The following is a 57,671-nucleotide window of genomic DNA, read 5'->3' as shown; positions in this document are numbered from 1 at the left end:
TCATCACTAAAGGATTTGTCTCATCTCCATCTAATATCGCAAGGATATCATGACCAATTCCTCCTGCAGTGTTTATACCATTTTCATCTTCTAATTTTGCCAATATTATAGGAGAATCATCTGTAATTCCTCCATTCACAAAACTTTCATCATTCATAAATAAACGAATACGCGGTCCTAAATTATCTGGTGGTGCATCTTCATTAAGCCCTCCAATAATAATATCACGATTAACACCAGCTTGATCTTCTAAAATCCCTAATCTCTCTGAATAAAAATTCATACGTCCATTTCCAAAAGGAATCGCTGTATCTCGAGGCATTACAAATTCAAACTCAAATTGTCCATTTACAACAGAGGCTTGTCCTCTATATAAGATAGCTCCTAATGTTTTGAAATCAAGTATTGCTAACTCACCTCCTATCTCTACTCCATCATTACCTAATGTTTGTCTGTTTACATCTTTATCATATAAAGTTACAGCAAGTGTTCCCGTATAATTAGAAAGTAATTGCCCTAACTCACTTGTCACAATTCCATTTACCTTCACACGATCCAATGCTCTTAATGTAGGGAGATCTGGTCCTACAGGTATATCATTTATAGCCGTAAGACGTATATCTGGTTTTGGAAATGCAAGTTTCATAGCTGGATCTCCTAGAAAAAATACCACCCTACGTAACGGATCGTTTAGTATATTCTTAGAAATACGTACATTTTCTCCTACACTTACAATCTCTCGCCCATCAAACCCAAAAATCTCTTCTGCAAGTATTTCATTAAAGGTAACACCTAAGCTTACAAAAATTTCTCGAGTTGTAGCTACCATTCCAACGACACCTCCATCTTCACTCCAGATAAATCCTTCTCCTCCTGTAGGTCGTAAAGGATTATCAAATTTTGTAAATTCACAAGTAACCGTAATAAGCAACGGTAATCGTTCGTCATTTGCTAAGTCATCTATCTCATTTTGTGTAATAATTGTTTCTGATGCCAGCAACTCTTCTCCTCCATGACCTAAATAGGTGACAACTAATGATCCTATCTCCAATGAATTTGAAATAGTCTCATTTACTTGAGGATATCGATCTCCTCCTGCAGATGATTCTTGTTGAAAAGCATCACTGTGTATTTTTGTCACATTTACAGATGGACGTTGATTTTCAATTTCATCTCCCAAAACGTCCAATGTACCTTGAAGGTCATTAAATTCAAATGCTTCATCTACATCATCAGAAATCAATACAAAGTTATTACGCCAGCGACCATACGATTCTCTCGCATCATAATTTATGATTTTATCAACTACGGTTTGTGCAAGAGATGGTGTATCTGCCAAAATTCTACCTACAGCAATATCTAGTTTATCAGAACCTATAACACGTCCTTCATCTGGATCCATAAATCCAAAGAAGTCATCAGACATAAATGAAAAAGCTAAACTAAAACTTTGAAATGTCTGAAAAGTAGGCATGATATTATTATTCCCTGGAAGTCTGTCTTTATAATCTACAGAAGCATCTCCAAACATGCATAAAAACTGAAGTCTATTGGCTTCTGACGAAGCGTTATCATATACATACTTCACAAAATTACGTATCGCTCCTATATCTTGACTTCCACCTCCAAATTCTTCATAAATCTCATCAAGTGTAACTACTTTTACATTAAGTCCTCTAAAAGATCTATTATGTTGCGCAAGTCGTTCTGCCTGGGTTCTCAACGCATCTCCTGTGATCATTAAGTAATCTATATCTTCAAAATCACCATTCGCATTTTGAAAAATAGTCCCTTTTAAATCTTGATTAGCTACTCTGGTATTATTACTCTCTCTAAAAGGAGCAAAATAATCTGATGGTGTTACAGCTACAAACTGACGTAATGTTCCTAAAGGAGTTTTAAAACTTACTGTTCCTTGATTTCCTTCATTAACAGTAGTCGTGATAGACGTTTGATCTGTCACATCCCAAATCTGTGTATACTCATTTGCATTTCCAAACACATACTCTCCTAATCCGCTAAGGGTTGCAGATTCATTATTCCTAAAATTAATTTGTTCTCCAGTCCCCGTAAGAGATCGAGGAACATCAAGGCTTATAAAATCTAGATACCCTATACTAGAAGGGTTCCCATTATTATTATATGTTATAGTTACTGTTACATCTGGGCTTGTAATAGGAACTTCTATGGCAAACTGTCTTCCGGTAGCTAGAGCAATATTATTTATAGGTAGTAATATAGCAGTTCCTAAAGATGCTCCATTTATAGAAATATCAAAGGTTGTCTGTGACTCTGAAATTGCTCCCAAAAGAACTCGCAAGTTAGCCGCTTGATTTGTAACAACATTTGGAAATGTAAATTCAAAACTTTGCTCATTCTCTACATTAAAAGCCTCTCCAAACCATCTACGTCCTACAAGAACAAGGCTTTCTAAATCTTCTTCATGAAATTGATAATCATCAAAGGTAGTAAATGTGGTCGTTGCTGCAGCACCAGGTTGAACCATAGGTTGTACCCTAAGACCTTCATTACCTCCAGCTGTGATATAATAATAAGAACGATCCGAATATGGATTTATATTGGTATCTAATTCTTCATGAAATTTCCTTGAGCTTTCTCCAAAAAAGAGGACATGATCATTTCCATTAAAAGTACCATCCTCACCTCCCACAACCTGAATAGGGATCTCTCGTAAATCAAATACTTCTGCACCATTATCACTATTACGTAATGGTAATGGCGAACCTCCCAGTCCATATACTTTAATAGTTTGTGGATCTACCCCATCTAGGGACAATCCCATGCTTTGGATAAAATTACGTGTGAGTTGATGTACTCCTGTTTCTTCTACGTAAAATTTATAGTAATCACCACTAGCCAATACAGAGTTTGTAATTGCCAATGAGGATCTATTGTTAGGCGCTTTCGCGAAAGCGTACTTAACAACAGCACTTTTTAAACGTTTATACTGTCCGTTTTCCAAAACGAAAGGCGCTACATTTAAAATCGCATAATAAGAACTTCTAGCTTGTCCCGTCTTTAATGAATAAAATAACTCTGACGTTATACTTTTCTTATCTAGTTTAGATAATTCTGAAGAAGGGATAGGTTCATAAACGATATTTTCTATACGAACAGATGATTCTGGGACGTACTGATTTATTGACCATTGAAGAGTATACTCCCATACACCATCATCGTTTTGTGTAAGAAGTGATGGATTGTATAGTTGACCACTACTTTTCTTTGTGATTTCTTTCCAATCTAAGGACAAACGTGTTTCTTGAGCCATCCCAAGAGAACAAATTAAGAATATAAGTACAGAGGAGAATATTTTCATCATATATCGTAACGATAAATGCCAATCAATAGTATCAAAAAAGGAAGATAATTGATTATTTTTTTTTAATTACAATAATAAAGAATAAATACCGACGTTACTAATGAGTTGACTAAAACCACTAAAATAAAAATTTGATGTGCGCTTTTAACAAATTAATGTTGTCATATTAACGTTAATTATTATATTGCGATCCCAAATCTACTTAAGCAAAAACCGATGAAATTAAATCTTGCTCTAAAAATTTTTGCTATAGCTACTGTTTCCCTGGCAGTTACGAGCTGTAGTAAATCAAATAACTACAAAGACAGTTCTCGAGGAACTGGATGGAAAGTTGACGGTAAAGACGGAGGCTACAAAGCTAACACGAACTATACCGAACAAGCTACAGGACCTGGACTAGTATTTGTAGAAGGTGGAACTTTTACTATGGGTAAAGTTCAAGATGACGTTATGCATGATTGGAATAACTCTCCAAATCAACAGCACGTTCAATCATTTTATATGGACGAAACTGAAGTTACCAATAATATGTATGCAGAATACTTAGATTGGTTAAAGAAAGTTTTCCCTCCTACAGACGAAAATTATCGCAATATCTATACAGGTGCATTACCTGATACATTAGTTTGGAGAAATCGCTTAGGTTTTAACGAAACAATGACAGAAAACTATTTACGTCATCCAGCATTTCAAAACTACCCTGTTGTTGGTGTAAGCTGGCTTCAAGCTGTAGAGTTTTCTGATTGGAGATCAAACAGAGCAAATGAGTTAATTCTAGAAAAACAAGGATTTACGGCTCGTGGAGCTCGCTTTGATGTAGACGCATCTTCTACTTTTGACACAGAGACATATTTAAATTCTCCTACATTAACTTATGGAGGAAGTGATAGTCTTACAAGAGGTGGTAAAGCTAGTCAGTCTAGAATGAAAAGAAATGACAGTCTTGATATATTTGTACAACGTAAAGATGGTATCCTTTTACCAAAATATAGACTCCCAACAGAAGCAGAGTGGGAATATGCTGCATTAGGACTTTCTGAATTAAGAAGTTACAATGTATATAGAGGACGTAAAAAATATCCTTGGAATGGATCTTATACAAGATCATCATCTCGTCGTACTCGTGGTGACCATTTAGCAAACTTTAAGCAAGCAGATGGAGATTACGGAGGAATTGCAGGATGGTCTGACGATAATGCAGATATTACTGCTGCTGTTCAATCTTATGAACCTAATGATTTTGGTTTATACGATATGGCTGGTAATGTTTCTGAGTGGGTTGCCGATGTATATCGCCCTATAGTAGATGACGAGTTTAATGACTTTAACTACTACAGAGGGAATGTATATACTAAAAATGCAATAGACGAAGAAGGTAAAGTAAGAGTTGTAACAGTAGATTCTATTGTGTTTGATACACTTGCAAACGGAAAAATTGTTGCTAGAGACTTACCAGGAGAAATATTACAAGTTCCTGTAGATGAAGATGAGACATACTTACGTACTCAATTCTCTACAAGTGACAACCGTAACTTTAGAGATGGAGATAGAAGATCTACTCGATACTTTGAATCATTTGATGATGATGAAGATCCAGAAGAGAATGCAGGAAAAGTAATGTATGATGCTCCAAAGCACAGTGTAACTAGTGATAGTGATGGTAAATTAAATCGTGAATTTGATGATTCAAATACTCGTACAACACTGATCAATGATGAAGTTAGAGTTTACAAAGGAGGATCTTGGAGAGACAGAGCATATTGGTTAGATCCAGCACAACGTCGTTTCTTACCTCAAGGAATGGCAACAGATGATATTGGATTTAGATGTGCTATGTCACGTGTAGGTTCAAAATCAAAAAGCGGAAAAAGAGCTAGATAATCCTAGCCTACTATTATATTTAAAAAAGCCCTCTTGTAGGGCTTTTTTAATACCATTATTTATGAAAATAGAACAATTACATCGCTATTTTTTAGAAAGTACAGGTGTTTGTACAGATACCCGAAAACTTAAAAAAGGACAACTATACTTCGCCTTAAAAGGAGAAAATTTTAATGGAAATCTATTTGCAAAGGCTGCCTTAGAACAAGGAGCTTCTTATGCAATTGTAGACGAGACTCAAAATGATATTGACAATACAATTCTTGTTAATGATGTATTACAAATATTACAAGAACTTGCTGCATACCACAGGATTTTTCTAAACATCCCTATTATTGGACTCACAGGAAGTAATGGAAAGACAACGACAAAAGAACTTATCTATGCTGTAGTATCTCAAAAATATAATACCACAGCAACTCTAGGAAACCTCAACAACCATATTGGAGTTCCGCTTACATTGCTCTCAATGACCAAAGAAACAGAAATAGGAATTGTTGAAATGGGTGCAAATCATCAAGGAGAAATTGCCGCTCTATGTAAAATAGCAAAACCTAACTATGGGTATATTACAAATTTTGGAAAAGCGCATTTAGAAGGTTTTGGAGGTATCGAAGGAGTTATACGGGGAAAAAGTGAATTATACCAATATCTTAAAAGTACAAATAGTCTTGCATTTATAAATAAGGAAGATACTATACAAGTAAAACAATCATCTGGATTACAAATCAAGAGCTTTGCTCCTACTGATGCAGATTACTGCATCACTTTTAAGGAAGCTTCTCCTTTTGTCAGTATGACCTATAATGACCTTATCATTCATAGTCAATTAACAGGAGCATACAATGCACTAAACATTGCTGCTGCAATTGCAATAGGAACATATTTTAATGTAAATGATCAGAAAATTAAAAACGGGATAGAAAATTATACTTCAGCAAATAATCGATCACAGATTATTCAGAAAGATACGGTCACCATCATTCTAGATGCTTATAATGCAAATCCAACTAGTATGGAAGCTGCATTAAATAACCTAAGCAAGCAAGCTTCAAAAAATAAAATAGCATTTCTAGGAGATATGTTTGAAGTAGGAGAAACCACAAAAACAGAACATCAAGCTATTCTCAAACTCGCAAATGCACTTAACGTAAATACAGTTTTTGCAGTAGGACCCACATTTGGGGTATCAAAACCCGAAAACACAACGCAAGAAGTTTTTGAAACGTATACCGCTTTCGCGAAAGCGTATATACAACAAATTCCACCCGATACAACTATTCTCATTAAAGGATCACGTGGTATGGCTATGGAACGAGTACTAGATCTTATTTAAAATGATCGTTTTAAAAAAAAATCTTCAAAATTAAAATTTTGAAGATTTTTTTGTGGGTCATACTGGATTCGAACCAGTGACTTCTACCTTGTCGAGGTAACACTCTAAACCAACTGAGTTAATGACCCATTCTCATCGGTAAATATAATCAAACTAAGAACGTTATTTTGTGATGACATCAAAATGAATAAAAAATAAGTTCATCTTAGTATATGAATACAACTCAAAAAACATTCTAAGAATACTTACCTTTAATGCAGAAGGATTTGCACCCAGCAACTATGAGTAAAGAATACATCATTGCATTTGACCAAGGAACAACAAGCACACGTGCCATTATATTTAATAGAAAAGGAGAGATCTGCGCAATAGCGCAGAAAGAACTCACACAACATTACCCTCAATCTGGATGGGTAGAGCATGATCCAATTGAGATCTTTGAACATCAACAAGAGACCTTTAAGGAAGTTATAAAAAAAACTAGCATCACTATAGATCAAATTGCAGGAATTGGCATCACAAATCAGCGAGAAACCACGGTAGTATGGGACAAAACAACAGGAAAACCTATCCACAATGCTATTGTATGGTTAGATAAACGTACTACTGGAATATGTGAAAACTTAAAAGCACAAGGACTTGAGGAATACGTTGCAAAGAATACTGGACTTGTTATAGACTCTTATTTTTCAGGAACCAAAATACGATGGATTCTTGATCATGTAAAAGGAGCCCAAAAACGTGCAGAAAAAGGAGAGCTCCTTTTTGGAACTATTGACAGTTGGCTCATTTGGAAATTCACCCAAGGCAAGAATCATCTTACAGATCACTCTAATGCATCACGTACTTTGCTTTATAATATTTTAAACGTAGCATGGGATCAGACAATGCTGACTGCTTTACAAATACCAGAAATTATGCTTCCTACAGTACAGCATTCTTCTTCTAACTTTGGAAGTCTTACCTATGAAGGACACCAAATCCCAATTTATGGAGTTGCAGGTGATCAGCAAGCATCTCTATTTGGTCAAGGAGGTTATAAATCTGGAATGGCAAAAAACACCTACGGGACAGGATGTTTCATGCTCATGAATACTGGTAAAAAACCATATCACTCTAAAAATGGATTATTAACCACACTATGCGCAAGCCTCCCTTCAGATCCAGTAAAATATGCATTAGAAGGAAGTGTTTTTGTCGCAGGAGCATCTATACAATGGTTACGAGATAAATTACAAGTAATACAACAAGCAAAAGACACAGAAGCTATATGTACAACTACCACATCTCCAGATGATTTATATGTAGTCCCTGCATTTGCAGGTTTAGGAGCTCCGTATTGGGATATGAAAGCAAAAGGAGCCATTTATGGTCTTACGCTAGATGCTGGTAAAAATGAAATCATCAAAGCCACTGTAGACGCTCTAGCATATCAAACTAGAGATGTACTAGAAGCTATGGTAGAAGATAGTGGCAAACAAATGAAAGCCCTTAAAGTAGACGGAGGAGCTACAGCAAACAACTATCTTATGCAATTCCAATCGGATATTCTTAATGTAGAAGTAGATCGACCTAAAATGCTTGAAGTAACAGCACTAGGAGCTGCTTTTCTAGCTGGAATACAAGCTGGAATATGGAATAAAAAAGATATTTCAAAACTACGAGAAGTAGATACATTATTTGTGCCTGAAATTACAGAATATGAACGCTCAAAAAAGTATACTGGATGGAAACATGCAGTAGCACGCACAAAGTCTTCAAACCAAAATATGCTTTCTGTCAGAGAAGAAGGTCCCATACGTTTTTCTATTTTAGACAGACAGGCACAATTACAAAGAGCAAAAAAAGAAAAATTTGACCTCATTGTTATCGGTGGCGGTGTTACAGGAGCTGGCATTGCACTAGATGCATCTTCTAGAGGTATGAAAGTATGCCTTATAGAAAAAAATGACTTTGCATCAGGAACCAGTAATAAATCTACAAAGCTTATTCATGGAGGGCTACGCTATCTAAAACAAATGGAAATTGCACTTGTAAAAGAATCAGGTAGTGAGCGTGCTACAGTACATAAACTCGCACCACATCTAGTCGTTCCTGAGAAAATGTTACTCCCACTTATCGAAGGCGGAACCTACGGAAAAATGATGACAGCTATAGGTTTAAAAGTGTATGACTTTCTTGCAAACGTCGAAGATGAAGACAAACGGAAAATGCTTACCGCAGAAGAAACAGCTAGCAAAGAACCTTTATTAGACAAAGAACATCTTGTGGGCGGTGGTTATTATGCAGAATATCGGACAGATGATGCAAGACTCACCATAGAACTTCTTAAAAAAGCAGCATCGTATGGTGCTTGTATTATTAATTACTGTGAGATGAAGTCTTTTAATTATGATGAAAACAAAAAAATCAAAAGTTTATACTGCTATGACTACAATGCAAAGAATAGTTTTAAACTAAAAGCGCATAATTATGTATCTGCTGCTGGGCCTTGGGTAGATCTATTAAGAGAAAAAGATCACTCCAAAGACAATAAATATTTGCATTTAACAAAAGGAGTACATATTGTATTTTCAAGAGAGCGTTTCCCTTTAACACAACCTATTTATTTTGATGTCCCAGATGGACGTATGATTTTTGCTATTCCTAGAGGAAGATCAACCTATGTAGGAACAACCGACACAAACTATAACGGAAATTTAAACCGTGTTGTAGCCACTACAGAAGATGCTCATTACTTACTAAACGCTGTAAATAATATGTTTCCAAGCGTACGTCTTTCCATAGAAGATATTGAATCTAATTGGGCTGGATTGCGTCCATTAATTCACGAAGATGGAAAAGACCCTTCTGAATTATCCAGAAAAGATGAGATTTTTATTTCAAAAACGGGGCTTGTATCTATTGCGGGAGGAAAACTTACTGGATATCGAAAAATGGCGCAACGCGTGATTGATACCGTATTAAAGAATATTTCTGAAAAGAAAAAAGCACATATATTAAAATCTCACACAGAACGCATTCCTCTTACTTCTTGTCCATTAAATGATATAAAAGCAGTAATCACATATCAAAAAGAAATTGATTACACGCTTAAAACGCTTGGCATTAAAGACCCTAACTACAGTGAGTACCTTGCCACAACATATGGCAAACAAGCCGATGATATTATTCATAAAGTAGATTACTTTTTAAATGAATCTATAGATGAACGTTTAATACGTGCTGAATTATGGTATAGTGTACACCATGAGATGACAAATTCTCTTGCAGACTTTTTTGTAAGAAGAACAGGAAGGCTATATTTTGATATACACAGTGTTCATAGATACAGGAAACTCGTTCAAGAAGATTTGGTAAAGTATTTAGGATGGGACGAAGCACGTGTAGAAGATGAGAATCAATGGCTAGATATTTTACTAAAAGATGCCTCCCATTATTATGAAAAAGAAATCGAAGCCTAACTTGAAAACAACTATAACGTTATAGTAAATTAAAATGTGTACGCTTTCGCGAAAGCGTACTTAAAAAGCAACCCGATATTCAACGAAATTTCATATTTTCACTGCAATACTTTAAACTAAACGACCCATGGGAATCATTTCATTTATTGGATTTACACTATTAGTAGCAGGTTATGCCTGGTGGAAAACAAGAGGAACAGACGAAAAATCTGCAGATGGATATTACCTCGGAGGTAGAAGTCTTGGTGCAATTACAATTGCAGGTTCTTTATTACTTACCAACTTATCTGCCGAGCAAATTGTAGGTCTCAATGGACAAGCATTTTCAGAAGGAATTCTAGTAATGGCTTGGGAGACACTTGCCGCTATTGCAATGGTAATAACTGCTATATTCCTACTCCCAAAGTATATGAAAAAGGGAATTACAACCATTCCCGAGTTTATAGAAGGTCGTTTTGATGAAAATACAAAAGCAATACTCTCTGTATTATTTTTAATTGCATTTAGTATTGTACTATTACCTACGATACTATATTCTGGATCATTAGCCTTTAGTACCATGTTTGATTTACCTACACTATTAGGAATGTCTGAAGGTGCTGTTATATGGTTATGTGTTTGGAGTATTGGTTTAATAGGAATTATATATGCCATTTATGGAGGTCTTAAAGCCGTCGCAGTATCAGATCTTATAAATGCCATCGGGTTATTAGTAGGTGGATTATTAATCCCCTATTTTGGATTAAAACTAATCGGTGATGGAAGTATGATGGATGGTATTAATACATTATGGACAGAAAATCAAGATAAATTTGATGTCACAGGAGATGCTACCTCATCAATCCCAGCTGGAACTATTTTTACAGGAATGATGATTGCCCAGATGTATTATTGGGGAACCAATCAATCGATATTACAACGCGTTTTTGGAGCCAAAAGCTTAAGAGAAGGTCAAAAAGGGATGATGCTTGCCGCCTTTGTAAAATTTCTCATTCCAGTTATTGTTGTACTTCCAGGTATCATTGCTTGGCATGTGTTTAGCGGAGACCTAAGTTCTGCAGATCAAGCATATCCACAATTGGTTAAGGAAGTGCTTCCTCCAGCCTTATTAGGTTTCTTTGCAGCTGTACTTTTTGGAGCAGTGTTAAGTTCCTTTAATAGTTTATTAAATAGTAGTGCAACTCTTTTTGGGTTTGATCTTTATAAAAAGTTTTTCAAAAAAGATGCTTCTGAACATCAAGCCGTAAAAGCAGGAAAATTATTTGGCCTTTTAATAGCGGTTATTTCTATGACAATCGCACCATTTATTGCAAATGCGCCAGATGGTTTATTTGATTATATCCAACAAGCATTAGGTAGTTTAAGTGTTCCTATTCTAGCCGTAGTTGTGATTGGAATCTTAACAAAGAAAGTACCCGCTATTGGTGCAAAAATAGTAATGATTGCTGGTGTTATTATGTATTTAATAAGCATGTATCTAAGAAAACAGTTTCAAGAAACTGCATTAGCTGATGCAGATGTAAATGGAATAACAGATGCTGCTCAACTAGCCATTATTAAAGCAGAAGCCTTCCCGCATTTCCTTCATGTCATGGGAATTCTATTTGTAATTAATATTATTATTATGCTTGTTATAGGAATGCTGAAACCCAAAACAAACGTTTATGTACCTACAACAACAGAAGTTATAGATACAACGCCTTGGAAGTATGCCTATATTGTAGGAGCACTTATCACATTATTAGTATTAAGTACATACCTTATATTTTAAGATATAAGTGGTACGCTTTCGCGAAAGCGTATAAAAAATTAATATCTTGTTGTTTTATTATATTCATTTAAAAATAAGATAGCCGTTTTATGCGGTCACATATATGAAAATAGTAGTTACAGGAGGACTAGGATTCATTGGATCACATACCGTTGTAGAATTGCAAAATAATGGTCACGAAGTCGTGATTATAGATAATTGTTCTAACTCATCAAAAGAAGTACTCCAAGGGATTACAAATATCACTGGCGTTACCCCTATTTTTGAAGAGTTTGATCTAAGAGAAAAATCTAGCGTTCAGGACTTTTTTATACGCCATCACGATGTTGCAGGAGTCATTCATTTTGCTGCTTCTAAAGCTGTAGGTGAGAGCGTTAAAGAGCCTCTACTCTATTATGAGAATAATATTGCAACATTAATTTACATCCTTCAGGAATTACAAAAGAAATCTGAAGCAAGTTTTATATTTAGTTCTTCTTGCACTGTATATGGACAGGCTGATGAATTACCAATTACAGAAAATGCTCCTGTAAAACCGGCCGAATCTCCATACGGGAATACCAAACAAATAGGGGAAGAGATTATACGAGACACTTGTAAAATAGCATCACATCTCAAAGCCATATCACTACGTTATTTTAATCCTATAGGAGCGCATCCTTCGGCAGAAATTGGAGAATTACCCATAGGTGTTCCTCAAAACCTTGTCCCTTTTATTACCCAAACTGCTATTGGATTAAGAGAGCAATTATCTGTTTTTGGAGACACCTATCCTACTCCTGATGGAACGGCTATACGTGATTATATACACGTTGTAGACCTTGCCAAAGCGCATGTAGTAGCTCTAGAACGTTTACTTACTGACAATAACAAAGGAAATTACGAGGTGTTTAATGTAGGAACTGGCGTTGGGAGTTCTGTACTAGAGGTTATTACTTCTTTTGAAAAAGCATCTAACAAATCTCTTAATTACAAAATTGTAGATAAACGAGAAGGTGATGTGATTGCAGCTTATGCAGATACTAGTAAAGCAAATGATGATTTAGGTTGGAAAGCTAGTAGTTCTCTAGATGATGCCATTGCATCTGCATGGACTTGGGAACAAAAAGTGCGAAGTTAATTTACTCCGTTTATCCCTCTTTAAAAACACAGTTTTTCATTTTTACATTTTACGTAATGTGATACTTACAAAAGCATTTCAAAGGCTTTGATATGTTAAATTTTATGCTTTTACCGTAATTTTAAGGTTAATTTGTGTCGGGGTTTACCTTCCTATAGGTGAAAATTATTTATTTTTGCGCTTCAAAAAACTAAGAATTATGTTAAAAACCCTAATCGTTGCGCTACTATTATGTACTCCTGTAGTGTTTGGTCAAAATGAAGGTGTAAATCCTAACAACAACGTCCTAATTGGCCTAACAAATCTCGGAGCAAATAGAGCTGCTTTTGGATCGTCATCTATTATTAGAAACCCTAGAAAACCTATTGATGGATCTGTATATATTTATGAAGATTGGTCTAACAACGCAACAGTTTCTTCTGAAGAAACAACAGTGAGATTGGACAATCTTAATTTTAATGCACAACGTAATGCTTTTCAATCTAAAATAGGAAGAGATACCGTTTTTACTTTCAACTTTAGAAACCTTAATAAGGTTGTTGTTAAAAACAAAACATTTAAAAACGTATACTCTCCTAAACATCAAAAAAGCAGAGTGTTTGAAGTAGTTACAGAAACAAAAGATTTTACTATTTATAAAGATTACCGTATAGAGATTAAAGAAGGGAATCCTAACCCTCAACGTGGAGCTGCTAATGATAAGTATTTATTACGTTTTGATTATTATGTAAGTCAAGGTGAGAATTTTGACAAGTTTCAACTTAAAAAATCTAAAGTCCTCAAACTTATGGGAGATAAAGCTGACCAAGTAGAAGCTTATATAAAAACGAATAAGTTAAAGATTAAAAGAGATAATGACTTTGCAAAAGTAATTACATATTACAATTCTCTATAACGATATCTCTTAAAAAATACGACTCCCTAGTATATCTTACTAGGGAGTTTTTTATGCTAAATCATAAGATTTAAAGTCCGGAAATGTTAAAGTTCTACAAAAAAATGATGTTCCCGACGATACGTTACTGTAGCCTATAGGAATACGGTTAAAAAATCGTATCTTATATGTGAATAAGCTAAGCTATAGCTTATCCTTCTAAAAACATATTCTTATGAAAATTTCTTATTTTTTACCACAAAAAATAGGAAAATTAATTTCAGCTACTCTTTTATTAATTTTCCTTAGTATGTCCACGCATACATTCGCACAAACAAATGATTCCTATATAGAGATTAATGGGAACGTTGTCAATATCATTACTGGAGAACCTATTATCGCAGCATCTATCCAAGAAGTAAACAGTAACGCAAGTACAATTACAAATACTGAAGGTGCTTTTTTATTAAAAATTAATAACTCTGGTACTATTACTTTAAAAGTTGATGCTCTTGGATTTAAACCAAAAACAGTTACTGTTTCAAAAAGCAATGTAAATGACCTACATATTGCCTTACAAACTTCATCTATTGAGCTTACCGAAGTAAATATAACTACTTACAAAAATGCTAGAGATCTTGTAGATAAAGTATTTGCAAAAAAACGTACTAATTACTTAGGTGACAAAACACTGATGACCGCTTTTTATAGAGAGACTATAAAAAAGAGAAATAAAAATGCATCCTTAGCCGAAGCTGTTTTGAATCTTTATAAGCAACCCTATGATGATGCAAAACAAGATGTTATAAAGCTTGTAAAATCTAGGAAGAATACAGATTATTCAAAATTAGATACAATAGCATTAAAACTACAAGGAGGCCCCTTTAGCACTCTATACATAGATTTAATGAAGTATCCAGAATATGTCTTTACATCTTATACAATGGAAGGCTATGATTTTGAATTTGGTCCATCTTCAGAAATAAATGGCGCTACCGTTTATACTGTAGAGTTTAAGCAAAAAGATAATGTTATTGATCCGCTTTACAACGGGAAACTCTACATTAACACAAATTCTTTAGCTCTTGTTAAAGCTACTTTTAGTCTTAACCTTTCTAATCAAAGTGAAGTGATTAATTTATTAGTCAAAAGAAAGCCTGATAACGTACGCATCAAAGCAAAAAACATAGAATATACTGTAGACTACCGTGAGAAAAACGGAAAATGGTATTACGGATATAGTAAAGCAAATCTCACATTTGAAGTAAAAAAACGACGTAGATTATTTAAATCTACCTATTCATTAACCTGTGAAATGGCAGTAACAGACTGGGAGTTATTTGACAACACACAAGATTGGAGTTCAAAAAATACACTCAGTTCTTCTATCATTATGTCTGATGAAGCATCTGGTTTTTCTGATCCAAAATTTTGGGGTGAATACAATGTAATAGAGCCTGAAAAATCAATCGAATCTGCTATTAGAAAAATACAAAGAAGATTACAAAAAGAAGATGGCAAGACAGAGGCCTCTGTAGGAAAGAAACCATAAATTTGAGTTTCCTTTATACAAGAACAAAAGAGACTGTCTAAAAAGTAATATATCGTGTCACAAAAACCTCGCGTTTAACCTGATCAAGTAATTTACTTTTTAGACAGTCTCTTTTTACATGAATTACCTATCTTAATTTGTGATTAAAATAAATAGCGTTATCAAAAGAAAAATTGACCACATTGTATATGCTGTTTCAAATCTTGATGAAGCCATTAAAGTATTTGAAAAAGCAACAGGTATTTCTCCCATTTTTGGAGGGTATCATACTACCGAAGGCACAAAAAACGCACTTGTAAACCTACAAGATGGTGTGTATTTAGAATTCATTGCTATTGATGAAACAAATCTAAAAGTTCCCAAAGACAGATGGATGGGTATCGATCTATTGACTAAAAATCAAGTTACTCGATTTGCATTAAAATCCAATGACCTCATCTCAGACAGCACTATTTTAAAAAGATACAACTCTGCTATGGGTACAAAGAAGGAAGGATCTCGTCATACAGTGACTGGAGCTTTACTACAATGGGAATTACTAATGCCTCTAGCAACTCCTGAAGTAGAGCTCATCCCTTTTATATTAGATTGGTCTACATCAGAAATGCATCCTCATGATATGTTGCCAGATATGAATTGTACACTTATAGAGCTTTATGCAACACACCCTAAGCCAGAAAGCATATCCCCTTTTTTAGACCAACTAGCGTATCATTTACGTATAGAAAAAAGCAACATCATTTCATTGCGACTTACACTCAATACCCCTAATGGTATTGTTCATTTATAAATTATATACTAATTAATCATGGCAGTATTAGACGTTGTAAAAATGGGAAATCCACTATTAAGAAAAGTTTCTGCTCCAGTTGGAGAAGAGTTAAAAACAACTCTTTTTCAACAAACTATTACTGATATGGTAGCGACTATGCGTTTTCAAAATGGAGCTGGTATCGCAGCTCCTCAAGTAGGTATTCTAAAACGTGCCTTTACTATGGAAATGGTAGAGAATCCTCGTTATCCAGATAAAAATCCCTTTCCGTTATACATTGTTATTAATCCAGAAATAGAAATTCTAGACAAAACTCTTGTAGACAGTTGGGAAGGATGTCTTTCTATTCCTAATATACGAGGGAAATTAAAACGTTATAAACGTATTTTATTAAAAGCGATCGATCATAATGGAACGTTTTTCCAAAAAGAATTAGACGGTTTTGCGGCTATTGTAGCACAACATGAACTTGATCATCTTAATGGGACATTATTAATAGATAGGATGGACTCTATGGAAACACTTAGTTTTCAAGAGGAATATGAGAAGTACTGGATGTAATATATTTTATTTTCAAGTAATTTTTACAAGTTCGTGCTTAAGAGCGTACACAACAAGTCCTGCTATATTACGAACACCTAATTTACTAACTAAATTTTTTCTATGTCCTTCTATAGTTCTTGCACTTAGAAAAAGAAGTTCAGCAATCTCATTATTGGTATGTTCTTTACATATAAGTTCTAATACTTGAAGTTCTCTAGGAGTAATAGCCACTGGAATGTCTAAATCTCTATGACTCTTTCCTTTATATCGAATTACCTTTTGTAATAATGAATTAATTTTATCATTAAAATAATAGTCATTTTCAAGCACTAATTTTATACTCTCAATCACCTCATCTGGATGTGCATTTTTAAACAGGTATCCATGAGCACCAAGTTCTATCATACGAATAATATGTCTAGCACTATCGTGCATACTTAACACAACAATTTTAATAGAAGGAAAGTTTTTAATCAATACAGAAGCTGTATCAAAACCATCCATTTCTGGCATTCTAATATCTAACAAAATAATATCTGGTAATTGTAATGAAGTATTTATTTTTTCTAATAATACCTTCCCATTATTTGCTTCAAGTATAACTTCAAATTGAGAATATCCTTGAAGAATTTTTATAATACCAGCTCTAAATAAGTCGTGGTCATCTGCTATGGCTATTTTTATATTATCTTCTTCTATAAGCATTTCTATAATTTTAATGTCAAACAAGCTTCCATTCCTTTAGGAACTCTACTTTTAATATCAAATGTTGCTCCAAGTATTTTTGAGCGATTCATCATATTTTTCATACCACTCCCTTTACCTTTAGCATTGATTACAAAACCTTCACCATTATCCTTGTATATAAGGACAAATACATTTTTATTATATATTACTGACAGATCAATTTGAGATGATTTTGAATGTTTAATTGTATTACTTAACAACTCTTTACAAATTCTGTATATAGCTAATTCTTTAGAAAAGTCCATACGTTCTTCCTTTCCTTTGCATTTAAAATAAACATCTAACTGTCCGCTTTCTTGTATTTGATAGCACAAATCACTTAGTGTTGCTATTAATCCATACGTTTCTAATGCTTGAGGTGTAATATTATAAGAGATCTCTCTTACACTATGTAGCAACTCATTTAGTTGTCGTCTAATCCCTTTAACTTTTTCCTTAACTGGAAGCTGAAAATGGTTTTCTAATCCAGAAATTGACAATAAAATAGTAGAAATTCCTCCTCCAATTTCATCATGCAAATCGGCTGCAAAACGTTTACGTTCTTCTTCCTGAATTGCTATAGCTGTTTGAATTAAATCCTGTTGATGTACTAATTGTTCTTCTATAATTTTTCGTTTATAGATTAGTACAAATAGTATAATAGAAACGGCTAGTAAAAACATACCTGCCATACCTACAATAAGTATTAATGAGAAATCTTCTGATTGGATGCTATCCATATACCAACTGTGATTAATACATAATGAACGATAAGAAAAATACCATGAATACCCCAAACTTCTCTTATTTTATAACTACTTAAATTAAGTAATAGGTTACTAAACCCAAACAACAAGAAAGCGCTAGAAAAATAAATAAGTACTGCTGCATTTATCCAGAAAGAAGCACTGCACTCCAGTCGATATACTCTTTTTTCTTTAAATATCTTAACATAATAAGCTATAGAAAAAAAACTTAACAATATACTTTCTACAGATCTACTATTAGTATTAAAAGTTTCTAGTCCTTCCCAAAAAATACTATTTACTATTGCAAAGAGCACAAATACAATTCCAATCCAAAAAACAATACGTTTCATAAATTTGCTTTCAAAAAGCAAATAGAAAATAACGGCCCAACCACAAAATTCTATAACGGTATAATAGTGTAATAAATACAAGTTATTCTCTTTAATACTCCATAAATACCTAGCGACGATAGATATTAGAGCTGAGATTACTAGTAAGCCTGATAGCAATCGTAATGTTCTACTTAGATATTTAAAACGCCAACAAGCAACGATTAACGGAACAATGATAGCTACTTGTGCTACCTTGATAATTACATCGAAAAAAACAATACTCAAAGGCATGATTATTATATAACTACATTAAATATTATGATATAAAGGACTTGAGGCATCGCACTCACTTACTAGAATTGCATCTTTCCCACACGGAGAAATCTTATTTACCTGACAATAAGCTGTCTCTACATCTTCTCCTTTATCATTTACTCCTATCATAATTGCGAGTGTTTTTCCTTCTTTATCTATTCCGAAATAAATACGAACCCTAGAAGCATTCATCCTATCCATAGTTAGAAATAACTGATCTAATCCAAATAGGAATGATTTGATATCATATTGTTGTTGCCAAGCAAGTGTCCAACTAAATGCTTCTTCTATAGATAATTCCTGAAGTCGTTCTTTACACGATAATTCAGGGAGATTATTCACAACTGTATGTTGTATTTCTTCGTTACATTGTGAAATACTATTTGTATGATATAAAGGGCTTGAGATATCACAGGTAGATGGGCAAGGCATAGGAAAGTTATACACTTTACTATTTTCACTATTCTGAATAATATCGTTTTTAGAAGCAGTGACACCTACAGCAAGCATATCTGCACATCCATTTTTTTTAAGTCCCATGTAAAAACGTATTGCATCACTTCCTTCTTCTTCTTGAATACAGTTAAGTTCATTACGATGAAATAGGAATGCATTTAATGGGTATTTGTTTTGCCAACGTTCTGTATATACTTGAGCATCTTCTATAGATAGAGTACTCCAATGATGATGTAGTGATGTGTCCATAAATCTTAGTATAAATAATCTATACAATATTACAAGATTGTGCACTAATATAAACCCGTAATAACACGTAAAAACATCCTCGTATTTTCCCGTGGTATAATTAGACAAGTTTTACTCTTTCTTAAAACCTCAACTTCTATCAACTTTGTTACCAGTTAATTACCTTTCATAAAGCTTTTGGATCCACAGCTCTTTGTAGAAAGATAATTACATACATAATCATTTTATTAATTATAAAAATATAACGATGAGTAAGCATTCGATAAAAATAAAATCAATTTATTGCACAGCTCCTTCAGAGCTTAATATTACAGATGGAGACGAAGTATACTTAGTCTGTCAAGCAGATGGTGGTATTCCAATTCACATTCCAGGGGGTCTAAATGAGGCTCATAATATGGAAGCAAAAGATACTTGGGATTTAATAGATGACAAAGGAAATCATCTTATACTCAATTTTGAGTATGAAGTACTTGTCACTCTTTGGGATCATGACTTAAATAATGATCCAAATCTAGCTACTTATCTCCAAAGTCATGATTTTGAGCCTGGAAGTGGGAGCAGTTCCATTCATTTACAAAACAAAAGAGATAACAAAGCTGACTATACGATCTATTATGAATACATCGATTAAATCGCTATTACAGTAACATTTATAATCATAAATACTATTTTATCATGAATACATTATTAGAAACTCAAATTGCAAATTATGCAGGCATATATCAATCTATGACTTCTCAAGAAGTTATAAAATCAAAACAAGAACCTGCGCTTACAGACTCAGAAAAAGAAGTTCTCCTTGAAGCTCAAAAAGCTTGGAAAGAGTATAGTGAATCTTCTAGGGGTCAGGTAGAATTAAAAACGATCACAACTGCTGACGTTCCTCAAATTCAACAAAAAATTGCAGACATCCTTGACAGTTCAGAATTTGCACAATTAAAACAGCTTCTAGACTCATTAGATTTACCTACTAGTAGTTTTTCTTTCGGGTTTAATGTCCAAATAGAATTCATCATAGGGTTTACTGCAACTATAGGAATGGCCATAGGAATAGGCGATTCTAAAGGAGTTGCAGCTTCAGAGTTCTTAACTATTGGAATAACTGAAGGCATTGATGAAGGTGGTCTGGCTGGTGTACAATTTGGAATATGGAAAAATGCTCCTGCCGATCTAGGTGGGTATTCTTGGAGTACTGAAGTAGATATTGGATTTGCTATAGAAGGAGGTGTTGCAGTTTCTTATACTGCATCTGGAGGTGTTTTGGGAGCAACCCTCACTATAGGTGGTGGCGAAGAAGATGGTGTAGACGAAGAAGAAAGCTATACTTTTATTCTTGATTCCCAAGAAAATGATGGAGATGGTTATTTAAAACCTGCATTCCAACCTCGTAAAAACAATTTATTAATCATCTCAAGTGTTTCTTGCTCCGACGCCTCAAATGATGATGTAGGAAGCGATACAGACGAAGTTTATTTTACTTTCCAAGCAGATGGTGATACGTTATATCATTACCCCACCTATGATCGTTATAGCATGCAGCAAGGAGATACTTGGAACTGTGGGCGTTCTGTATGGTTTGATCAATCTGTCGTTGTCCATATCTATGATGAAGACAATAATATTATTGGAAGTGATGATGAACATTTAGGAGATTATACCATTAACATTTCTGATTTAACACTTGGGCAGACAAAAACATATAATAGCACAAAAGATTATTCAAGTTGGGATGATAATATTGGGTATGCTATACATGTAAAGCTCGTCGCAAAAGACGTTGAAAACTAATTATATTATGGTTCGGTTATTTTATAAAAAGTAGCCGAACTATTATTTTCTTTATAAGGTTTTCTTTTGGGATTATGTATGACATTACTATCTCAGAATGAAATAGAGGTTATGTATTAGTCAGTTTGCGTTAGGGATAGATGCGGCATCCTCGGAGTTATCACTGTAAGTGATGATGTAGAGATATAGCGGAAAGCCCGACCTTTTAAAATCGTATGTATACATATATACTCAGTGCTTCTGTAGCGACAGATTTTGATTTTATATCTTATTTATATAAAAAGGGAACGCCCTACATAATTTATGAGGGATACGTAACATCATTGTTATTTTACTTCTGGTATTTTACTATATACTAATAATTAGAGTACTTCTATTTTTACTGGCTTGGGTTGTATATGATCTGAAAATGCTGTGGTGATATTTAAACGCAAATCGTCATCTTGCTCTATAGCGCCATCTCCTCCTAAATAACAATTTTTAAAGAGTATTTCTAAGGCTTTAAACTCATCCATTTTTGAAGCTTGTAATACTGCAGATCGTATACTAATGTCCGGTTTTCTGAAATAGGCATATCGTTTGTTTGCGTCATCGTCTTCAATTTGCAACTTTACAACACGTCCATATTTATTCTTCCAGGTGTTAAACTGTCCTTGAGTAATATTACCGTCCAACACTTTTGTAATATCTTTTACTTGGGTATTCATGGTTTTTTTATAGGTTTAAAAAATGAGAAAGACTGCCTTTTAGATGTGTGGCAAGAAGATCTTAAAAGCAGTCTTTTGCGAGTGATATGCGAGTTCAACTAGACGCTACAAACGTTTCTTAATTATTGTTTGTTTTGCCCGTTTAGGGTCTTGTGAAGTCACATATAAAAGTAATGTCTGGTAGTGTGGTGCGTGTATGATAAAAACATATGCTTTTTACACGCTAGCCAGGCTTTTTATATTACTTTTTTAGCTCCACTCAATATGAGAACAAATAAGATCTAAAGAAACCTCAATTTTTGTATCTCCTTGATTAATACCACGTGTGTTTGTATTAAACTCACAGTTACGTATTACATGTGTGATAATATCATTACTATCATCTAGGTAGCTTACTACGATATCAAAAGCAGGAACGTCTTGTAAACGTCTTCCTCTTGGTAGTGCTGCGATGATTGCTTCTACTTCATAATTATATAATGTGATAGAGGCTTTTGCTTCGTATTTACCACGTCCTCTGTGTACTGGAAAGTCTCCTGCTCCATAGTGGTTCTCCTTCATCACTGAATCGTCATAATTTACAGAGGTGATCCCTGTCACGATGTTGTCTAACATACGTACTTCTATAGAAGACCAGCTATGTTGTTGTCCGTTTATTAATGGTAATGCATTCATATTTTAAATTCTAATTTTCTTTGTGAATAATTTTTTTAAAAGCTAGTCTTATGCTCCTAGTCCAAATGGATTTTTAAATCCAAGGTCTACGATAATTTTACGAGCTGTTCCTACTGGTGTTACTTCTGCCTTGATACGTAACTGAGATGTTGCTAGAATATCTTGAGAAGGATCTACAAACACGTCAAATACTGATACTTCTTGATTTGATACCATTCCTTCTAAAGCTGCACGACATAATGTCTCAAATCCTTTTGTTACGGATGGAGCTAATAATCCAGCTTCGTTTACAAGAACTGGCGATGCTAGTTTTGGTAACAATGCTGTGCGTAATAAACGTGCTGCTTTGTTAATGGTACGGTTGTTTTCTATGTATGCAAAATCTGATGTACCTAATGTTGCTGTATGGCTATCATTAAAGTAAACTCCTGATAATCCTGTATGTGTTCTTGCAAATACATAACGATTTGCATTTAACGTTTCAAGATCTCCTTGTGTTTTTACTTCTTCTCCTCCTACAAATCCAGCTTTTGAAAATCCAGCTCCTGAAAGGTTAAATTGTTCTACCCAAGCAATATTTTCTGATACTTTTGCACGAGAGATTGCTCCTAATGTCATACCAACTGCTGCTGAGTTTGATAAACCTTTTCCTCCTTGTAATACAGGTTTTGCTGCTTCTACATCCATTGCTACAACGATAGATACGTTGCTCGCATTAAGTTCTGCAAGGTCTGGTGTCGTAGATGCTCCAGCAGATAATACTGTTCCAAATCCTTTTCCTTCTAAGACTACTTCAAAAGGCATATAATCTACATATGCTTCATCTGCTTGTACTTGTGCAACTTGTGCTGCTGCTGTTGATGCTGCAAAATCTGCTACTCCAGAATAGATAATTCCCATTTGGCGAATTTCTCCATCTGCAGACTCTTGAAATGCTTTTGCTTTTTCTACTATTTCAGTATATGAAATACCTGTCGTTGCTTGAATAAATAAATCTCCTGATGAATTTAATCTAAAATACTGTTGGATTTGGTAATATGCAGATTGTCCATTTGTATCATATCCTTCGTTAATTCCTAATGCTTCAGCATCTTCTAACGAGGATAAACGATACGTTTTGTCTTGATCTAAACCAGCAACACCAGACGTTCCATCTTCTGCTATTGCATTTCCGTCGAATAATAATCCAGATACCATGTCTTGACTAGGATTTCTTCTTCCTAATCCGCCTGAAAGTTTGTTAATTATTACGTCATTTAATGTACCCATAATTTAATTTTAATGTTAAGGTTTTAATTATTTTACTTTTTATTTGTATTAAAATTTGAGCATAAAAAGGTCCGTATGGAGCATTGTTATGCTTCATATAATCTTAGTATCCAAAAATTTAGAATGAAGTTCTTCTTTAGAACTAAAGAAGAATTTTGATCTTTATGCGATCAACAATATTTGATATTAGGAGTGCGCTTAATCCTTATTACAAACACATTATTTTTTCTACACTGATCATAGCTATTTAAAAATCAGTATTGTAATAGTCAATTATGATGCTTTAAGTTGTACCCCTTCGTTTATGATGGTATAGATAGTACGCTCTGTTACAAACAATTTTTCTGAAAGTTCATTTACAATTACTTTCATTTGTTTTTGTTGATTTTCTTGTACATAATCTAATACAAATGCTCTTCTTTTTTCTAATAGTTTATTACTTCGTCTCATAGCTTATTATTATTATACGTTATACTTATTTTCTTAATTATTATTTCTTAATGGAGGATCAATAAATTCATCTATTTCTATGTCTTCAAGAGAAATAAATTCTCCAGTAGGTCCTTCGGTTAATGTATATCCCTGACTTATTAAATCTTCTTCTGAAACTCCATTATAAATGAGTCTATATCGCTTCTTAAGTTCCGTTTCTACAAGTGTGGTTTTATATGAAATTTCCCAAATGAAATAATTTGTTTTTTCCCAGTTATCTTGTTCGTGATTACAATACTGCTTCTCTTTTATTTTAAAAGTTGAGTTTGTGTTAAGCATTGCTCCAGTAGATCGCGTCGTTTCTTCCCTGGAAAGAATAGCTTTATCAATGTTTTGAGAAATATCAAATACATCTTCATAACTTTGAGCACTAGCTAGTGTTCCTTGTAATGGTAATATGATATAAATACAAAAGGTCACATCTGCTTTATAGGTTTGTTCTGAAGAAGTTTCCCAGTCTACACAATCATATTTAAACAAAAGTGTAGGTGTACTAATAGGAGGATTTCTAAAAACATTATCATTATATAATGTTATATCTGGTATGGAACCACTAAATCCCATCTCAGCTTCTATACGTTCCTTTTTATCTAAATAAAATTCTCTTAAAATCATTTGTTTGTTTATTTGTATCAAATATCTAACATATGTTGTTAATATGCAAATATTATTTTGTAATAATACTGTCTTTTCAGTAAAATTTAACACATTTCACATATTTTTACGTAAAAAAGTTCACTAAAAATTGTAATTTGTTTTAATAATGTGATAAATACCTTATTTTAAAGTAGTTTTCATTTTGCAATATTTTTAAACATATCACAAATAACTGCAATTTATAAAGGAGAATTTTGTATTAAACCATATAAGAAATATGTAAGTTAGATCCTTACCTCTCTATAATATATATAGAAGTTTATAGACGAATAAAAAACATTTTTGGAGAGGGAACTCTTTCTAAACGTATTATAAGAATACATTGCCTACGATGCTACAAAACTTATGTACTGTCTATTATAGGACTTCGTAATTTGAGCTTCTTACTTTTCTTGAATGTTATTCAGGTTTTTAGATTGACAAGTTTCTAATAACATCTGTAAACTATCTAGTTTGTGTAATCTCTCCATATCACCTTTTTCCTGAGTATTCTCTTTATAAACCTCTTTAGGTTGATATTGTTCGTGTAGAAGGATAAAAACCAACAAGCATCCTATAAACAAATATTCAATCCTATTCTTCATCTTTTTAATTTTAAATAATTACTCGATACCCTAAAAGCCTAGACACTGGATAGCTACTAATATTTACTTGATCATCTTGATTTCCTCCTAATACAAAAATCTCATCTCCTACTTGATTGATGTAAAACCCTACATGGCCTTTCCAACTTTTTTTACTTTCACGCCAGAACACAACAACATCTCCTAGCTGTGGACTCTTTGTTTCCATACCTATCTCTAGCCAACTTCTCGCATCAAGTTTCCCCGTATATGGAGCATCACTCATTTTAAGCACCCAATTAACAAAGGCAGAACACCAAGCGGTCTCATCTTTCAACTGCTTACTAGTGTACCCTAATTCTTTAAAATATTTAATTACTTCTGGATTATTTTTAATTCCTTTTTTTTCTTTTATACCATATTGGCTAAAAGCATATTGCATATGTTTTATCATTCTCTATAGGTTTATTATGAGTGGTTTTTATTTTTTAATTCTTATTGGTAATTGTATGACAGATAGTTCTAGATCTTATTCTCTAAGTTTATTTGTGATATAGTAATAGGCAGATTACAAGAATAATCTACTTATTATTCTTTTTTTTATGCTTTCGCGAAAGCGTAAACCCTATGTATCAATAATGTATAGATATTATTAAATAGGTCTTGTAATATGTTCTTAGACGTTACTGAAGAAGTAACACATTCTCCTTAATAATTGGTAAATCCCTGAACTATAGTGTCATTACTATTATTAGAAAGTTTTATTGCATTTGTACTTAATCCTCCTACATCTATCGTAATCGTAGAGCCTGTTGAGTTTATTAACTCCGTAGGCTTTTTTTGACGTATTGTCGTATTTTCTATTCGTACGGTACCTATATTTGATTTAGTCATTAAGTATGAATCTACTACCATACAACAGTTTTTGTAATTTAGATTACCGTCATCTACTGTAAGTGTCCCTGTAGAATCATCTACAATAAGATCTATAAAATCAATAGCTCCATTTGTAGAATTACCTGTATAATTAAGTAGCTTTACTCTTCCTTTAAAGGTTACTTGTGTTACTGTTTGAACTAGTAAAATAGTAGCTACGGGTGTATCTAAAAATTCAACAATTATTGGTTTATTTGAGTAATGAAATCTCAAGTCTCCAGATACATTTGCTAAAGCAATTTTCCCACTTTCTACAATTCTAATAAGCCCTACTCCTCCTGTTATGAGTTGGTTTGTTGATACCTCAAGTTCTACACCTGCAAAAGGTGTTATCAACGCTGCATTAGGTGTATATCCCGAAGCATTAATTAATTCAAAATTTAACCTACTTGTACGACAACTTCCCATAGCTGTTCTCATAATAAGACGGTTGATCTTCTCTACATAATAAGTTCGTCCAAAATATCTAGCATTTCCTCCAGGTGATGTGATATTAATTTCGTCTACATTAAAATCACATATCAAGTCCTCTGTATTTAAAGAAGAAAAACCAACAGTTTTATTATCTAATATTCGCCCATTAGGGATATTAAAATACCATCTTATGGTACGGCTCCCATTATTGGTGTAAAATAAATTCCCAGAATTTGTATTATTAGTAAAACTTATATTGACATATAAATTAGATCGAAATTCTACATTTAGAAAAGGGACTTTTTCATTTATTAGATGTGTTGCTTGATTAAGCAAGATGATAACAATATGTACAGAATCCAGGTCAATTGTTTTATCATATTCAGAAAACACACCATCTATAGTCTTATATGGTTTTGAAGGGTTATTAATCCCACCTATATCATCATCACCTAACACACTATGTACATAATAATAGGTAGTTGCATCACTTACAAACTTGATTCTATTATTAGCCGCATCAAAAGAAACCCCTTCAAACTCAACAAACTCATCTGCCGTAAATTGCGTAATACCATTCTCATCCCTTATTGCTAGTCCCTGTAAAGCTGCTGTTGTAACATCTGTAGTTGCTAACTTAGCATCTAATATCCCTTGTAAATCTTCGACCTCACTAATTTGATGAAGATCTGGATGCACATAGTTCTCTAGTTGCTCTAATTTTGACTTTAATAAGGTTGTAAAATCTTCGACAGATAATTGTTTATTAGGTATTTTATCTACTTTTTTATCTAAGTCGATTTGAAGATTTATTATAAAATCATCTGGAAGTTCACTAGAAGATTGTGTTATTACTTGCTGTGTATCATCAGAAAAAATAAAAACAAAATCCCCATCAATATTTACCGATATATTTCTAATAGCCACGCCGTCATCTTTATGCAAAAAGCTATCAATAAGGCTTTCAAATTCAGATTGAGTAGGTCTATCTCCTGACTCAAAATAAGATTTTAATGTTGCTACATTTTTTTTCATAGTGTATTTATATCTTTTTTAAATGCGATTATTACATTCTATTATTTTTTTCATCTATCGTATCTAGAAATCTTTTAAACAGATTGATCAAAGAAGATCTAATTGCTTTCAAAAGCTTTGTTAATGCGTCAAAGTTTTTAACTTCTTGTTTTGTTTTTATCGCAATAACATTACTAAAAATTGATATCCCATCACTTACAATAAGCAAGTCTATTACGAGTGTTATAAACCAGTTAAAATCGTAATTAAGTCCTTTTCCCATAAGATTTAAAGACATAGGAATTACTAATACTGCAAGTTTTGAAACAAACCCAAGTATTAGTTTTTTAAAGTAAAAGGTCTTTTCTAATACAATCACTTTAACAACACCTAAAAAGGTGTCGATTAACATAAGACAAAACAGTACTTTTAATAATTCTACATCTATATCTATGTATACAAAGAATGAGTATATGAGAATCTTTATTTCATTCGGGCATTCTAATATCTTTTCGTACATCTAATTCTCAATTATTTATCTTCGACAATCGATTTTTTCGCATGATCAAAATCAAAAACACTTAATAGATTTGTAAATCTTTTACCAAATTCTGTTAAGGTTTGATCTCTTTCATTCTCTCCTAGATTATCGCTGATAGTTTCTTGAGTAACTCCAAACTTATGCGTAGACTCTTCTGTTATAAAATTGTCATTTAAAAGTGCTCCAACTACTATATTTCCTGTAATATCTATATTAAGACTTACATGTCTTAAGTAGCTTTCAAACTCTTCCCACTTCACTATCCTATATAAAAATCCGAGTGGAAAAATTCCTATTGCACTAATACACGCAAAAAAGAAAAGGATCCATTCTCCATAATATTTTTTAGAAATAAATAAAAATGGTGTTAAGCCCAGGCTCACTGGAATCATACAACCAGCAGTAATGACAAGCCACAACAATGCCATTACTGTAAATAAAACTTTTACAGTTTTCATAATAATTTTTTAAGGGTTAAATTTCCGTACCAAGTACGATTTGGGGTTTTTGGTATTCCATTATCTAGGTGAAAATTTTAGTAGTATCACCTAGATCTGAATTAAGTTAAAGAGTGTTTTTAACTTACATTTCCTTTTAATTTCTCAACAAAATAATGTCTTATTGTTTTTCCTTGCATATCATTTAATTCAAGCGCATTTATGTACGATTGAAACATTGTTGCTTCTTCTTGAGTTTTGCCAGATGCGACTAGTTGTTCTTGTGTAGGAACAAAAGTACTAAGCCACGGTAATGCTGTTTCTGTTTCTATAGCCGTATAGAGATCTGTTGTTGCATATGATTTATACTCTGTAAAATCTGTAGAGAACTCTCTTGAAAGTTTTCGTAAAGCATCATATGCTTTCTTTTTTGCAGTAGTATCTTCATCATCTACAAACACGCCAAGAATTACTAGAATTGCTCCTATTTTTTCAGATAAAACACGTGTGATATTTGTACGCCTTTTAAGTCCTACATCTAAGATTTGTCTATTAGTCTCGTATACTTTGTGTCTAATTTTAGTGTTTTTCTCATCAGTATCTAAGGTTCCATCTTCAAAGTAATATTGCCATTTCTTCTCACGGGAATACATTCCACGCTCTGCTGGATAAAATTCTAGATCTGAAGTTCTATATTCATATACTTCAGAAACCATTACTACTGGTCTCTTTTCTTCATTTTGTTTATAATAATAAATGGTTTCTTGTACTAAACCATCATTGGTCAATGTGACATCTTCAGTAAGTCTTATTCCAGACTTTAGTTCAGTTACATAGTTAATTGCTGTAATCTCTTTTTCAGATTGAGATGGCACTACTAGTGTTTTTAAAAGATGTTTTGGATCTGGGTTTTTATACTCAGTCACTTCTTCCCAGGTTAATCCTAAATGACTCTCTTGTGGTTGAAAATCTAATTGTGCTCTTACTTTATTATCTGTTCCTTTTCCTATCCAAATACTCATGATTATATAATTTTAAATTGCACATCGGCTCTTAATTCCCACCAATTGGACATTCCAAAAGGACTAAAATTTACTGCTGTACTAGGTGATACATATATAGTAAACCCTATTTCTTCTGTAGGTAGTTGAATAATATCTACAGTGCTTCCATCCCCTATTCCTTGTGCGCTTTGCCACTGACTAGAATCTAATCCTCCAGTTACTCCTAAACGGCTTTTTGTACTAACTGTAGTATTTAAACCTACATCTACAAACTCTGTTTCAAGACTAAAATCTCCTCTAAATTCAATATTATTTAATTCTAATTGATGACCCGGTTTTAATATTCCATAAGATGATAGATCTACAAAAAATTCTTGATCTTCTATATTATTAGTGGACCCTCCTAAGAAAAGGTTTGTCACATTAAAATAAATAGGCTCAATTTCATGATATCCTTTTACTCCTGCTCCATCAGTTCCATAATAATAACTTGACCCAGGATTTGTTTGATCACCTTGTAATTCCAAGTTTCCTGAAATATCAGTAATTGATTTTGCAAAAGCTGACTTATCACGTTTTATATCATCTAAGTCTTTTCCAGTTCCTACATATCCACCATTATCAAGTTTTGTAGCTTGTAGAGAAACTACATTAGATTCTAGTAATGCAATACTTGCTTGAAGCCCTGTTAAATCTTCTTCAAGACTTGATAAATCTACATCTATAGTTGTTCCACCAACAAATCCTAAGGTTAGGATTTTAGTAGTATCATCATACATAGTATCATTTACAAATACATCAGCAGCAATAGCTTGTGCAGAAACTGTTCCGTCGGCTTGCACAACTAAATTTCGAAGCCCTGATCCTGAAAAATTTGAAATTTTAAGACCATCTAAGAGCTCGACAATTTGACTGAATATTTTCATACCAGCAATGGTTTCATTACCTGTTGTAGCAACTTTACCATCTAATGAGGTTTGTAAATTTTCTACTTTGTCTATACTGATTTTATGATAGCCTTTTATTCCAGATTCATTTGTTCCATAATAATGTGTAGGTGATGGAAGTTCCTGATCACCTTGAAGCTCTAGATTTCCTGAAATATCTGTAATTGATTTTGCAAAAGCTGACTTATCACGTTTAGCATTATTCAGATCTTCAGCTGTCCCTGTAAATGTACCTTTATCTAGCTTCGCATCTTGTAACGATGTAATATCTGCTTCATTCTTATCAATAGCTGCTTGTAAACCTGTAAGATCTTCTTCAAGATCAGAAAGATCAATCTCTATGGCTGTACCATCTACAAAAGATAAGGTTAACATTTTAGTGTCATCATCATAAGAGGTATTGTTTACAAACACATCTGTCGCAATTGCTTGGGCAGCTAAAGTTCCATCTGCCTGTACAACAATATTTCTAAGTCCCGTCCCTGAAAAATTTGAAATTTTTAGACCTGATAAAAAGCTTACAATTTCATTGAATGTTTTTTGACCTGTTATAGTTTCATTACCAGTAGTAGCTACTTTACCATCTAATGAAGTTTGTAAATTCTCTACGCTATCAATATCAATTTTATGATACCCTTTTACTCCGTCTTCATCTGTTCCATAATAATGTGTAGGTGATGGAAGTTCTTGATCTCCTTGAAGTTCCAGGTTCCCTGAAACATCTGTAATTGATTTTGCGAAAGCAGACTTATCACGTTTGGCATCATCCAAATCTTGTGCTGTTCCTACAAAACCACCTCTATTCAACTTTAAGTCTTCTAAAGAAGCTATAGCTGACCTTATAGATACAATACTTGATTGAAATCCAGTTATATCATCTTCGAGACTTGATAAATCAATATTTATTGCAGTTCCGTTAACAAATTCTAATGTCAATTTTTTTGTAGCTTCATCAAATTGTGTATTCTCTACAAAAACATCTGTCGCAATAGCTTTTACATCTACTGTTCCGTCTGCTTGAACTACTAAATTCCTAAGCCCTGTTCCTGAAAAACTTGAAAGTTTTATTCCATCTAATAACTCTATTAATTCAGAAAAAACTTTTTGCCCATTTATAGTTTCGTTTCCAGTGGCATTCACTTTCCCATCTAAAGATGTTTGTAGGTTTTCTATTTCTAAAATATTATGAGTTACTGGATGGACATAGTTTTCTAACTGTTCCAGTTTTACTTTTAAAGCTGATGTAAAATCTTCTGTAGATAATTGCTTATTTCCGTCTTTATCTATTTTGTCATTTAATACATTTTGTAAATCTGTAATAAAACTGATCGGTAATGCTTCTGGTAATTGTCTTACCGTAAATATTGTGTTATCCGAAAATGTAAAAACAAAATGTCCATCACTATTAATAGTTATATTTCTAATTGTAACACCAGCATCTTTATGTACAAAGCTATCGATAAGGTCCTCAAAATCTGTTTGGGAAGGCTTATCTCCGCTCTCAAATAAAGATTTGAGTGTTGATATACTTCTTTTCATATAATTAAGTATTAATTGTATTAAAACAGGCTTCCGTAATTTGCTTCTACAGAAGCCATATTTTAATACTATTTTGATATAAATTTAAAGTTGATTTTGAGGAAAATCGTTATCATTATCAGCAATGATTACATCTCCGCCGCCACCGCCGCCGCCATTGCCGCCGCCGCCGTTGCCGTCGTCAATTGGATCTTCTTCTATAAGGATGAGATCTGTAGCCTCAAATAAAGAAGTTATAAGTTCTCTATTGCCTGGGTTACTTGTCAATGAAATTCTTGAATTAAGCGTATAAAATGTATTTGAATTTACAACAGTCAATCGCGGTACTATTCCTATATGAGTTACTCGAATATTTTTCTCTCCATTAGCTCCAAATGTTATACTGAAAGTTTGACTAGTTCCTTGTGTCATAATTGCTTGTCCAAGTATTGAACCTGTATCAGAATCATTGACAGAAACACGACTTCCATTTAAAACTGTAGATGTTAAATATTGAATAGATAATTGCTCTGTTGTATTAGGTGTACCTTGTAATCTTACATTAAAGACTTCTGTATTTCCTAAGGATATTGAATCTGGTAATACTACTATACTCGTTTCTTCTACAACATTTACAGTATAACTCTTTGTTGCTCTTCCTCCATCTACATCAGTCACTTCAAACTCAATTATATCTGCATCAAGTAATCCTGTAATTCCAAAACTTGCAGTTCTAATCGTATTAACGATATTAGCCTCTGACACATTTAGATTCCTAAAAGGATTAATAATTCTGGTCACGCCATTGCTTGTTATCCTTGCAATTATAGTTACACTTGGATCAAAAATATCACCATCTGGATCTGATACTGCCACTTCAAAAACACTTATTAATTGTATTTGAGAGTTGATTTCTCTATTGATTGTAAATATTGTGTTACTTGTAATATCAGTCCCCGTAGTTGGGTTTACAATTGAGTTAAATATAGGAGGTCTATTTGTACGTGCTACAACAATCGTTACCCTATCCATATATTGCGCACCTTGTGCATCCTGTCCTGTTGCCTCATAAACATAGGTTCCTTCTATTAAGGTTCCATTAATATGTGTTGTTAGTCCATTTGGTGTTGCTATTGTTGAATTATTTGGCCCTGAAAATTGTGTCCAACCATTAAATGTTAAGTTTTCTAAACTAGCACTTAATGTAAAAGAAGCATCTGCCGTAGCATCGTAAGTATCCTGACCACTAAGAATTTGCAATACGAAGGATTCTCTTTCACCAAAATCACCTGAGATTGCTGCATTAATTGTTGGTGTATCTCTTCCTACAAAAATAATATATCTTACAGCGCTAAAATTTAATTGTCCACCAACTGAAATACTATTATCATCTAAATCTGGTATCGTAATGTTACCTATTTGATCGTTATCTTCATCACAAAACACCCATCCAAGAGGAGGTTGTCCATTAGCACTAAACCATAAGGTAATAAGTCCTAGCGGAATACTCTCTGAAGATCTTCCTTTACATACATTCCCTTTATTGTCAATCAACAATGGTGATTTAAGTGTAGAGGTGCTATTTTCTGCAAATTCTGGAAATTTTATCTCCCCTCCTATTACCGTTGTTCCCCAGTCACTATTATAATTAAGATGCAGTGCTGTATTATCAGGATTTACGGGTCTAACATCATCTATTGCAGTAAATTCCTCAATATTCTCATCTACCAAGGCACGTCCTTGATCTCCTCTTTGTGTAGAAGATCCAAATTCAAAATACTTAGCTCTTAACGTAGCAAGTGCTGTTTCTAGAGTATCTAGATTAGATAATTGATTACCTCCCATATCTAGATCTCCTTCCATAGGTTTACTACCGTCTATAGGTAAGAACCCTATGCGTCTAAGAGGAGTAGTATTACCAGGTAGATTTGCAATATTATAAAACCTAAAAATTCTGTCGTTAGGCTCTGACAATGTCATATCATCCTGTCCAGTCATAGGATTATAATTATCAGGAATTTCATTAGCATATTCAACCGTATAATCTATATATGCAGGTTTATAAAGCCCATCTCCATAACGTAATTTAATGGTAGTCTCGGCAGTTCTCAAAACATTTGTAGGTGTTGTAGTACCAGCTTCCATAAGATGGAGTACACCATTTATGATAAACCATCCATTTTCATCATTGGTTGGTTCAGAAATCACATAAACTTGATCTTCCTGAATATCGAAACTTCTTTTGAGCATTTCATAAAGCTCATCTCTATAAGCTGACTGTAGTCTGGCAAGTGTTTCCTGTTCTAATGGAAACCCTCCGCTATTTATAAAATTTATTTTTTTCATCGTAACTGTTTAATATCGTTTCTCTGTTATAAGGCACTTGCAACATATCTTCTGTAACTAGAAGTTAGTTTCATGTCTTAACTCAATTATTTTAATTGTGTTTATTCTAGTAATGTTTTAGTTTACATTACAGTATTGTCATATCTCAAATGGATGCACGACTTGAAATTTGCGTCTGAGGATTACAGATTCTTTGTAATTCTGCTGCTCCTGTTTGCATTGCAATCTCCTGACTACCATATGTAAATGTTTCATACGTTTTTCCCGCTAATTTGTAAAAGTTAACCACCTGATGGAATCTTGGTGTTCTTACCTCAACTGCACCTGCCAAGGCTCTATCTTCATTAGGGTGAGGCACAAAAAAGATTTTATCTGCAATTCCTCGTAAAGCAATTGCTACTTCTAATTCAGTTAACATATTATCATTATTACTATTAAATTCATTAATATCTACATTCAATTCTGTAGGCATCATAATTCTAAAGTTAGCATACGTTATATCTGTAAAATCTGCACTATCAGCGAGAAAAGTACGATAAGGAGAAGGTGGTGTATTTTCATTATCCGGAGTCATCTCATCAGAAACTGTATCTTCAGAAGTCACATCATTAGAAATTGAATTATCGGTAACTATATCATCTGTAGCATCTCCTGTATTTGTATCAATTTTAAGTTCCTCACAAGTAAAAAGTTCTATAGGATCTAAAAACCCTAGTTCATCTAATATTATTCTTTGTTGTGTCACTCCATCTACAATAACTGGCATCCCATCTACGATAATATCTTCTGACACAGGAACCGTAAGATGCTCTTCTTCGGTATGTAAGTAATATTCTTCATGTTTATATATAAATTGCAAATTCGGCTGCAATGTTTCATCTATATATATAAATTTTGCATCTCTTTTACCTTCAATCGTAAGGTTAGGATCATAAGTAACATTTGGATTAAAAGTTTCGTTAAGGACTTTTTCTAAATAAATGACTTGCCCATTGTGCTGCATTTGAAAAAGCGTTTGTGTGTATAAAGTCCTTAAAGGCTTTAAGAGTGCAATTAACCAGACATAATGCCTTTGCCTCCTCAAAATAGGTGGAAGCAACCAGAGTATTATTTTACTCCAGTTTATAATTAAATAATTTCTCATAGTTTCTGGATTTAAAATATATTCTGATTATTTCTAAAAAAGGTATATGGGAGATACGTTACATTGATCTGTAATTCATTTAGATCAACGTATCCAGAATCAGGAATGTAAAATTCTCCATCAATTGTCACTGGAGTACTCATCGCTTTTCCAGCTTTCATATTTTGTAAAAGCGGAATATTTACTCCTGGAGCTTGTTGAATGGCATCTACCAGAAATGTTTTGACAATAGCTCCATTAAACTCAATATTTCTCAGGTAGTTATTGATTGCGTCTACTACAGGGTTTGTACCATTGGCTAGTAACACCCCATTTTCTTCATCATTAGAGCTGCTAGGGTTAATAAAAATAATTAAAGGATCTACGTACACTAATAAATTCAATTCTAATTTATCTCCTGGAAAAGAACTTACTTGTACTTGATTTCCAGCATCTTTAATACGATTGATATATTCTCTAAATCTAGCTTGTTCATCAGGTTTTAGGCTAGTGATATTTTCTCCATCATCTTTGGCCACTTTCATAAATACGACTCCTACTTGATTACGAAAATAATTTGATAATAACTGGTCAGCATCTGAATTACTTACTTCTACATTGACCCTATCTCCACTATCATTTCGAATCGTTAATTCTCCATCAGGATTTAATATTGTAGCCAGATCTATTTCACTAACTGCGCAATGTTTTACAATCCTTTTACTTTCAATTTCAACTTCACTTAATTCTTCTGTATCAAATTCAAAGAATCCATCTTTAAAAATAAGAGAGGTTTTATCTATAAAACCTAAAGCTTGTGTACGATACCAGTCTAAGGTATGCGGGCGAGATATTCTCGCATTTCTTTCCACGATTTGTTCATGGACCCAAATGGCTGAAGCAACTATGTAAACCCATAGCTTCCATATTGCAGTTTTAGATTGATTTGTAAGACCTGCTAAGGCAGATTGCTCTCTTTTTTCATCTAAAATTTCATTTTGGATTTCGGCAATTGTTCTTGACATATTTAAATTTTTAATGTAGTTCTCCCTCTAGACACGTTTAAAGCGCCTATAATCAAGGTTTTAATGTTTTTTAATGTATATACCTATTACGAGATTGTAATAGCATATAAAAAGTATCTAAGCGATAAAGAAATCATCTTCTATAATCATAAAATCAACTCCAAATACATCTGGCAGAAGTAATTCTTCTTCTCTAGTTGAGTTTGTTGCAGGATGTACATTGTTTGCTATATAGTATGCAACAATATCTTTTTTAAACGCTTCTCTTCCTACTTGTAAATCTTCATATACAGAAATATCATCTGTAATATTAAATCTATTATTATCATCCAAAACATCAAATACAGTCTCTATACTTCCATATTCTTGTAAGGCAATATCAAGAACATTTTGATTTTCTTGAGGTCTAATAGTTTCCATCTATTTTAATGTTTTTTAGATCGTTAACATCTAATGTTCTCACATTAAAGTTATCGTAAATTAATTGCTTGTCTATTTCATTTTCTAAGCGTAAACGCGTTGTAGCATCTGGGCTTTTTAGGTACCTAGTAAGTCCTACACCTAGAATGGGATATTCTTTAAAGCTTCCTTTTTGACTTAACAAAATGTGTGTCAAGTTTTGCTGGCTGGCTTCATCGATAAGAAAATCTCCATTCTTTATCTCTAGGTCATCTTCTAAGATAAAATCGTTCATATATATTGTTTTAAAATTATTTAATAATCACCGCCTAGCAGTCTTTAAATATCATTGAGAAACAAGTCACGTATAGGCCTTAAAACACAACCATTTTCTATACTATAAAAATACTTTAACACTGCTATAAAAAAAAGAATTTAGAAGTCGTTAAACGGTAGTTTCAGTACATTATCTATCTGATAAACTGTATCATAGTCCCACATGTCTCTGCTTACATTTATTACATATTAATACGCATGTAAAACAGATGTTATTTTTATTTTAGGCTACTTTTTGAGGATTAAATAATATTATAAAAAGGATTGTTTCTTTATATGCTTTCGCGAAAGCGTATACCGCCTTAATACATGAAGTATTATTCTTCTTTCTCTTTTATAAGTAATGCTATAAATTCTTCCAGTACAGGTATTCCTAGTATAGGTATAGCACATCCATCTGGACAAATTTGAATGGCTATTTTAAGCTCTTCTAATCTTGTTATTTCTTCTGTTGTCATGTTTTCTATTTAGCTTTTACAAAAATTTCTATTCCTGGTATCTGATCTATAGCAATAGGAGTATTGTCAGGGTCTGTATTAATTTTTCTATATACAAGATCTCCTTCTTCACTGTTAAAAATATATTTTCCAGACAGGCTAGGCATATCTTCATACAAGAATCCAAAAAGTCCTTTAACAGTATTCTGGCCTGACGCATCTATACTTAAGTTATTTGTGTAAAAATCTCCGGCATGTTTAAAAGCAGTTAAAAACATAATGCTGTCTGATATTTTAAGGTATTGCCCTCTGCTATATCCAAACAAGCATTTATTAGTCTGTACATTACTTAAAGAAAGCCTATCTACACGTTTTCCTCCGATCATCGTATTTCTTATACGACAGGCATCATCAAATTGTACATCCATATAAGTCACTCCAAAAGCAGTTGCATCTGCAGCCATACCTCCTAGTCTTAAAAATGCAAGGTTACCCGCATTAGCGATTAATGATGTACTTAGTATCTGTAGATCTGAAATACGTCCTTTATTGCTTAATTCTATGACGTTATCTATTGCCGTAATTCGCACCAATCCATCACTATTAAATGGAGATGATGAAGACACAACACTTCCTGCCATAAAACTGGAATAAGAGATTCCATCTGTAACGTTTACTATTATTTTTTGATCTTCTATATACTGTCCGCTATTTCTTCTAAAAACAGTATTCTCTAAATTATTTACTTTAAAGACTTCTACCTTATCTATCGGATTACCTTGTGTATCTATTGGAAAAATAGGAAGATCTCTTCCATTATTTATAAGAGGAGCAGTTACATCTACCTTATAGATATTGTCATTTGCTGTTTCCATACGAGCGCCATACACAATAGAAGCCCCGTTTGTAATTCCATCTAGAAACAGGTTTGGAATTGTGCCTACTTGACTAAAATCTTGATAAAAATTTTCATTTTCAACGCTTGGTAATATATATCTATGCTCTTCTGTTGTGTTTATATTTCCTAATGTAAATGCGTTATTTCCTCCTACATTATATACAGAACTATCTACTGTATTTTGGAGAATATAATTTACCCAATCTTCATTAGATAATTTATAACGTCTATAACGTTGTACACGCCAATCTTTGTCTACATCTATCTTCCCATCTGCAGAGATGCGTCTTTTAATACTTCCATTACGTGTACCTATTACAACATCATCTTCATTTTTAATTTCGGTATCTGTAAAGTCATATTCTAGCAACTCACCAGGATATGTAACACTCGCTGCTTGTATAGCAAAAGCATTTCCTGAGATGGCAGTTACTAAAATTTTTTCTAAAGGCACAGCGCTATTTTCTTCGGCAGTCATTTCCATATATGGAGTTCCATTATGCACATCAGTATTAATAACACCATTAGGTTGCATCATTACTTTTAAGTTTGCATCTAGAATGGTTGCATCCTCATCTATGGTATCAAAACGCTTAATAGAATATCTAAATGTAGATCCATCTACAGTGTGTAGTCCATTAGAAAATTTCATAAAGAAACCAGAAAAAAAGCTTACGACTGTAGCCGTATCTCCTACTTGAATAGGTCCCATATAATCTGCTGGTAAACTTACAACCTCAATAGGAACTCCATTACTCACCTCATTAAGTGGTGGGTCAAAAAAAGCAAAACCAGAAACAACTCCTTGACTAGCAGCCTCTCGGTTAATATTTGTTGTATTAGTCCCTTCTATATAATAGCGTGTTTGGTAGTTTGCGATTGTATATTTTTGTCCTACGACAAGAGCATTGTTTGTAATCAGTGTTTCTAAATCTGTATACGTATATTCTGTAGCAGCTATAGTCGCAAAATCTTCGTCAATGATCATACTATCAATGAGGTCAGAAAATTCTCCTTCGGTAGGTCTATCTCCAGTCTCAAAATACGTTTTTAAAGTACTTCTTGTTTGTTTCATTAGTATTTGTATTTAATAATTCTTTTAAAAAATGGGTAAAACATAACATCGTGCTAGAAAATATACTAGCATCACAAAGGATTGCTTTATAATAAAATGTGGGATGCAAATAGAGTATTTCCGTAGTATTCCTTGTAGAAAATCTCTTATTTTCAGAGTGTAAAAATAGAACGAACACTTCTTAGAAAAAAATTATAGCCCCCTGTATAACAGTAGTTTCAGCAAATTACCTATAACACATAACGTGTTTTGGGTAGCCCCTTTTATGTATGTCTTCTATAACGTCATACATAAAAGGTCAGGCTATTCACTATATCTTTTAAAACCATATATAAAAGTTTTAAAAGGATGCCGTTACTATCCTTACTACAGAAAAAGAATAGTCACATTAAAAAACAATTTGTGGTATGTTTTTGTTGTATTAGGAGTGACAATGATTCTTCTTAGACAAATATCTTTAAAGCGCCAGCGGGCACCGAAGGAGTGATATTACTGATAGAAGTGGTAGCGATACCAGTAACGCCTCCTTCGGCCGGGATAATATTTTCTCTAGAAGCTATAGCATTGTTTTTTAAATCTTTTCCAAAGTTCTTTAAAGTAATCTCTCTTTCAAAACAACAGTATCTTTTTTAATAACAATAGCAATGCCTTATGCTATTATTTTTTTTCAAATCTTTCTTATGTATATCTATATCTCATCTGATTTAAATTCATAAAATATGATTTTTTAGCTCTGTAAAAATACACTCAAAAATGATTTTTTTTAAATTTTAAATCACAGTGAATCAGTAGTTTCAGCAAATCATCTATCTACTGAAGCTATTGAAAACACGAATCAATTTTCTATTTTTTTACACCTCTCTTATGTAGTTTTACAACCTCAAAATGCAATAATTGGTATACAATTATTTGCCAGTATATGATGATGATGTATACACTAGTGAGAACCTCTAACACCTAATTATTAATTCAAAAACAATTCATTATGGGCCAAACCTTTATGTTAAAAAAGAATCTGAGAGAAACACCAGTAATTTCGGATATAAGTAGTACACAGACAACAGGTGCATCCTCTAATGAGAATAAGTTTTCAATTGGGACTGTACATATTTCATCTACCAAGGAAGTGCAAGGAAATACAGTCGTAAATGCTGTAAAAAAAGAGTATCACGATACTAATATACCTAAGTAATAACAACCATGGAAGAGCAAAAAAACATCAAAAAGCTAAAAGCAATACATGGCAAAATCAAAAAGTATAGTTCGGAGGATAATAATTATTACGCACTCTGTAAAATACCTAATGCACACATATTTCAGATATATAAAGAGCACTATACAGAAGATATACATACAGCATTAGTCTACCTTTTTGAGGCTTGCGTTTTATCAGAAGAAACGTATGAAGATGAATTTAAACTATCTGTAGCAAATGCAATTGTAGCCGATGTGAAAATAGCGAGTAGTTTTTCTATAGACCCTACACCCTATGAAGATGAATTTAAAAAATCTGCTGCATTGATACGTCAGGCATTTCAGGTCGATCCATATCAACTTCCAATCACAGAGTATTACAAACTTTTGGAAGAAGCTCTTTGGCTTCAGAAACATCAAAACACACAACTAGAGGCTGTATACATGAATGCCTTTGCAAAAATATATTCAAATTAAAAAAACAACTATGGGATTTACAATTAATATAGATGACAAGCTAGATGGCAGAGACAGTTCTTTTACACAAGGATCACTTGAAAATGCTGTTAATTTTAATGATTCAGAAGGTCAAGATTTTATCATAGATGCTGGAGGAGAGTTTAATCAGCGTGTTTTTGCTCCTTTAATTTTTGAACCATTAGCACGACCAGGATTTACACTTTCTGAGTTACGCATAGATGCAGTAACCGTTTCTATAAATCGTTCTAAAAACATTCAAAAAGAAGCTATAGAAGGGCGAGAATTTACGGTGAAAGAACATATAACAAATGGTGATTTTAGCATCTCTATAGAAGGCCTTATTGCCAGTGATTCTGGAGATACGAACTATCCTAAAGATAAATTGTTTTTATTAAAACAATTCTTAAACGCTCCTTATACCCTTAGAGTAACTCATGCAATTTTAAATCGTTTTGGAATCTATGAGATTGTTATCGATTCCTATGCAATTCCCTCTATAGAAGGAACAAAGAATATTCAAAAATTTTCGGCAAGTGCCACATCAGATGAAACCGTTGAATTAATTATAAGAGATAATGTTTAGTTTAAATGCAAGAATTATAGTGTATGAAACGGTCAGATTAATACCAACTCCCGTTTCTTATGAGTTTAATTATGTTCAAGATGTAAGTATTACATCTTCTTATGAGACCTTAACAGATACGGCTACTATTAAGATGCCTAAAAAGGTTTTTCATAATCTAGAAGAAGAGTTTAATCCTTCGCAATTTAATACCATAAATAACAGGGATCGTATTTTATCTATCCACGATTTTTTTAAATTAGAAAACTTCGTAGAGATTTTTTTAGGGTACGATGGTGATTATAAGCCAGCTTTTAGAGGATATATCACAAGTGTAGAAGGAGATGCTCCTGTTACTATTACATGTCAAGATGCTATGTATGCATGTAAAAAAGTAAAGGCTGTAAAAGATGACTCTCTTAATGATCCAAATGATTCTTTAAATGTCATTGCTGAAAATCCAACAGTTAATATAGAAACGTTCAATCCTAAAGATTTTTTTACAGAACGATTAACAGCGTTAGGATTTCCATTTAAAATCAATGCCCTTGATGAAGATTTGGGAGCAATACTTGTCAAAAGAGGGCAAAGTGTTTGCCAAGTCCTGGAAGAATTAAAAAAGCATGACATTCATGCGTATTTTAAAACAGAAGCCGTTGGTCCTGTATTAACAATTACAAATAATCCTCAAAAATATGGTCTTGATGAAATAGGTGGTTTTATAGATCGCAATTTTATAGAAACCCCCTTAGTAGGAACACTCGTAAAAACTCTTTTTAATAAAGGATTACAACTTTTAGCCCCTGTATTAAATGCTATTGATAGTGCTTTTGGGAGTGATCAGTTTTTAGGCAGTGCTAGGTTTCGCTTTAAGCATAATATTATAGATGATAAATTAAGTGTCATTCAAGAAGAGGTTAAAAACACACGTGTTAGAGTTGAAAAATATTTTAAAAATTCTAATACTCCCATTCAAATAGAAGTAGGAGATCCAGATGGGCTTTTAGAAAAAACATATGTATTACACGCTCACGATGATGACCTTCCTAATGATCCATTACTTTTTAATCAAGAAAAACTAAAAATCGAAGCAGAGTTAGTACAGTATGCAGCATTCCGAGCGCTACAAAAGAGAGTTACAGGGCTAGATGGATACTTTACCACATTTGGTGAGCCATTCATTAGGCCAACAGATAGAGTTACTCTAGACAATGCAGAAGACAAAGAAAAAAACGGAACTTTTATAGTAAAAGATGTGGTTCGTACATACGGACTTAATGGCTATAGGCAAAAAATTTCATTAGGACGAAAAATAGAAATAGTATGATACAGATTAAAGACTTAATACAAAGCATCGCTGAAAAAGATACTTCAGTACAAACATGTGCTGCCAAAGTTATTGCTGTTAATGCACCACAGAATGCAATACATAGTCCAGATGATGCTTTTACAGTAAATGTCATGAGAGCAGATGGAGCTGTAATAAAAAATGTACGCTTAAAAGCATCTTTACAAGAAGAAGAACAAGGAATTATTAACATTCCTAAGATAGACAGTTGGGTTCTTATCTCTATTATAGACAATCTAGAAACGCGTGCCTTCATCTCTCAATGCTCTGAAGTAGAGCGTACTTTTATACGTTTTAAGAGTGAGAATAATCAATACCTCGAGATTGACAGCAATGCAGACCAATTTCATATGGTGTTTAAAGAAGTACTAAACAATATACCGGGACAACCTCCTACAGAATTTAAGTCTATTGCTAGTGTCTCCTTTAATAGTTTGCAAGCTGATAGTAATGAAAATAAACCAAACCTTATCACTACATTTTATGATGCAAACGGAAAAACACTTTCAGAAACTCTTACCACAGGGCAACAGCAAAAAACGACACTAAACTCTATTAAAAATGACGAACCTATAGAACGTGTTAGTTTTGATATAAATACAACAGCAGATTCTATAGCAACGCTCCATTTTACAAGTGAAGATGAAGAAAGCAAACAGAAAATAGATATTACGGAAGTCTCCACAACCATTGCTATAAATGAAGATGTTACTGTAGTCACTTTACAAGAAAACGACCTTACAATTACAACAGATAGTGGTGATGGGTATAGTGCTTCTATAAAAAGTGATGAGGTTATATTTATGAAAGAAGATCATCTTCTTAAACTTAAAGATGACAAATTCACAATTAAAAATAGTGGTTCAAGTCTATTAGACGAATTAGGAAAATTAGTAGATGAAATTAAACTAATAACGGTAACTACTCCTGTAGGCCCTTCTGGTACACCAATAAATGTGATGCAACTGGATGGCTTAAAAGATAGTTTTAGTAATCTACTCGAATAATAAATAAATAAACAATATGACTTTAGTAAAAGAAAATTTAAAAATGGCTATTGTAGCTGCTTTTGATGAAAGAGAAGAAAAAGAAGATAGTGTAGCTGCTATCGATAGAATAGCTGGAAAACTAGCAACAGCTATAGATGATTATATAAAAACTGGTACCGTGATGACCATGGTTACCACTGCGGGAAGTGCTACAGCACAAACGGGTACCGGAGTAGGAAACATAACATAACTTGGGAAGAGTTTGAGACTAGCAGATTCCGGTACTCTTCAAAACGCCGGATAATAAATAATTGGTGCATTTATGGTGATACACTTCTTCAGAATCACCCAATCTGCTAGTCTTTAAACTCTAATATGTAGGTTAAGTATACTAAAAAATATTGAACTAGCTTTAGAAACGAATAGGGTTGAAATAAGAAAAATGATTTAGAGACATCATTTTCTTATTTCAACCCTATTTGCATTTAGAACTTAATATCTTTACTCCTAAAATTAGGAATACTATAAAAAATTATGATATTGCCATTAGAAACAAATCAACATATACAAGCACGTGACTTCTCAATAAAGCAACATGGAAATCAGCGATATGGTACGTTACCATATATTGTACACTTACAAGCTGTCGTAAGTGTTTTACTAAGATTTGGAGTACACCCTAATAATCCTGAAGATACAGCCATACTTGCCGCTGCTTGGTTACACGATGTGATAGAAGACACAGAAACAACAAAGGATGAGGTAGAAGTCGCTTTTGGTAAAGAAATAGCCACTATTGTTTTTTGTGTAACCGATGGCAAAGGGACTTCAAGAAGTGAACGTAAAAAAGAAGTCTACCAAAAAATCATTACAAACCAAAAAGCCATTCAAGTAAAACTTGCTGATAGAATCGCAAATGTAGAAGCCTGTTTTTTAAACGGTCATAAAAAATTTAAAATGTATCAAATAGAACACCCTACATTTATAGATACATTAGCTCCTCATACGCATACAGTCTTAGGGAAAAATCTCATTGAGTATCTCAATACATTGATACATTTTAAATAAGAAAATAAAACGCTTATAAAATAAGTTTGATTTGGAAGAGTCGATTTTCTAAAACATAGTATATTTAGAGAGATATTTTAGATATGAAAAAACAATTACTTTTTATAGTTTTTACCTTTTGCGCCTGTATTAACGTGTTCTCTCAAGAACAAAAAAACGCAACTTATAGCGGTGGTATAGAGGCTCTGGGTTTTGTCGCAAATGAAGAACTACCATTCTGGGCTTATACAAATACATATGGACGTTTAGGCGAAGATTCTAATGGTTTGGTATACGCTTTCGCGAAAGCGAACTACAAATTATCAGAAAATAGTACCATAACACTTGGAGCATCTGGTATTGCTCGTGATGGTATAGATCCTAATATACAACGTGCAGAATTATATGCAAATTTTAAAAACAAATGGATAGATGTCACAGTAGGTTCTAAAGATTTTACAGATGATACCTACCAACTATCTACAGTACGTAGGAATATCTTATTTTCATCTAACTCAAGAGCCTTACCTGGTATTTTAATAAAAAACGCAAAGCCAATTAAGGTTTTTAAAAACTTTTCTATTGATGCTGCTATAGCACATTATGCCCTTAATGATGATCGTTTTGTAGAGGATACTAGAGTACACTACAAGAATTTTTATATAAACTGGGATATTAATAGTAAAAATAATCTTAGCGTAGGTTTACAGCACGCTGTACAATGGGGAGGGACATCTCCAGAAAGAGGAAAACAACCTGATGGATTTTCTGATCTTGTAAAAATATTCTTTGGAAGCGGAGGCGGAGAAGAGGCTACTTCTAGTGATCAAATTAATAGTTTAGGAAACCACCTAGGTTCTTATTCTGTAACTTATAAAAGAAGAGGGTCAAAACTAGTTGATATAGATGTCTATTACCAATCATTATTTGAAGATCGTTCTGGAATAGAACTTAATAATTTTCCAGATGGAGTTTGGGGAGTATCCATTGCTCCTAAATCATCAAAACTTATAAAAACAGTATTGTATGAATACGTACAGACTGTATCTCAAAGTGGTAGCCCTGTAGCTACACAAATTGGAGGACAACAAAGTGGTGGTGATAATTACTTCTTTAATGGTACGTATGTATCTGGATGGACATATGAAGGAAGAACAATTGGATTGCCTTTTATCACAATAGATGCAACAGAAAATGAAAATTTACCAGTTAACAATAGGAGTGTTGCACATCATCTAGGAATACTAGGTAGCTTCTGGAAATTGGATTATACATTTAAGTTAACATATTTAGAAAATTCTGGTACGTTTCGTACACCAATTACACCTAAAGATACTTTTGTGTATACATATTTGCAAGCAAGATTACCTATAGAAAAAATAGGTGTATTTAGTCTTAATCTCGGTGCCGACTTTAATGAAGATAGAGATACTTTTTTTGGAGCTGGACTAGGATATCGTTATACATTTTAAAAGATCTTATTAACCTTGGCTCAACACCTTTTAGAAAAAGGTATTCGTTTTAAAAATAAAAAGCCCGATTCATGATGAATCGGGCTTTTATATTGTGTGGGCGCTAAGGGATTCGAACCCCTGACCCCTTGGGTGTAAACCAAGTGCTCTGAACCAACTGAGCTAAGCGCCCTTATTTTTTTTACAAGATTGGGTTCTTGTTTGCAATGAGAAAAAGTTGTGGGCGCTAAGGGATTCGAACCCCTGACCCCTTGGGTGTAAACCAAGTGCTCTGAACCAACTGAGCTAAGCGCCCTTTCTTTCAATGCGGGTGCAAATATAAGTTAAAGTTTGTGAGTGTAAAATATTTTACCTTAAAAATTTAAATTATTTCTGCAACAACAAAAGTACTTCCTCCTACAAAAATCAAATCCTTAGCCTTCGCATGCTCTTTTGCTTTATCTAATGCTTTAGTTACAGAAGTATACATCTCTCCTCTTAACCCAAAAAGAGATGCTTTTTCATATAAAGTATCCACTGGCATTCCTCTTGGAACATCTGGTGTACAAAAGTAATACGTTGCATGACTTGGAAACATAGGCAAAATATCATCTAGATCTTTATCAGACACCACTCCTAATACAACATGCAATCTATGATAAGGAATGGTTTCTAGTTGAGGTAATACATAAGACAATCCTTCTTTATTATGCGCCGTATCACAAATTATAAAAGGATTCTCTCCTACTATTTGCCATCGTCCTTGCAATCCCGTATTCTTGACAACTTGCAATAACCCTTTAGCAATATGCTGTATTCCTACGGCAATTCCCTTTTGTTGTAATTGAGCAATCGTTACTTGTACGGTTCTTATATTATGTTGTTGATAGGTTCCTTTCAAATCTGATTTCATAGGAATAGCATCAAATGTATATGCTTTATGAAGGGGTGCATTACGCTTTCGCGAAAGCGTACGAAACACCTCCTCTGTCTCAGGATGATGTTCTCCTATAACAACAGGAATACCTTCTTTAATAATCCCCCCTTTCTCAAAGGCTATTTCTGAATATGTAGTACCTAAATACTGTGTGTGATCCATACCTATATTTGTAATCACAGCAACCTCTGGGGTAATGATATTGGTCGCGTCTAGTCTTCCTCCTAAGCCCACCTCTATAACGGCAATATCAACCTCTTGTTTTGCAAAATAATCAAATGCCATCCCTACAGTCATTTCAAAAAATGAAAGCTTGTGTGCTTCTAAAAAGGCTTTGTGCTTTTTTACAAAATTAATCACAAAGTGTTTATTTGCAACAACCCCATTAACACGCATGCGCTCCCTAAAATCCTTAAGATGTGGTGATGTATATAATCCTACTTTATATCCTGCTTCTTGTAAAATAGACGCAAGCATATGACTTGTAGATCCTTTACCATTTGTGCCAGCAACATGAATTGTTTTATAGGTTGTCTGAGGATTCTCTAAATGATCTACAAGTAATTTGATATTACTTAAATCTTTTTTGAAGGCTACAGCTCCTTGACGTTGGTACATCGGGAGTTGTGTAAATAGCCAATCTATAGTTTCTTGATATGTGATAATTCTTTATTTTTAGTTTTTAATAAACTTTTTAGAGAATACTTCTTCTGTTCCTTTTACTTGAACAAAGTAAATACCTTTTGAGATATTATTTACATCTATTGTAGCAGTAAGTCCTTCCATTTTTTGAGTCATTACTACTTGCCCTAATTGGTTATATATAATAACTTCTGCATCTTGTACAGATCGCTCTAAAGCAATTGTAGTAACTCCGCTTGAAGGATTAGGATATACAGACAGTATCGTCTCTGAAGATGAAAACTCTTCTACGCTTAATTCTCCTACATATCTAGTATACGCAGAACGCCCATATGTCCCTGCATATAATTGTTTCTCACCTACCATATATAAATCATTTACAACAACAGCTGGTAAATTTCCAAAAACGTACCAATCTTCACCAGGAGAAGAAGCTGCAAAAACTCCAACATCTGTGGCTATAAAATAGCCTTCGTAAGGACCATACTCTATATCATTTACAGGAATATCTGGAAGATTTGCAGTGATATCTGTCCAAGCACTACCATTAGATGTACTATAAAAAATATGACCAGCATCTTCACCAAAACGATATCCAGAAAAGGTTGCAAATACTTCCTGAGAATTTATCGTAGAGGCTTTAACCTTAGTGACCCAACGGTTAGGCAAACTTGAAGAAATATTTTCCCAAGTAGTGCCTCCATTTAATGTACGCCAGATATTTCCATCATCAGCTCCAACATAGATAATATCACTATTTATAGGTGATACATCAATACTAGTCAGACTACCAAAATTTAGATTCCCTGTACTTGGTCCATTAGTAAGATCATCACTTATCGCGGTCCAAGAATCGCCTCCATTGATACTTCTATATACACGTTGTGTTCCATAGTATAAAATGTCATTATCCTGAGGATCAAAAGCAATGGGTGTATCCCAATTATTCCGGTCTGAAGGATCTATCCCATTTAAAATACTTTGAAATGATCCCGCATCATTTATAGATCTTCTTAAATCTCCTCTTTGAGATAATGCATAAATAATATCAGTATTATCTTTATTAACCAATGGCTGAAAACCATCCCCACCATTTATAATAGACCAATCATCTAGACTACCTGTTGTAGATCTCATTGTACTATTATCTTGAGCACCACCATGTGGCCTACCCAAATTGTCTACAATAAAACGATAAAACTGTGTAATAGGCAATGTAAGATCTTTAACAGAAGTAGCCCCGCTATTGGTACTGGTGTAGAGCCCACCATCATTCCCTAGGAATACATTGGAGGCATCATCTGGATGAAATGCTAATGCATGTTGATCTACATGAACTCCTGGAAAAGTATCTTGCCATGTAGCTCCTCCATCTGTTGTTTTTTGCATATCAAATCCTACGTGATAGACTTCATTTTCATCAGTAGGATTAATAAACAAACCTCCAAACCACCAATGAAATCCAACGTTTGTGATTTGTGAACTATTAATTGCTGTCCATGAATCACCACCATTTGTTGATTTATAAAATCCTTGTACCGAGCCTATCGCATCTGCATAGGAAGCGTACAAAACATCTGGGTTAGATTGCGCAATATCAATACTTATTCTTCCTTTTTGATTTCCTTCACTCGGAAGCCCCGTTGTTAATTCTACCCAAGTATCTCCACCATTTATAGATTTATAAATACCTGACGTTTCTCCTCCATAGATTCTATTTTCTGGGGTACGTTCTCGCTCCCAAGCAACGGCATATAAAATATCTGAATTTGTAGGATGGATAGCCATATCTACAATCCCTGTTTTTTCACTAATATATAATACTTGCTCCCATGTATTACCTCCATCTGTAGTACGATACACACCTCTGTTCATATCATTCCTGAACAATGGCCCCATGGCACCTACATATATAATAGAAGGATCAATAGGATCTATGAGTACTTTTCCAATACTTCCTACTTCCTCTAGTCCTTTTGATTCCCAAGTAATCCCACTATCTGAACTAACGTAAACCCCATCACCATCATAGGCAAGTGATCCACCACCTGCATTTACTTCTCCTGTTCCTACAGCTATTATGTTGGTATTACTTTTTGAGATATCCATATCTCCAATAGCGAGCATAGGTTGCTCATCAAAAATAGGTTCCCAAGTTGCTCCTGTATCTACAGATCTAAAAATACCTCCCGAAGCGGCAGCTACATAAATGGTATCTTCTGTACCAGCAACTACTTCTATATCTGTAATACGGCCACCTATATTAACAGGCCCTACAAGCGACCAAGGATCATAATCATCTCTTACTTGCTCTAAATCGTGTTTCCAATGCGCTGCCTCTCTGTAAGCTCCAGACTTTAACTCCCCTGTAGGGTATGCTCGTTGCATAAACATAAGGTCAAATGGAGATTTTTGCTTGAGCTCTTTTTGATCTATCGTTGAAGCACCAACGTTTTGTATATCAAAATATTGGTGTATTAAAAAACCGGATAAACAACAAATAGCAATAGAAAGTAAAATTCTAATTTTCATAACATGTAGCTTTAGGATATTAAAGATACATAAAGAACAATGAAACTAAAAAGTAACTTAAAATAGAAAAGGAGAGGTTTCATATAGAAACCTCTCCTTTTTCACTTATAAACTAAACTTAGTTACGCATGAAAATAGCGCTCATTAATAATCTTTCCGTCTCTCCAAAGAGTTCTGTTCACTTGTTCAAATCTATGTGACACACCATCATTTGTAGTAAATTCCATTACTGCTTCATAATATGAAGTATCTCCACTTACAGCAACGTTTTTCATTTCATATCCTCCAAAATCAGTTACAGTAGCAAGGAGTTCTTTTTCAGCCGCAAGACATACATCTTTACCTACTTTAGGTTCGTTATTTGCTTCTTGAAGTACAACATCATCAGCTAGGTATTTTTCCATAGCTTCTATAAATTGTCCTTTTCCTAATAATTCTTTAAGATCTAATAATGCGTTTTCTATTTGATTTTCCATTTTTGTTAAATTTGATTAAAGTTAATTTTTTATCTGCCTATTGAGTCGCAAAATAAAGAATCACTTACGCGCATTATGATGTCAATAAAGACATAAAACATATCAATTTTTCTACAATATGGTTTTAATCAGAAAGGCTAAAGCGGTATACAATTTTCCCGATTTGCTTAGAAGGCGCTTTAGAGTCTGCATTAAACTTAGTAGCAAGTGCTGCTGCTTTTGCAGGGTCTAGAAGACATTTGGTATTATTTGTTGTACCACGTACACCTGGCACTGCTTTTATTACTTTTCCAGTACGATCTACCTCAATACTTACCACAACAATACCAGATTCATTACATTCTTGTACTCGTTTTGGTTTTCCCAAAGCTTTACGGCCTCCAAGTTGGTAGTTCCCATCTCCATCTAGACCTTTTCCTGTTCCGTAATAGCTAGAAGCATCAGGATCGCCATTAGGATCTCCTTTGTCTCCAGCTTGATTATCATCTCCTTCTCCTCCTTGTGCGGCTCCATCTTTTTTAGGGCCATTAATCAAGGCATCTAGTGCACTGGTCGTACTTTTATCTGGAGTAGGATCTGGTTTTGCTTCTTCTACTGGTTTTTCTTCAGATTTTTCTACTGGCTCTTCTACTTCTGGCTTAGGAGTTTCTTCTGGTTTTTCTTCTATCACAGGAGCATCTTCTGCATCTTGGGTAACCACTTCTTCTGTAACTTCTGGTTGAGGTGGTGTAGGCACAGGTTCTGGTGCTGTGTTTTTAGGAGCAGATGCTACGGGTTTTGTAGGTTGTACATTTCCCGACCCTACACTAGAGGTTCCAAAGTTTACAGCAATTCCTCCTTCTGGTGGAGGATCTAGATAGTCCATACCCACCCAAAACATAAGCAATAGTATGATAGCCATAATAATGCTACTTATGGTAAAGGATTTCTTCTTATGTGGAGTATCTAGGTATGCCACTTTATATGATTCTTTATACGCTTTCGCGAAAGCGTATGTATTATTATTTTAATTAGGTCGTACGGCTAATACGATTTTGTATTTATTACGGTTTGCGATATCCATAATTTTAACAGCATTTTCTATAGGAACTCCTTCTTCTGCTCTTAAAATAATGGTAGGCTCTTCTACACCATTTAGTTCTTTTGTAATAAAGGCTTCTATACCACGCTCACTGACACGCTCTTTATTTACATAGTAATCCAAATCTTTTGTAATACTCACAGAAAGATTTTGCTTATTACTAGTTTTCCCTTTTGCTTTAGGCAGAATAAGGTCCAAGGCATCTGGTGTAATTGCTGGTGAGGTCAATAAGAAAAAGACCAATAACAGAAACACAATATCTGTCATAGAACTCATACTGAACTCTGGGCTTACTTTATTTCTTCCGCGGAGATTCATACTACTTAGATAGGTTCGTTAAGTAAGTCTAAGAAATCTACCGCATTTGCTTCCATAGCATGTACTACTTTATCTGTACGTACTACCAAATGATTGTATCCCATATAGGCTATAATTCCAACAATAAGACCCGCAACAGTTGTAGTCATTGCAGTATAAATACCTTCTGCTAGGGTGCCCATTTCTGCTTGCCCACTACTGGTTGCCAGTGTATGGAAGGCCATAACCATTCCTATTACAGTTCCTAAGAATCCTATCATAGGTGCCGCTCCTGCAATGGTTGCAAGTACACTTACGTTTTTCTCAAGTTTGTATACTTCTAGACGTCCACTATTTTCTATAGCTGTATTAATATCTTCTAGTGGACTTCCTATCCTTGAAATTCCTTTTGCTGTAAGTCTTGCTACTGGGGAATTGGTTTGAGCACATAGTATTTTTGCTGCTTCTATGTTACCTCCTGTCACATTATCTCTAATCTGATTCATAAAGTTACTATCAATTTTTGAAGCTGCTTTAATAGCAAATAAGCGTTCAAAATAGATATAGATAGCTACAAAAAGCAATACAAATAGGACACCTATAATAACCATACCCGAAACTCCTCCGGTAAGTAAAAGGTCTACTATAGATAATGTTTTTTCTACAGGTTCGTCTGTAGCAAGTGCATCGGCAGCGTCTTGAGCGCCATCTTGCAATAATATGTTAATCATAATTCTGGATTAGTTAAGTTCATAACGGATTATCTGGGGAATAAGTATATCTTATAATGAGAACATAATCACGAGATATATATAACCTACCAGAAAGCCAACGGCAGCAAGCCAAGAGATTTTTTTAAGATACCATATAAAGTCTATTTTTTCCATTCCCATAGCTGCTACTCCTGCGGCAGATCCTATGATTAACATACTTCCTCCTGTTCCTGCGGCAAACGCAATAGCATGCCATAAATCTGCATCTAGAGGTACATCTCCATACATTCCTATAGAAGCGGCAACTAACGGTACATTATCTATAATGGCAGAAAACACACCTAATAATGCCACGACAACATCTTCATTTGGTATGGCGGCCTGTAAGACTTCTGCTAAGTAACGTAATGTTCCTACTTGCTCTCCACCTATAGTTCCATACACAAGAGTTTCTAATGCTGCAACAGCCATTAATATTCCTAAGAAAAAGAGAATACTACTTATCTCAATACGCGATAATGCTTTATGCGCAGAATATAAATGACGTCGTTCTTTAGAAAAATCTTCTTCTGGATGAATGTATTCTGAAACCAACCACACCACTCCTAATGCGAGCATCATCCCCATATATGGAGGCAAATGTGTCAATGTTTTAAAAACGGGCACCGAAACAATCATTCCTAGTCCTAGGAACAACATGGTTTTACTACTTAATAATCGCCCTGCTTCTTCATCTTGATCTAGTTCTTCTACTTCTATATCTCCTTTAAAGGCGGGTAAGTACATGGCAATTGCAAATGGTACTATAAAACAAAGTAAAGATGGAATGACTAACGTTTGAACAAGTCCACCTACAGATACTTTATTTGCAATCCATAACATGGTCGTAGTTACATCTCCAATAGGAGACCAAGCTCCTCCTGCATTTGCTGCTATTACAACAAGTCCTGCAAACCATAATCGTTCATTTCTATTGCTTATTAATTTTCGCAATAGCGTAATTAAAACAATCGTTGCTGTAAGATTATCTATAATCGCAGAAAGAATGAATGCTAAGATCCCTATAATCCATAGGAGTTTCTTCTTACTACGCGTGCGTACAGCTGTCTTAAGCACCTCAAAACCACGATGTAAGTCTATAATTTCTACAATCGTCATGGCACCTATAAGGAACACCAGTATTTCTGCAGTTTTTCCAAGGTGATGAAGGAGTGTATTTTTAAACCCTTCATCGGCGGTATGATGATCTCCTGTTAATGCACTAAAAACATTCTCATGACCATCGACTACATTAAACCACCCTTTACTAAATCCAACTGCTAGAAAGGCCCACATCAAGGACGCCATAATAAGAGCTGGAACAGTTTTATCCAGTTTTAAAGGATGTTCTAAGGTAATTGACAAGTAGCCAATAATAAAAATTAGTATAATAACAGATTCCATAAAAGTTGGTTTTTTAAGAAGCTTTTAAAGTAGTTGTTTTAATGCAATTTCAAAAGCAGTATTGCTAATATTTTTTATACTCTTATTCTGATCATAGGTATTTTGAATCGCTTTTCTAATGGTAGTAGATGTATCATTAAAAATAGCATCATCTGTCATTTGTACTTTGCGCTCCATAAAGTATGCAAAAACACGAGCCATACCACAGTTTGATATAAAATCTGGAATCAAACTTACTTTTGCATCTGTATGTTCCATAATAGATCCAAAGAAAATTTCTTTATCTGCAAAAGGTACATTTGCTCCACAAGAGATAACTTCTAACCCCGTATTAATCATTCTGTCTATTTGATCTTGAGTGATCAATCTTGATGCAGCACAAGGTGCAAAGATCTCTGTTTCTAAATTCCAGATACGTTCGTTCATTTCTGAAAATGGAATCAAGTCACTTCCTCCTAAGGTATTCCCATCCTTATTAAGGTACATATCACGTATCTCTTCAAAAGAAAACCCTTCTTCTTTTATAAGTCCACCTACAATATCTATAATACCTACTACTTTTGCACCCATTTGTGCTAGGTAATACGCTGCTGCAGCTCCTACATTACCAAATCCTTGTACGACAGCTCGTTTCCCTTTTATATCACCTCCGTAAATATCATAATAATGATGTACCGCTTCGGCAACACCATAGCCTGTAATCATATCGGCAACAGTATATTTTCGTTTTACATCTGGAGAGTATTCAGGGTTTTCTATCACTTTAATTACGCCTTGGCGTAATTGTCCTATACGATTAATTTTATCTGCTTCGGTAGGTTGGAAATGTCCTGTAAAGACTCCTTCTTGAGGGTGCCATACACCGCTTTCTTCGGTAATTGGAATTACTTCATGAATCTCATCTACATTAAGATCACCTCCTGTACCATAATAACTTTTAAGTAATGGAGATACTGCTTTATACCAACGTTCTAAAACTCCTTTTTTACGAGGGTCTTTTGGGTCAAAATTGATTCCAGATTTGGCGCCTCCTATAGCAGGTCCAGATACTGTAAATTTTACTTCCATGGTCTTTGCAAGCGATAAGACTTCATTTTTATTAAGTCCTTTACGCATACGTGTCCCACCACCAGCAGCACCTCCTCGCAAAGAATTAATAACAACCCAGCCCTCTGCCTCTGTTTCTGGATCATTCCAATGAAAAACAATTTCTGGGGATTTATCTTCGTACTTCGTAAGTAGTTTTCTCATCTTTTATATCTTACCTAATATGTATTATATTTTTTGTAAAGATAAAAAAGTAGCTAGTCTCAATAATAGTATTCGTTTAATTAAATAACAAACTTATTAAGAAGATAGTTGATATATAACAAGTTTACAGGTTCTCGAATTCACTAACAAACCCAACAAGTACTTTAGGAGGTCTTCCAATGACCGCTTTATTCCCATTTACAATAATAGGCCTCATCATTAGACCTGCATTTCTCATCAACAAATGATATACTTCTTCGTCTGTTAAGTCCAAAGTTCCATAATGATCTTTCCAGTCTGACTGATCTTTTCTAATCAAGTCTATTGGATTAATTTTAAGCTTTTTTACTAATCCTTTAAGAATCTCTATAGTCAGAGGTTCTTTTAAATATTCTATTTTCTTGAAACTAACTTTACGACTTTTTAATACAGCAAGACACGCTATAGAATATAAACAACCAGGGTCGTAATAAATAATAAACATATGCTTATGGGGTTAAAGTAATAGTTTATAATAGGCAGTAAGTCTTCTTTTAAAATACTTCCTTACTTGATTTCTATCCCCTTAATCGTTTTAATCTTACATCTTTACTTTTTATAGAAAGTCATTTACATTCTTTTATATTCATACACAACTCCGCTAGAATGATTCTTATGAGCTCCAGTAACACTAGCTAAACAATTATTTTCTCCTTCTAATCGCAAGACCCCTAACAGTCCAAAAACTAATGCTTCTTTAAATTCTACAAGATCTGGTGATGGAATAATGACATGTATATTTTTGATCCTACGTACACTTTCTATCAAAAAGGTATTATAAACTCCACCTCCCGTTATAAGTACGGAACTATTCTCTGCAAATTGATTTGCCAATTGAAGTGCTATATGTTCTGTACATGTCGCCAAAACATCTTGCGGATCTAGATCATAAGTTTCTATCAGGGGGAAAATCTCTTGATGTACCCATTCTATCCCTAATGACTTAGGGGGTGATTTTTTAAAAAATGATAATGCATTAAGCTCCTTTAATAAAGGTTGATGTATTGTTCCCGCTTTTGCGAAAGCGCCCTCATCATCATAAGCAACTCCTAATTTTTGAGCATATACATTGAGAACCGTATTTACAGCACAGATATCATAA

Annotated in this window: 53 protein-coding genes and 3 tRNA genes (2 of these 56 cut by a window edge); 19 read left to right on the top strand and 37 right to left on the bottom strand. The window is 33.8% G+C overall.

Translation table 11 applies throughout. The features are described 5' to 3' along the window. A protein-coding gene (gene porU / locus ABJD27_RS15990; RefSeq protein ID WP_348165897.1) for a type IX secretion system sortase PorU crosses the window boundary here: on the bottom strand, positions 1 to 3,343 show its 5' portion. 473 nt of this gene lie to the left of the window's left edge; the window shows 3,343 of its 3,816 coding nt (coding positions 1-3,343); it begins with the start codon at positions 3,341 to 3,343; the stop codon falls past the left edge of the window. 216 nt (positions 3,344 to 3,559) lie between these two features. Between porU and gldJ the strand changes: the two genes are divergently transcribed. Both gldJ and murF read left to right on the top strand, forming a co-directional pair. Continuing rightward, positions 3,560 to 5,224 (top strand): gliding motility lipoprotein GldJ, encoded by a 1,665-nt coding sequence (gldJ, locus tag ABJD27_RS15985; protein ID WP_348165894.1) that lies wholly within the window; start codon positions 3,560 to 3,562, stop codon positions 5,222 to 5,224. Between the two features lie 61 nt (positions 5,225 to 5,285). Further along, positions 5,286 to 6,560 carry a UDP-N-acetylmuramoyl-tripeptide--D-alanyl-D-alanine ligase gene (gene murF / locus ABJD27_RS15980; protein ID WP_348165891.1) on the top strand — a complete coding sequence of 425 codons (1,275 nt, stop codon included), beginning with the start codon at positions 5,286 to 5,288 and terminating at the stop codon, positions 6,558 to 6,560. A 53-nt stretch (positions 6,561 to 6,613) separates the two neighbouring features. Here murF and ABJD27_RS15975 read toward each other — a convergent pair. After that, positions 6,614 to 6,688: transfer RNA gene (locus ABJD27_RS15975), tRNA-Val, on the bottom strand. A gap of 153 nt (positions 6,689 to 6,841) precedes the next feature. Between ABJD27_RS15975 and glpK the strand changes: the two genes are divergently transcribed. The 7 genes from glpK to def all read left to right on the top strand — a co-directional run bounded on the left by glpK (position 6,842) and on the right by def (position 16,674). After that, positions 6,842 to 10,024 (top strand): glycerol kinase GlpK, encoded by a 3,183-nt coding sequence (gene glpK / locus ABJD27_RS15970; protein ID WP_348166245.1) that lies wholly within the window; start codon positions 6,842 to 6,844, stop codon positions 10,022 to 10,024. Between the two features lie 127 nt (positions 10,025 to 10,151). Then, positions 10,152 to 11,795, top strand: coding sequence for a solute:sodium symporter family transporter (locus tag ABJD27_RS15965; RefSeq protein ID WP_348165888.1), 1,644 nt, complete (start codon positions 10,152 to 10,154; stop codon positions 11,793 to 11,795). A 103-nt stretch (positions 11,796 to 11,898) separates the two neighbouring features. Continuing rightward, positions 11,899 to 12,915 carry a UDP-glucose 4-epimerase GalE gene (gene galE, locus ABJD27_RS15960; RefSeq protein WP_348165885.1) on the top strand — a complete coding sequence of 339 codons (1,017 nt, stop codon included), beginning with the start codon at positions 11,899 to 11,901 and terminating at the stop codon, positions 12,913 to 12,915. 199 nt (positions 12,916 to 13,114) lie between these two features. Continuing rightward, positions 13,115 to 13,810, top strand: coding sequence for a hypothetical protein (locus tag ABJD27_RS15955; RefSeq protein WP_348165883.1), 696 nt, complete (start codon positions 13,115 to 13,117; stop codon positions 13,808 to 13,810). A gap of 289 nt (positions 13,811 to 14,099) precedes the next feature. Next, the gene (locus tag ABJD27_RS15950; protein WP_348165880.1) at positions 14,100 to 15,341 is read left to right on the top strand and encodes a carboxypeptidase-like regulatory domain-containing protein; all 1,242 of its coding nucleotides are present in this window, start codon (positions 14,100 to 14,102) and stop codon (positions 15,339 to 15,341) included. Between the two features lie 139 nt (positions 15,342 to 15,480). Continuing rightward, positions 15,481 to 16,131 (top strand): VOC family protein, encoded by a 651-nt coding sequence (locus ABJD27_RS15945; RefSeq protein ID WP_348165878.1) that lies wholly within the window; start codon positions 15,481 to 15,483, stop codon positions 16,129 to 16,131. An 18-nt stretch (positions 16,132 to 16,149) separates the two neighbouring features. Further along, complete coding sequence (gene def, locus ABJD27_RS15940) at positions 16,150 to 16,674, top strand: peptide deformylase (protein ID WP_348165876.1); 525 nt, start codon at positions 16,150 to 16,152, stop codon at positions 16,672 to 16,674. A gap of 12 nt (positions 16,675 to 16,686) precedes the next feature. On the opposite strand, the gene ABJD27_RS15935 is transcribed toward def, so the two are convergent. From ABJD27_RS15935 to ABJD27_RS15920, 4 genes are read right to left on the bottom strand one after another with little or no spacing between them, the layout of a single operon-like run. Next, complete coding sequence (locus tag ABJD27_RS15935; RefSeq protein ID WP_348202068.1) at positions 16,687 to 17,385, bottom strand: response regulator transcription factor; 699 nt, start codon at positions 17,383 to 17,385, stop codon at positions 16,687 to 16,689. Next, positions 17,364 to 18,122, bottom strand: a complete 759-nt coding sequence (locus tag ABJD27_RS15930) for a histidine kinase (protein ID WP_348165870.1) — start codon at positions 18,120 to 18,122, stop codon at positions 17,364 to 17,366. Before ABJD27_RS15930 ends, ABJD27_RS15935 begins: the two co-directional genes overlap by 22 nt. After that, the gene (locus ABJD27_RS15925; protein ID WP_348165867.1) at positions 18,089 to 18,748 is read right to left on the bottom strand and encodes a hypothetical protein; all 660 of its coding nucleotides are present in this window, start codon (positions 18,746 to 18,748) and stop codon (positions 18,089 to 18,091) included. Before ABJD27_RS15925 ends, ABJD27_RS15930 begins: the two co-directional genes overlap by 34 nt. 24 nt (positions 18,749 to 18,772) lie before the next feature. Further along, positions 18,773 to 19,483 (bottom strand): hypothetical protein, encoded by a 711-nt coding sequence (locus ABJD27_RS15920; RefSeq protein ID WP_348165864.1) that lies wholly within the window; start codon positions 19,481 to 19,483, stop codon positions 18,773 to 18,775. Positions 19,484 to 19,730: 247 nt separating this feature from the next. On the opposite strand from ABJD27_RS15920, the gene ABJD27_RS15915 reads away from it, so the two are divergent. Both ABJD27_RS15915 and ABJD27_RS15910 read left to right on the top strand, forming a co-directional pair. After that, positions 19,731 to 20,117: a hypothetical protein gene (locus ABJD27_RS15915; RefSeq protein WP_348165861.1), complete on the top strand. Its 387-nt coding sequence runs from the start codon at positions 19,731 to 19,733 to the stop codon at positions 20,115 to 20,117. A gap of 44 nt (positions 20,118 to 20,161) precedes the next feature. Beyond that, positions 20,162 to 21,274 carry a hypothetical protein gene (locus tag ABJD27_RS15910; RefSeq protein ID WP_348165858.1) on the top strand — a complete coding sequence of 371 codons (1,113 nt, stop codon included), beginning with the start codon at positions 20,162 to 20,164 and terminating at the stop codon, positions 21,272 to 21,274. Positions 21,275 to 21,636: 362 nt separating this feature from the next. On the opposite strand, the gene ABJD27_RS15905 is transcribed toward ABJD27_RS15910, so the two are convergent. From ABJD27_RS15905 to ABJD27_RS15815, 19 genes are all read right to left on the bottom strand, one after another. Continuing rightward, the gene (locus ABJD27_RS15905; RefSeq protein WP_348165855.1) at positions 21,637 to 21,981 is read right to left on the bottom strand and encodes a hypothetical protein; all 345 of its coding nucleotides are present in this window, start codon (positions 21,979 to 21,981) and stop codon (positions 21,637 to 21,639) included. A 249-nt stretch (positions 21,982 to 22,230) separates the two neighbouring features. Beyond that, positions 22,231 to 22,656 (bottom strand): hypothetical protein, encoded by a 426-nt coding sequence (locus tag ABJD27_RS15900; RefSeq protein WP_348165852.1) that lies wholly within the window; start codon positions 22,654 to 22,656, stop codon positions 22,231 to 22,233. Positions 22,657 to 22,704: 48 nt separating this feature from the next. Then, entirely contained in the window at positions 22,705 to 23,925 is a 1,221-nt protein-coding gene (locus ABJD27_RS15895) for a DUF2586 family protein (protein ID WP_348165849.1), read from the bottom strand. Between the two features lie 273 nt (positions 23,926 to 24,198). After that, positions 24,199 to 24,375: a hypothetical protein gene (locus tag ABJD27_RS15890; RefSeq protein WP_348165846.1), complete on the bottom strand. Its 177-nt coding sequence runs from the start codon at positions 24,373 to 24,375 to the stop codon at positions 24,199 to 24,201. A gap of 33 nt (positions 24,376 to 24,408) precedes the next feature. Further along, positions 24,409 to 25,032, bottom strand: coding sequence for a hypothetical protein (locus ABJD27_RS15885; protein WP_348165843.1), 624 nt, complete (start codon positions 25,030 to 25,032; stop codon positions 24,409 to 24,411). A gap of 425 nt (positions 25,033 to 25,457) precedes the next feature. Further along, positions 25,458 to 25,658 (bottom strand): hypothetical protein, encoded by a 201-nt coding sequence (locus ABJD27_RS15880; protein ID WP_348165840.1) that lies wholly within the window; start codon positions 25,656 to 25,658, stop codon positions 25,458 to 25,460. Between the two features lie 10 nt (positions 25,659 to 25,668). After that, a complete protein-coding gene (locus ABJD27_RS15875) occupies positions 25,669 to 26,091 on the bottom strand; it encodes a TIGR02594 family protein (RefSeq protein WP_348165837.1) in 423 nt (140 codons plus the stop codon). Positions 26,092 to 26,345: 254 nt separating this feature from the next. Continuing rightward, positions 26,346 to 28,022 carry a hypothetical protein gene (locus ABJD27_RS15870; protein ID WP_348165834.1) on the bottom strand — a complete coding sequence of 559 codons (1,677 nt, stop codon included), beginning with the start codon at positions 28,020 to 28,022 and terminating at the stop codon, positions 26,346 to 26,348. Positions 28,023 to 28,053: 31 nt separating this feature from the next. Then, entirely contained in the window at positions 28,054 to 28,521 is a 468-nt protein-coding gene (locus ABJD27_RS15865; protein ID WP_348165831.1) for a phage holin family protein, read from the bottom strand. Between the two features lie 11 nt (positions 28,522 to 28,532). Beyond that, on the bottom strand, positions 28,533 to 29,000 hold the full coding sequence (locus tag ABJD27_RS15860) for a hypothetical protein (RefSeq protein ID WP_348165828.1): 468 nt from the start codon (positions 28,998 to 29,000) through the stop codon (positions 28,533 to 28,535). Positions 29,001 to 29,119: 119 nt separating this feature from the next. Beyond that, positions 29,120 to 30,001: a hypothetical protein gene (locus tag ABJD27_RS15855; RefSeq protein ID WP_348165825.1), complete on the bottom strand. Its 882-nt coding sequence runs from the start codon at positions 29,999 to 30,001 to the stop codon at positions 29,120 to 29,122. A 2-nt stretch (positions 30,002 to 30,003) separates the two neighbouring features. Then, positions 30,004 to 32,469, bottom strand: coding sequence for a hypothetical protein (locus tag ABJD27_RS15850; RefSeq protein ID WP_348165822.1), 2,466 nt, complete (start codon positions 32,467 to 32,469; stop codon positions 30,004 to 30,006). 84 nt (positions 32,470 to 32,553) lie between these two features. Beyond that, positions 32,554 to 34,794 carry a hypothetical protein gene (locus ABJD27_RS15845; protein WP_348165819.1) on the bottom strand — a complete coding sequence of 747 codons (2,241 nt, stop codon included), beginning with the start codon at positions 34,792 to 34,794 and terminating at the stop codon, positions 32,554 to 32,556. 145 nt (positions 34,795 to 34,939) lie between these two features. Next, the gene (locus ABJD27_RS15840; RefSeq protein WP_348165817.1) at positions 34,940 to 35,938 is read right to left on the bottom strand and encodes a hypothetical protein; all 999 of its coding nucleotides are present in this window, start codon (positions 35,936 to 35,938) and stop codon (positions 34,940 to 34,942) included. Between the two features lie 11 nt (positions 35,939 to 35,949). Then, entirely contained in the window at positions 35,950 to 36,942 is a 993-nt protein-coding gene (locus ABJD27_RS15835; protein WP_348165814.1) for a hypothetical protein, read from the bottom strand. 117 nt (positions 36,943 to 37,059) lie between these two features. Continuing rightward, complete coding sequence (locus ABJD27_RS15830; RefSeq protein ID WP_348165811.1) at positions 37,060 to 37,362, bottom strand: hypothetical protein; 303 nt, start codon at positions 37,360 to 37,362, stop codon at positions 37,060 to 37,062. After that, the gene (locus ABJD27_RS15825; RefSeq protein WP_348165808.1) at positions 37,349 to 37,636 is read right to left on the bottom strand and encodes a hypothetical protein; all 288 of its coding nucleotides are present in this window, start codon (positions 37,634 to 37,636) and stop codon (positions 37,349 to 37,351) included. The genes ABJD27_RS15830 and ABJD27_RS15825 overlap by 14 nt, the downstream gene beginning before the upstream one ends. A gap of 358 nt (positions 37,637 to 37,994) precedes the next feature. Continuing rightward, positions 37,995 to 38,135 carry a hypothetical protein gene (locus ABJD27_RS15820; protein WP_348165805.1) on the bottom strand — a complete coding sequence of 47 codons (141 nt, stop codon included), beginning with the start codon at positions 38,133 to 38,135 and terminating at the stop codon, positions 37,995 to 37,997. A 5-nt stretch (positions 38,136 to 38,140) separates the two neighbouring features. Further along, a complete protein-coding gene (locus ABJD27_RS15815; RefSeq protein WP_348165802.1) occupies positions 38,141 to 40,087 on the bottom strand; it encodes a hypothetical protein in 1,947 nt (648 codons plus the stop codon). 985 nt (positions 40,088 to 41,072) lie between these two features. On the opposite strand from ABJD27_RS15815, the gene ABJD27_RS15810 reads away from it, so the two are divergent. The 8 genes from ABJD27_RS15810 (at position 41,073) to ABJD27_RS15775 (ending at position 47,179) form a co-directional block, all read left to right on the top strand. Next, entirely contained in the window at positions 41,073 to 41,279 is a 207-nt protein-coding gene (locus tag ABJD27_RS15810; RefSeq protein ID WP_348165799.1) for a hypothetical protein, read from the top strand. Between the two features lie 8 nt (positions 41,280 to 41,287). Next, a complete protein-coding gene (locus ABJD27_RS15805; protein WP_348165796.1) occupies positions 41,288 to 41,758 on the top strand; it encodes a hypothetical protein in 471 nt (156 codons plus the stop codon). Positions 41,759 to 41,768: 10 nt separating this feature from the next. Continuing rightward, positions 41,769 to 42,344: a DUF6046 domain-containing protein gene (locus ABJD27_RS15800; RefSeq protein ID WP_348165793.1), complete on the top strand. Its 576-nt coding sequence runs from the start codon at positions 41,769 to 41,771 to the stop codon at positions 42,342 to 42,344. Continuing rightward, on the top strand, positions 42,337 to 43,650 hold the full coding sequence (locus ABJD27_RS15795; protein WP_348165790.1) for a hypothetical protein: 1,314 nt from the start codon (positions 42,337 to 42,339) through the stop codon (positions 43,648 to 43,650). The genes ABJD27_RS15800 and ABJD27_RS15795 overlap by 8 nt, the downstream gene beginning before the upstream one ends. Next, positions 43,647 to 44,678 carry a hypothetical protein gene (locus ABJD27_RS15790; RefSeq protein ID WP_348165787.1) on the top strand — a complete coding sequence of 344 codons (1,032 nt, stop codon included), beginning with the start codon at positions 43,647 to 43,649 and terminating at the stop codon, positions 44,676 to 44,678. Before ABJD27_RS15795 ends, ABJD27_RS15790 begins: the two co-directional genes overlap by 4 nt. A gap of 16 nt (positions 44,679 to 44,694) precedes the next feature. Further along, complete coding sequence (locus ABJD27_RS15785) at positions 44,695 to 44,910, top strand: hypothetical protein (protein WP_348165784.1); 216 nt, start codon at positions 44,695 to 44,697, stop codon at positions 44,908 to 44,910. Positions 44,911 to 45,194: 284 nt separating this feature from the next. Next, a complete protein-coding gene (locus tag ABJD27_RS15780; protein WP_348165782.1) occupies positions 45,195 to 45,728 on the top strand; it encodes an HD domain-containing protein in 534 nt (177 codons plus the stop codon). Positions 45,729 to 45,811: 83 nt separating this feature from the next. Further along, a complete protein-coding gene (locus tag ABJD27_RS15775; RefSeq protein WP_348165779.1) occupies positions 45,812 to 47,179 on the top strand; it encodes a capsule assembly Wzi family protein in 1,368 nt (455 codons plus the stop codon). A gap of 97 nt (positions 47,180 to 47,276) precedes the next feature. On the opposite strand, the gene ABJD27_RS15770 is transcribed toward ABJD27_RS15775, so the two are convergent. The 12 genes from ABJD27_RS15770 to ABJD27_RS15715 form a co-directional block, all read right to left on the bottom strand. Next, positions 47,277 to 47,351 (bottom strand) — tRNA-Val (locus ABJD27_RS15770). Positions 47,352 to 47,399: 48 nt separating this feature from the next. Then, a tRNA-Val gene (locus tag ABJD27_RS15765) sits at positions 47,400 to 47,474 on the bottom strand. Between the two features lie 66 nt (positions 47,475 to 47,540). After that, positions 47,541 to 48,713, bottom strand: a complete 1,173-nt coding sequence (locus ABJD27_RS15760; protein WP_348165776.1) for a folylpolyglutamate synthase/dihydrofolate synthase family protein — start codon at positions 48,711 to 48,713, stop codon at positions 47,541 to 47,543. A 57-nt stretch (positions 48,714 to 48,770) separates the two neighbouring features. Next, positions 48,771 to 51,269, bottom strand: coding sequence for a T9SS type A sorting domain-containing protein (locus tag ABJD27_RS15755; protein WP_348165773.1), 2,499 nt, complete (start codon positions 51,267 to 51,269; stop codon positions 48,771 to 48,773). Between the two features lie 122 nt (positions 51,270 to 51,391). After that, positions 51,392 to 51,745 carry a hypothetical protein gene (locus ABJD27_RS15750; protein WP_348165770.1) on the bottom strand — a complete coding sequence of 118 codons (354 nt, stop codon included), beginning with the start codon at positions 51,743 to 51,745 and terminating at the stop codon, positions 51,392 to 51,394. 124 nt (positions 51,746 to 51,869) lie between these two features. Next, a complete protein-coding gene (locus ABJD27_RS15745) occupies positions 51,870 to 52,646 on the bottom strand; it encodes an energy transducer TonB (RefSeq protein WP_348165767.1) in 777 nt (258 codons plus the stop codon). A 105-nt stretch (positions 52,647 to 52,751) separates the two neighbouring features. Beyond that, positions 52,752 to 53,144: a biopolymer transporter ExbD gene (locus ABJD27_RS15740; protein WP_348165764.1), complete on the bottom strand. Its 393-nt coding sequence runs from the start codon at positions 53,142 to 53,144 to the stop codon at positions 52,752 to 52,754. 5 nt (positions 53,145 to 53,149) lie between these two features. Continuing rightward, positions 53,150 to 53,854 (bottom strand): MotA/TolQ/ExbB proton channel family protein, encoded by a 705-nt coding sequence (locus ABJD27_RS15735; RefSeq protein ID WP_348165761.1) that lies wholly within the window; start codon positions 53,852 to 53,854, stop codon positions 53,150 to 53,152. A gap of 51 nt (positions 53,855 to 53,905) precedes the next feature. Beyond that, positions 53,906 to 55,279 carry a sodium:proton antiporter NhaD gene (gene nhaD / locus ABJD27_RS15730; protein ID WP_348165758.1) on the bottom strand — a complete coding sequence of 458 codons (1,374 nt, stop codon included), beginning with the start codon at positions 55,277 to 55,279 and terminating at the stop codon, positions 53,906 to 53,908. 24 nt (positions 55,280 to 55,303) lie between these two features. Then, positions 55,304 to 56,530, bottom strand: a complete 1,227-nt coding sequence (locus ABJD27_RS15725) for a Glu/Leu/Phe/Val dehydrogenase dimerization domain-containing protein (protein ID WP_348165755.1) — start codon at positions 56,528 to 56,530, stop codon at positions 55,304 to 55,306. Positions 56,531 to 56,654: 124 nt separating this feature from the next. Beyond that, positions 56,655 to 57,014, bottom strand: coding sequence for an ArsC/Spx/MgsR family protein (locus ABJD27_RS15720; protein ID WP_348165752.1), 360 nt, complete (start codon positions 57,012 to 57,014; stop codon positions 56,655 to 56,657). Positions 57,015 to 57,139: 125 nt separating this feature from the next. Beyond that, positions 57,140 to 57,671, bottom strand: partial view of an anhydro-N-acetylmuramic acid kinase gene (locus tag ABJD27_RS15715; RefSeq protein ID WP_348165749.1) — the final stretch only. 542 nt of this gene lie beyond the right edge of the window; only the last 532 of its 1,074 coding nucleotides appear in the window; the start codon falls outside the window, past its right edge; the stop codon is at positions 57,140 to 57,142.

The sequence above is a fragment of the Dokdonia sp. genome, from assembly GCF_039945015.1.
In the GTDB taxonomy this organism is placed as follows: Bacteria; Bacteroidota; Bacteroidia; order Flavobacteriales; family Flavobacteriaceae; genus Dokdonia.
Note: the sequence above shows the minus strand (reverse complement) of the source record. Positions and strands in the feature narration are given on the sequence as shown.

Excerpts from the sequence above, each read along its gene's own strand:
- gldJ (WP_348165894.1), top strand. The coding sequence starts at position 3,560 with ATGAAATTAAATCTTGCTCTAAAAATTTTTGCTATAGCTACTGTTTCC.
- murF (WP_348165891.1), top strand. The coding sequence starts at position 5,286 with ATGAAAATAGAACAATTACATCGCTATTTTTTAGAAAGTACAGGTGTT.
- glpK (WP_348166245.1), top strand. The coding sequence starts at position 6,842 with ATGAGTAAAGAATACATCATTGCATTTGACCAAGGAACAACAAGCACA.
- ABJD27_RS15965 (WP_348165888.1), top strand. The coding sequence starts at position 10,152 with ATGGGAATCATTTCATTTATTGGATTTACACTATTAGTAGCAGGTTAT.
- galE (WP_348165885.1), top strand. The coding sequence starts at position 11,899 with ATGAAAATAGTAGTTACAGGAGGACTAGGATTCATTGGATCACATACC.
- ABJD27_RS15955 (WP_348165883.1), top strand. The coding sequence starts at position 13,115 with ATGTTAAAAACCCTAATCGTTGCGCTACTATTATGTACTCCTGTAGTG.
- ABJD27_RS15950 (WP_348165880.1), top strand. The coding sequence starts at position 14,100 with ATGTCCACGCATACATTCGCACAAACAAATGATTCCTATATAGAGATT.
- def (WP_348165876.1), top strand. The coding sequence starts at position 16,150 with ATGGCAGTATTAGACGTTGTAAAAATGGGAAATCCACTATTAAGAAAA.
- ABJD27_RS15930 (WP_348165870.1), bottom strand. The coding sequence starts at position 18,122 with ATGGATAGCATCCAATCAGAAGATTTCTCATTAATACTTATTGTAGGT.
- ABJD27_RS15920 (WP_348165864.1), bottom strand. The coding sequence starts at position 19,483 with ATGGACACATCACTACATCATCATTGGAGTACTCTATCTATAGAAGAT.
- ABJD27_RS15915 (WP_348165861.1), top strand. The coding sequence starts at position 19,731 with ATGAGTAAGCATTCGATAAAAATAAAATCAATTTATTGCACAGCTCCT.
- ABJD27_RS15910 (WP_348165858.1), top strand. The coding sequence starts at position 20,162 with ATGAATACATTATTAGAAACTCAAATTGCAAATTATGCAGGCATATAT.
- ABJD27_RS15905 (WP_348165855.1), bottom strand. The coding sequence starts at position 21,981 with ATGAATACCCAAGTAAAAGATATTACAAAAGTGTTGGACGGTAATATT.
- ABJD27_RS15900 (WP_348165852.1), bottom strand. The coding sequence starts at position 22,656 with ATGAATGCATTACCATTAATAAACGGACAACAACATAGCTGGTCTTCT.
- ABJD27_RS15895 (WP_348165849.1), bottom strand. The coding sequence starts at position 23,925 with ATGGGTACATTAAATGACGTAATAATTAACAAACTTTCAGGCGGATTA.
- ABJD27_RS15890 (WP_348165846.1), bottom strand. The coding sequence starts at position 24,375 with ATGAGACGAAGTAATAAACTATTAGAAAAAAGAAGAGCATTTGTATTA.
- ABJD27_RS15885 (WP_348165843.1), bottom strand. The coding sequence starts at position 25,032 with ATGATTTTAAGAGAATTTTATTTAGATAAAAAGGAACGTATAGAAGCT.
- ABJD27_RS15880 (WP_348165840.1), bottom strand. The coding sequence starts at position 25,658 with ATGAAGAATAGGATTGAATATTTGTTTATAGGATGCTTGTTGGTTTTT.
- ABJD27_RS15875 (WP_348165837.1), bottom strand. The coding sequence starts at position 26,091 with ATGATAAAACATATGCAATATGCTTTTAGCCAATATGGTATAAAAGAA.
- ABJD27_RS15870 (WP_348165834.1), bottom strand. The coding sequence starts at position 28,022 with ATGAAAAAAAATGTAGCAACATTAAAATCTTATTTTGAGTCAGGAGAT.
- ABJD27_RS15865 (WP_348165831.1), bottom strand. The coding sequence starts at position 28,521 with ATGTACGAAAAGATATTAGAATGCCCGAATGAAATAAAGATTCTCATA.
- ABJD27_RS15860 (WP_348165828.1), bottom strand. The coding sequence starts at position 29,000 with ATGAAAACTGTAAAAGTTTTATTTACAGTAATGGCATTGTTGTGGCTT.
- ABJD27_RS15855 (WP_348165825.1), bottom strand. The coding sequence starts at position 30,001 with ATGAGTATTTGGATAGGAAAAGGAACAGATAATAAAGTAAGAGCACAA.
- ABJD27_RS15850 (WP_348165822.1), bottom strand. The coding sequence starts at position 32,469 with ATGAAAAGAAGTATATCAACACTCAAATCTTTATTTGAGAGCGGAGAT.
- ABJD27_RS15845 (WP_348165819.1), bottom strand. The coding sequence starts at position 34,794 with ATGAAAAAAATAAATTTTATAAATAGCGGAGGGTTTCCATTAGAACAG.
- ABJD27_RS15840 (WP_348165817.1), bottom strand. The coding sequence starts at position 35,938 with ATGAGAAATTATTTAATTATAAACTGGAGTAAAATAATACTCTGGTTG.
- ABJD27_RS15835 (WP_348165814.1), bottom strand. The coding sequence starts at position 36,942 with ATGTCAAGAACAATTGCCGAAATCCAAAATGAAATTTTAGATGAAAAA.
- ABJD27_RS15830 (WP_348165811.1), bottom strand. The coding sequence starts at position 37,362 with ATGGAAACTATTAGACCTCAAGAAAATCAAAATGTTCTTGATATTGCC.
- ABJD27_RS15825 (WP_348165808.1), bottom strand. The coding sequence starts at position 37,636 with ATGAACGATTTTATCTTAGAAGATGACCTAGAGATAAAGAATGGAGAT.
- ABJD27_RS15820 (WP_348165805.1), bottom strand. The coding sequence starts at position 38,135 with ATGACAACAGAAGAAATAACAAGATTAGAAGAGCTTAAAATAGCCATT.
- ABJD27_RS15815 (WP_348165802.1), bottom strand. The coding sequence starts at position 40,087 with ATGAAACAAACAAGAAGTACTTTAAAAACGTATTTTGAGACTGGAGAT.
- ABJD27_RS15810 (WP_348165799.1), top strand. The coding sequence starts at position 41,073 with ATGGGCCAAACCTTTATGTTAAAAAAGAATCTGAGAGAAACACCAGTA.
- ABJD27_RS15805 (WP_348165796.1), top strand. The coding sequence starts at position 41,288 with ATGGAAGAGCAAAAAAACATCAAAAAGCTAAAAGCAATACATGGCAAA.
- ABJD27_RS15800 (WP_348165793.1), top strand. The coding sequence starts at position 41,769 with ATGGGATTTACAATTAATATAGATGACAAGCTAGATGGCAGAGACAGT.
- ABJD27_RS15795 (WP_348165790.1), top strand. The coding sequence starts at position 42,337 with ATGTTTAGTTTAAATGCAAGAATTATAGTGTATGAAACGGTCAGATTA.
- ABJD27_RS15790 (WP_348165787.1), top strand. The coding sequence starts at position 43,647 with ATGATACAGATTAAAGACTTAATACAAAGCATCGCTGAAAAAGATACT.
- ABJD27_RS15785 (WP_348165784.1), top strand. The coding sequence starts at position 44,695 with ATGACTTTAGTAAAAGAAAATTTAAAAATGGCTATTGTAGCTGCTTTT.
- ABJD27_RS15780 (WP_348165782.1), top strand. The coding sequence starts at position 45,195 with ATGATATTGCCATTAGAAACAAATCAACATATACAAGCACGTGACTTC.
- ABJD27_RS15775 (WP_348165779.1), top strand. The coding sequence starts at position 45,812 with ATGAAAAAACAATTACTTTTTATAGTTTTTACCTTTTGCGCCTGTATT.
- ABJD27_RS15760 (WP_348165776.1), bottom strand. The coding sequence starts at position 48,713 with ATGTACCAACGTCAAGGAGCTGTAGCCTTCAAAAAAGATTTAAGTAAT.
- ABJD27_RS15755 (WP_348165773.1), bottom strand. The coding sequence starts at position 51,269 with ATGAAAATTAGAATTTTACTTTCTATTGCTATTTGTTGTTTATCCGGT.
- ABJD27_RS15750 (WP_348165770.1), bottom strand. The coding sequence starts at position 51,745 with ATGGAAAATCAAATAGAAAACGCATTATTAGATCTTAAAGAATTATTA.
- ABJD27_RS15745 (WP_348165767.1), bottom strand. The coding sequence starts at position 52,646 with ATGGCTATCATACTATTGCTTATGTTTTGGGTGGGTATGGACTATCTA.
- ABJD27_RS15740 (WP_348165764.1), bottom strand. The coding sequence starts at position 53,144 with ATGAATCTCCGCGGAAGAAATAAAGTAAGCCCAGAGTTCAGTATGAGT.
- ABJD27_RS15735 (WP_348165761.1), bottom strand. The coding sequence starts at position 53,854 with ATGATTAACATATTATTGCAAGATGGCGCTCAAGACGCTGCCGATGCA.
- nhaD (WP_348165758.1), bottom strand. The coding sequence starts at position 55,279 with ATGGAATCTGTTATTATACTAATTTTTATTATTGGCTACTTGTCAATT.
- ABJD27_RS15725 (WP_348165755.1), bottom strand. The coding sequence starts at position 56,530 with ATGAGAAAACTACTTACGAAGTACGAAGATAAATCCCCAGAAATTGTT.
- ABJD27_RS15720 (WP_348165752.1), bottom strand. The coding sequence starts at position 57,014 with ATGTTTATTATTTATTACGACCCTGGTTGTTTATATTCTATAGCGTGT.